Raw genomic sequence first — 45017 nt, forward strand, 5'->3', positions numbered from 1 at the left:
TGCGGATGCTGCCAAGCGATTTCATGTCCCACTCCGTCCTGTTTTTTTGCTTCTTGCCCCAGAAGAATGGCCCCGGCAGGTGACTGCCGGGGCCATTTCGCATTGCTTACTGGCCGGTGACGATCTTGGTCCAGCTGCGCGTGATCAGACGCTGCGTCTTGGGATCGTAGGGCTGGACCGTATAGAGTTTTTTCAAGGTCTCGGCGTCCGGATAGACCGCCGGATCCTCCAGCAGCGCCTTGTCGACGAACTGCTGCGAAGCCTTGTTGCCGTTGGCGTACAGCACATAGTTGGACGATTTGGCGATCACTTCCGGCTTCATCATGTAGTTGAGGAATTCGAGTGCCTCGGCGACATGCGGCGCATCGGCGGGGATCGCCATCTGGTCGAACCACATCTGGGCGCCTTCCTTCGGCACGGAATAGCCGATCTCCACGCCCTGCTTGGCCTCGACCGCGCGGTTGCGCGCCTGGAACACGTCACCCGACCAGCCGACCGCCAGGCAGATATCGCCATTGGCGAGCGCGTTGATGTATTCGGACGAATGGAATTTGCGGATATATGGCCGCACCTTCAGCAAGGTTTCCTCGGCCTTGGCGATGTCGTCGGGCGAGGTGCTGTTGGGGTCGAGGCCGAGATATTTCAGTGCCGCCGGGATGATGTCGGCCGGCGAGTCCAGCACATAGACGCCGCAGTCCTTCAGCTTGGCCAGGCTGTCGGGATTGAAGAACACGTCCCAGCTGTCGATCTTGTCGGTGCCAAGTGCTGCCTGCACCTTCTTGAGGTTGTAGCCGATACCAACCGTACCCCACATGTAATTGACCGAGTATTCGTTGCCGGGGTCGTATTTGGCGGTTCGTTCCGAAACCGTGTCCCACATGTTGGAGATGTTCGGCAGTTTCGACTTGTCGAGCTTCTGGAACACCCCAGCCTGGATCTGGCGCGCGAGGAAGTTGCCGCTGGGAACGACGACGTCATAGCCGCTGCCGCCGGCAAGCAGTTTGGTTTCGAGAATTTCATTGGAATCGAAGGTGTCGTAGACGACCTTGATACCGGTTTCCTTGGTGAAGTCGTCGATGATCGAGCTGTCGATGTAATCCGACCAGTTGAAGACATTGACGACGCGGTCCTCGGCATGGCCACCGACGGTGAAAAGCGTCAGAAATGCCGAGGTTGCCGAAAGCCAGAGCGCTTTGCGGATCATGCTGTTCTCCTTTGATGAGTGTTCCTTCGCCAATTCGTCGCAGGTTCAGCGCGATTGGGCATTTGCTTCAGAGTATTGAGCTTTCCGGACAGCCACAAGCGCGAACTGCCGGCGCCATTCGGGCGGTTCGACGAGCGACGGATGATGGCTTTGTGTGCCCGCCTGGCGGGCGCGCCGACACCGTCAGAGGCTGTCGCCGTGGCGCGGGCAGAGATACGACGATATGATCCGGTCTTGGTCCGACCGGCGGGGACACTTGGCAAGATACGCCTGTCTTGTTGTTGCCGTGCCCCCAGCCTGCCCGCCCGGTAGCAAGGTTGTCAATGGCCCGCGCGGGGGAAGCCCGTTCAATATGGCCTGGCCGCGTCAATTAGGGGACGGCAGTCCGGTGACGCCGGGCCGCGCCGGCCTGGCCTGGCGCTTGAATTCGAGCCCGATATGGACGAGCAGTGCGGCAACCACCACGGCGCCGCCGATGATGGTGCGCACCGAGGGCACTTCGCCATGGACGAGCCAGACCCAGATCGGGCCAAGGATCGGCTCGAACGTGCCGAGCAATGCCGCGATCGCCGCAGGGACCAGCCGAGCGCCGGTGGCGAAGAAGGCAAGGCCAAGGCCGAGATTGATGACGCCGAAGGCAAACAGGAAAGCCATGTCGTGGCTGGACACGGCGAACTGCGTGGCCTGCGACGCCGCGAACGCTGCCGCCAGCATCGTGCCGAGGCAGGTCGCCGGCGTCATCCGCACGTGGGCGAAGCGCCGGGTGATGACGGTGGCGATGGAGAACATGACGGCGATCAACAGTGCCAAGCCGTCGCCGATCGGCGATACGGCGCCGTCGAGCGATTCCGACACCATGATGGCGACGCCGGCGATGACGGCGGCGATCGCCACCCAGGTCGCGACGGCGACGCGTTCGCGAAACAGCACCCAGGCAAGCAAGGCTGCCAGCAGCGGCACGCCGGCCTGCATCAACAGGATGTTGGCGACAGTGGTGTAGGCCAATGCGACGACGAAGCACGTCGACGCGGTGGCAAAACAGGCCGCCACGGCGAGGCCGGGCAGGCCCATGTCGCGAAACAATCTGAGCATGCCGCGCCAGCCGTCGCGCCAGGCCATGAAGCAAATCAGGAACGCGGCTGCCCACACCGAGCGCCAGAACACCACCGTCCAGCTGTCAGCGGTGTCGATGAAACGGGCGATGGTGCCGCCAAAGCTCCACATCAGCGCCGACAGGAAGACTAGCAGGAAGCCGACGCGCTCGTCGCGTGGCGAAGCGATCTGCGAAATGGTTGTCGGAGAAGATGCGGTATCGGTCATGGGGTGCGACTGTCGGCTATCTCGGGACGGCATGATGCACAATGGACGACAGAAACGTGCCGCATTCGCATAGCGCAAAGGCAAAGGCCGGAAGGTGATCCAGCCCGGCTTTCCCGTTGGCGCACCACCTGCCGGTCGGCGGCAATGCCACCAAACGGGGGCCTATGACGTGGTCTTGTTGCCGCGGATGAAGCGCCAGAGACCGGCAAGCGGAACCAGCAGCAGAATGCCGAATTTCTTCAAAGCGATAAGCGCCACCGCAATGAGGCCCGCCTTTGCCGCCAGCTTTCCGGCAATCAGGCCGCCAATGCCGACAGCGGCGACCGTGTCGGTGCCGGGCAGGAAGTCGGTGTATTTCTTGCCGGTGTTGAAGTCCGCCAGGCCCAGCACTTCATCCAGGCTCTGCTTGATCTCCGGCAATTGTTCCACCGTGGCGATGTAGCTCATCACAAAGACGCCTTCCCGGCCAAGGAAACGCACGTCGTAGTTGAGCGTATGGACGGCATCCTCGCCGAATTGCAGCTCCTTTGCCCAGTGCAGCCGCTTGTGGACGAAATCATAGACAGGGGGCGAAGCCCAGCCGACCAGCTTGATCGGCTGATAGCCGTCCTTCACCCGCTGATCGTTGGCCGACAATGTGTCCGCCTGCATGCTGCTCAGCAGTTCGGTGTAGTCGATGGATGCGGCATCGGCGTCATCGACATAGCCGATCTTTTCATAACGCAGCTCGATGCCCCAACCGTTGCCGGCGATGGGTTCATAATTGACCGGAAAGATCATGCCGAGGGCTTCGTTCGCGGTATCAGGCGGATTGCCCCAAGCCTCGGTCAGGACAGACGTGGCGTCCTTCTTGTCCAAAAAATAGAACTTGTCCTTGAGATCGAGATGGATGCCTTCGGGAAGGTCGACCACGCCGGTCTTCGGCTCGATCTTGTCCAGGAATGCCTTCCCGTCGTCACTATACTGTTGATAGTTCTTGAAGAATTCCGAGGATTTTTCCGCCCCGGCCGGCCCTGCCGAAAGGGCAAGCGCCACGCCAAGCCACAAAGCTTTCCTGTCCATATGCCATCCCCCCTTGGCTGCCGTGCAGCTCACATTTCGATACCGCAGCGCCGATGCTTAATCAATATTTCGATCGCCTTGGTTCGGACAGGGGCTATATTGCTCATCGCTAATGTGCGAACGCCGCTTCAAGGGCCGGCGAACCTCGACAAGCATCACTGAAAGTCGAAAGCGCTCAAGCCGGTCACCATCTCGTCGAGGCCGAGCGGGCGGGTCACCGGCGGCTCGGCGCGGGCAAGGCACCCGACGCGTTCGCAGAGCCGGCAAGCGGGACCGATCGCCGTGGCGGCACCCTGTCCGGTCTTTGCCGACGCCGGTAGCCCCGCGCCATAGACGATCTCGTCGCGAAAGCCGATGTCGCAGCCCAACAGCAGCGCGGTACGGCGCGGGCGCTCCGAGAACGAGCCCTGCGGCCCCTCGAGTGTGCGGGCGATGCAGAGGAACTCGGCGCCGTCAGGCATTTCTACCGCCTCGACCAGGATCTGGCCAGGCAGTGCGAAGGCAGCATGGACCGGCAGCTTCGGACAGCCGCCGCCAAAGCGGCTCTGCGGAAAGCCCTGGCCGCCTGCCTTGCGGAAGCGGTTGCCGGCATTGTCGACCTCGAGCATGAAGAACGGCACGCCGGACACGCCGGGACGCTGCAGCATGGTCAGCCGGTTTGCCGCCTGTTCGAAGGAGACGCCGAAACGCGAGCGCAACACGTCAATGTCGTAGCGGGCCCGAACGGCAGCGGCATGGAAGGCCTGGTAGGGCATCATCAGGGCATGGGCGGCGTAGCGGCCAAGCTCGAAGCGGGCGAGCCGGCGGGCTTCGTCCGTACCGAGCTTCAGCGCCTGGATTTCGCCGGCGACCGCGACCGTCATGCGGATCAGGCAGGCTTCCATGGCGACCTCACGCAACTGGTCGAATGGCGACAGCCGCTCCGACAGAAAAAGACGCTGCGAATGACGGTCATAGCGACGCCGCCAGTTCGGCATGGTGGCGACCGGCAGCACCTTGACGACGATACCGTATTCACGCTTCAGCCAGGCTTTCAGCGCGCCGAACAGATCGTCGCCCGGGTCAAGCACCGAGGTGAAGGCCTCGGCCTCTTCCTCGAGTGCTGCAAAATGGTTCGGCCGGCGTTCGAAAATTTCGTGCACCTCGTCGATCGGCAGCCGCGCGCCGGAAAGTGCGGTGGCCCGGCCCTCGCGCGCCAGCAGCTCGTTGAGGTCGGACAGCCGCTCGGCCTGTTCGCGATAGGCGCGAAACAGTTTAATCATCGCCGCCGACGCGTTTGGGGCGGCTTCCGCAAGCTCGATCAGCTCCTGGTCGCCCGGCAATTCGCCTGAAAGCAGCGGGTCGCCGAACACCTCCTTCAAAGCCGAGATCGATCCCCTCGCCTCGCCCTGCAGCTCATGCGGGTCGACCTTGTAGACCGACGCCAGTTTCAGGATCAGCTGCACCGTCAAAGGCCGCTGGTTGCGCTCGATAAGGTTGAGATAGGAGGGCGAGATGCCGAGGCCTTCGGCCATCGCCGTCTGGGTTAGTCCCTTGGCGATACGGATGCGGCGGATGCGCGGCCCGGCGAAAATTTTCTGATCGGCCATGGCTGTCCTTGACAGGAATTTACACGACTTGCGCACGGCGAAAGGCGCATCGTCTTTTTACAATCGTGACAAATTTACAGCGCCAACCAGTCAAACACAACACAGATTTCCTCTTATTTTCGACCCATAATGGCGGTTTTCCTCGCTCTCTTCGCGGCGCAATGTAAATGATGTCACACACAGGCGACGCAAAAACCTAATGGCGCGGCGTTGCAAGACCACGACATCGATTAATCTGGAGTGACCAATGACCGATTTTTACAATCTCGTTCCCTCGGCCCCTGAAGGCCGCTTCGACGGCATCGAACGGCCCTATTCGCCGGACGACGTGAAGCGGCTGCGCGGCTCGGTCCAGATCCGCCAGAGCCTTGCCGAAATGGGCGCCAACCGGCTGTGGAAGCTCATCCATGATGAAGACTTCGTCAACGCGCTCGGCGCCATGTCGGGCAACCAGGCGATGCAGCAGGTGCGCGCCGGGTTGAAGGCGATCTACCTCTCGGGCTGGCAGGTCGCCGCCGACGCCAACACCGCTTCGGCCATGTATCCGGACCAGTCGCTCTATCCCGCCAATGCGGCGCCGGAACTGGTCAAGCGCATCAACCGCACGCTGCAGCGCGCCGACCAGATCGAGACTTCGGAAGGCAACGGCCTGTCGGTCGACACCTGGTTCGCGCCGATCGTCGCCGATGCCGAAGCCGGCTTCGGCGGACCGCTCAACGCCTTCGAGATCATGAAGGCGTTCATCGAGGCGGGCGCCGCCGGCGTCCACTATGAGGATCAGCTGGCCTCGGAAAAGAAGTGCGGCCATCTCGGCGGCAAGGTGCTGATCCCGACCGCTGCGCATATCCGCAACCTCAACGCAGCGCGCCTTGCAGCCGACGTGATGGGCACGCCGACGCTGGTCGTGGCGCGCACCGACGCGGAAGCGGCGAAGCTTTTGACCTCGGACATTGACGAGCGCGACCAGCCCTTTGTCGACTATGACGCCGGCCGCACGGTCGAGGGTTTCTACCAGGTGAGGAACGGCATCGAGCCCTGCATCGCGCGCGCCGTTGCCTATGCGCCGCATGCCGACCTGATCTGGTGCGAAACCTCCAAGCCCGATCTGGCGCAGGCCAAGAAGTTCGCCGAGGGCGTTCGCAGGCATCACCCGGGCAAGCTGCTCGCCTATAATTGCTCGCCGTCGTTCAATTGGAAGAAAAACCTCGACGACGCGACGATCGCCAAGTTCCAGCGCGAACTCGGCGCCATGGGCTACAAGTTCCAGTTCATCACGCTGGCCGGTTTCCACCAGCTCAATTTCGGCATGTTCGAGCTGGCGCGCGGCTACAAGGCACGGCAGATGGCGGCCTATTCCGAGCTGCAGGAAGCCGAGTTCGCGGCCGAAGCGCACGGCTACACCGCGACCAAGCACCAGCGCGAGGTCGGCACCGGCTATTTTGACGGCGTCTCGATGGCAATCAGCGGCGGCCAGTCTTCGACAACCGCCATGCATGAATCGACCGAGCACGCCCAGTTCAAGCCGGCGGCGGAATAACCGGACCAGCATTACCGACAGAGGAAACGCCCAGAACGGGCAAGGGATATAGGAGAAGAAAAATGGCATCGATAAGCCGCGTCAAGGAACGTGCAGAAGAGCAGTCCACGACGATGAGCGTCGACCAGCAGGCGACCATCCGGATGCTGGCCAACGACCTGCACCGGCTCAATCAATCGGTGATGAAGGCAGTCGAGGCGGGCGTCTCGGTGGAACTGGTGCGCTCGGCCCGGCACCATGGCGGCGACGGCAATTGGGGCGACCTGCTGATCCCGGTCATCGTCACGCAGCAGAGTCACGGTTGATCTTCCCTTACGGAAGCTTTGTGCTTGCGGAATCTTCTGACACGGCCGTGCACTGGCTGGTTTCAACGTCACCCGCGCGTTTTCAGCGCGGGTGACTTTCGCTTTTGCGCATGCATTTAACTACAGTTTAAAAACAGACCTTGGCATCGAGTTTAATATTTCTGGCTATATTTCCCAAGTCCGCCATTTCAGCTTGACATGGCGCGCGATCTCGCGCCATTTGACTCTTGTATTTCAACCCTGCATTGAAGCAGCGCCGAGTGCCCGCCCCGCCCATGTGTCCTGTGAATCGCGAGACCGACACCGCCAGACATCTGAATTCGAAACGCGATGATGCGAATTCCGAAATGCTCACCGATTTCTCCCGGGTGCTGGTGGCCGGAAAATCGCCGATCAACCGGGTGGTGGTGTCGAAGATCGTGGAGAAGTCGGGGCTGAAGCCTATCTCTGAGCCGCCTGAGATGGCGACCAAGACGTTGCGAACGGTCATTCCGGGCGCCGTCGTTCTCGACGGCGGCGCCGACAACAAGGACTGCGACGCGCTGATGTCGGCCATCGACGCCTTGCGGCGAGCGTCGGGGCGGTCGCTGCCCTCGGTGATCCTGCTTTCGACCAGAACCGGCACGCCCGAAAGCCTCGGCCTGTCCAGCGTCATCGATGTGGTGGTGACCAAGCCGATTACCACCGAAAGGCTGCAACCGGTGATCGACCGGCTGATCGGTTTCGGGCGCGGCTGATCGCAGTCCGCCACCGCGGCGTTCCGGTCAACCTTTCCTGTCGATGCTTTCGATCAAAGCCGGCAGTTCACCAAGATCGGCAATCGAGCGGAAGCGGGGAGCTTCGATCGGCGGCTCGACGTGCTCCAGCACCCAGGTCAGTTCGTGCGGCACGTGGACGCCCCAGCTGCCGGCCTCGATGGCCGGCACAACGTCGGACTTGAGCGAATTGCCGACCATCATGCTGTTCTGCGGGCTGCCGCCATGGCGACTGAAGATCCGGGCATAGGTGGCGGAGCTCTTGTCGCTGACGATCTCGACGGCATCGAACAGGTCGCCAAGGCCGGAGGCCGCCAGCTTGCGCTCCTGGTCGAACAGATCGCCCTTGGTGATCAGCACCAGATGATAGGCGCCGGCGAGCCTTTCCACGGTCTCGCGCGCATGCGGCAGCGCCTCGACAGGGTGGCCGAGCATGTCGCGGCCGGCGGCAAGGATTTCGGCGATGGTCGAGGCCGGTACACGGCCCTCGGTCACTTCGATCGCCGTCTCGATCATCGACAAGGTGAATCCCTTGATGCCGAAGCCATAGATGGCAAGGTTGCGTTTCTCAGCTTCGAGCAGACGCGCCGAGATGTGCTCGGCCTCGCCATGGTCGGCGAGCAGTGCCGCAAAGCGCTTTTCGGTCATGCGGAAGAACTGCTCGTTTTGCCATAGCGTGTCGTCGGCATCGAAGCCGATGGTTGTCAAATGTTTGAGAGGTTGCATGGTCGACTGCCCGTTTGGGTGAATGTCGTGATGTAGACGTTGTCGCCGGGCGCTGCTAGCTAAGGCAAGAGTTATGGGTGGGGCAATATGACGGAACCGAGCGTCTGGAAGGATAGGCTGCAGCGGATTCTGGCGTCATTACAAGGTCATAATCCAATCGAACTCATCAATGCCATTCGAGATCTCGGTATCGCAATGGGGCACGACGCGGGCGAGGAACTGCTTGACGCCCACCCGGAACTGTTCTCGCACCGGCCGGCGCTTACCGCCGCATTCGGCAAGATGGTGCAGGCGCAGGACACCGCCGAGATCAGGCAGATGCTGGATCAGGATCTGGATGGTCCGGCATCGTTCGGACGGATCGCGGCGGGGAAAACAAGCATAGGCGTGCTGTCATCAAAGGATGCCTATAACCGCCTCGACGAGGTCTTCGATCATGTCGATTTCGATAATTGCCGCCGCGCCGTCATGGTCGGCTGCGGCGGGCGGCCATTCACCATGTTCCGTATTCACGACCAGACAACGGTCCCTGAGATCATCGGCCTCGACATCGTTCCCCAAGCCGTCGAAACCGCAAACAGGCTCGCGGCCAAGCTCGGCTATGCGCGAATGCGGGCCGAGCTTTGCGACGGGTGCGATTATGATTATGGCGAAGCCCAGGTCGTCTATGTCGCCAGTATGGTTTCGCCCAAGGCAGCCGTGGTGTCCCGCATCGCCGATACCGCGCCCGACAATGTGCAGATCGTTTTGTGGGAGCCTGTTTCGCTAGGCAGGCTTTGGGCTGAAAATGCGGAACGCACACTTGACCCGCGGCTTGAGGTCATCGGCCGCACGAGCATTTCGCGAAACATGACCAGAGATGTGTTCGTAACCCGACGAGGCGGTTCATCTTCGACCCGGCAGATGGGCTGATCGTGTCGGCTCTTGGAACGAGCGACCGTGCGATCCTCGCCCTGGCAAGGGCATGGTGCCTTGTGCGCCACCCCATCATTTGCAAACGCACATTCGACCATAGCGGAGTGCTGCCGGATCCGGCGAGACCCGCTTCCTATGCGGACAAGTTTCTGTGGCGAAAGCTTTTCGACCACAATCCGTTTTTCACGACGGCTTGCGACAAGCTCGCCTCGAAAACCTACGCTTTGTCCACCTGTCCAGAACTCAAGACTGCCGAAGTCCTGTGGTCCGGGGACGACGCTACAAAGATTCCGGCGGAGTTGCTTGCCGGCAATGTCGTGGTGAAGGCCAATCATGGCTGCCGCTGGAACATGATGATTCACAACGGTCGGGTGAACAAAGCCACGCTGCGCCGGCGTACAGCTCGGTGGATGCGCCGTCGCTATGGCAGGAAATTCGGCGAATGGGGCTACAGGGACGCCATCAGGCGCATCCTTGTGGAGGAGATGCTGCTCGAGAACGGTGAGCCGATCCGCCTGGAGTACAAGTTCCACGTCTCCAACGGGACGACAGCCTATGTCTATGCGGCACGTCGCGACGAGCTCGGCAACGAACAAAAATGCCATTTCGACCGTGAGGGCAACTACGCGCCACCGCCGCGTGGAAGCGGTCCGCAATGGGTGAAGATTGATCTGCCACCATCTTTCCCGCGCATGCTTGAGATCGCAGAGAAACTGACAGCGCCATTCGATCACATGCGTTGCGATTTCTACGACCTCAACGGCGTCATCTTCTTTTCGGAATTCTCCGTCTATCCGCTGTCCGGCAAAGGCATCATCAACACCCGGCTCAGAGATTTGTGCGGCGACAGTTGGGATTTGCGTCAATCCTGGTTTCTGACCGCACCGCAGACCGGATGGCGCAGGCTCTATGCCGGCGCTTTGCATCGATGGCTGGATACGAACGCGCTGCTCGGCAAACCCTTCTAGCCGAAGTCTGTCCCGTTGCTGGCACAGCCTATCGGGCGGCCTCCCCTTCCCTTCCATCGCCGGCCACGGCTATACTGCGCAATCCGCAACCCAAACTGGTGAATGATGCCGCCTGCGAAAAAGGAAGTCCGTCCGTCGAACCGCGGAGGACGCGTCCGCACGCCTGCCTTCGTGAAAAATCAACGCGGCGTGAAGAACTGGAAGGAAGTCAGCGCCTGGCTGGAATGGCGCGGCATCGAAGACATAGAATGCATCACACCCGACCAGGCGGGTGTTGCCCGCGGCAAAATGATGCCGTCGAAGAAATTCACCTCCAACACCTCGCTGGCGCTGCCTTCGGCGGTGTTCATGACGACGATTTCAGGCGGCTATCCCGAGGATGGCAACGGTTTCCACTATCCGGAGGACGATGGCGACCTGAAGCTGATGCCGGATCTGTCGACCCTGACCGTGGTGCCGTGGGAAGAAGACCCGACAGCAGCCGTCATCTGCGACCTCGTCCACCAGGACGGCCGCTCTGTGGAGTTCACGCCGCGCAATGTGCTGAAGCGTGTGCTGGCTGCCTATGACAAGCGTGGGCTGAAGCCTGTGGTGGCGCCCGAGATCGAATTCTACCTGGTGCGCAAGAACCCCGATCCTGACTACCCGCTAACGCCGCCGGTTGGGCGTTCGGGGCGGGCGATCGGCGGCGGCGCCGGCTATTCGATCGCCGGCGTCAACGAGTTCGACGAACTGATCGACGACATCTACCATTTCTCCGAAAGCCAGGGCCTGGAGATCGACACGCTGATCCACGAGGAGGGCGCCGGCCAACTCGAGATCAATTTGCGCCACGGCGACCCGATCGAGCTTGCCGACCAGGTGTTCATGTTCAAGCGCACCATCCGAGAGGCAGCGCTCAAGCACGAAATCTACGCCACCTTCATGGCCAAGCCGATCCAGGGCCAGCCTGGCTCGGCCATGCACATCCACCAGTCCATCATCGACAAGAAGACCGGACAGAACATCTTTTCGGCCGAAGACGGCTCGGAAACCGACGAGTTCTTCCACTTCATCGGCGGCATGCAGAAGCATGTGCCGAATGCGCTGGTGATGTTTGCGCCCTACGTCAATTCCTACCGCCGGCTGACGCAATCGGCCTCGGCGCCGGTCAACAACAAATGGGGCTATGACAACCGCACCACGGCGTTCCGCGTGCCGCGCTCGGACCCGGCGGCGCGGCGCGTCGAAAACCGCATCCCGTCTTCCGACGCGAATCCCTATCTGGCACTGGCGGCGTCGCTTGCCTGCGGGCTGATCGGCATGACCAGCAAGGTCAAAGCCGAGCCTCCGGTGCTGACCACCGCCAACGCAGACGAGATCGACCTGCCGCGCGGCCTGCTCGAGGCCGTCGACCTGTTCGAGGGCGATGAGGAACTCTGCGCCCTGCTGGGCAAGTCCTTCGCCGCCACCTATGCGGCGATCAAGCGGGCGGAGTTCGAGACCTTCATGGAAGTGATCAGCCCATGGGAGCGGGAGTATCTGCTGCTCAACGTATAGGGGAAGGGAGTAAGGCAGTAGGGCAGTAGGGCAGTAGGGATAGCCGGCGATGGCGAAAATCCAGTCGTACAGAGATCTGATCGTCTGGCAGCAAGCAATGGATCTGGCGGTTTCGGTTTACGAAGCAACAAGAGCCTGGCCGAAAGATGAACTCTACGGACTGACAAGCCAGACTCGCCGTGCGGCCACCTCAGTTCCTGCCAACATCGCCGAAGGCTACGGCCGCGAAAGCCGAGCCTCGTATCAGCAATTTCTCAGGATAGCCCAGGGGTCGCTCAAGGAATTGGAAACACATCTTATGATTGCGCAGCGCGCCGGGATCGCGTCGAAGGAAGCCGTCGAGTCCCTGATGACCAACAGCGAGAGCGTTGGCACCCTATTGCGACTTCTTATCCGCAAACTATCTCCGGAATAGCTGCCCTACTGCCCTACTGCCCTACTGCCCTACTGCCCTACTGCCCTACTGCCCTACTGCCCTACTGCCCTACTGCCCTACTGCCAATCGAGCATCATGCCTTACCAATCCCCAATCTCCCCCGGCCGCTCCTGGTACGAAGACACAGCCGGGCCACGCCCTGAGTACCCCGCCCTAGACGGCGACCGTAGCTGCGACGTTGTCATCGTCGGCGGCGGCTTCACCGGTCTTTCAGCGGCGGCGCATCTGGCCAAGGCCGGCGTAGACGTCGTTCTGATCGAGGCACACCGCTTCGGCGACGGCGCTTCCGGGCGCAATGGCGGCCAGTTCGGCACCGGCCAGCGCGCCTGGGCCGAGGAGATGCAGGCCGAATACGGCTTCTCCCGCGCCAAGGCGTTGTTCGATCTCGCCGAGGAAGCCAAGGCGCATCTGCTGGAATTCGCGGCCGTCAACCAGATCGATATCGACTACATGCCGGGCCAGCTGTCGGTGGCGCACAAGCCGCGCTATGTCGACGACTACAAGGCGCATGCCGAGATCATGGCGGGCCGCTTCAACTATCCGCACATCGCCTTCATGGATGCCAGGGAAACGGCCGAGCGGCTAGGCTCCACGCGCTACTTCGGCGGCACCCGCGACACCGGCACCGGGCATATACACCCGATGAAGCTGGTGATCGGCACGGCGAAGGTCGCGGCCGCGGCCGGCGCCCATCTGTTCGAGCAGACGCCGTCGACCGGCATAACGTCCGGCGGCGGCAAGGTCAGGGTCACGACGCCGAGGGGTACCATCACCGCGCAGAAATGCCTGATCGGCGTCAACGCCTATGGCGGCACCCTCGAGCCGGTGAGTGCCGCGCACATCATGCCGATAGGGTCGTTCATCGGTGCCACCGTTCCACTCGGGGCGGCCTCGAAAGTGCTGCCGGGCGGCGAGGCGGTCGACGATTCGCGTTTCGTCGTGCGCTATTTCCGCAAATCCAGGGATGGAAGGCTGCTGTTCGGCGGGCGCGAGATCTATGGCGTCAACGACCCGAAGGACATCCACATTCATATCCGCCGGCAGATCTCCGAACTTTATCCCGACTTGAAGGATGTCGAGATCACGCATGGCTGGGGCGGCTATGTCGGCATCACCGTGCCGCGCAAACCATTCGTGCGCGAGGTAATGCCCAATGTGATCTCGGCCGGCGGCTATTCCGGTCACGGCGTCATGCTGTCGAACTTCTTCGGCAAACTCTATGCCGAAACCGTCGCCGGCAACCGCGATCGGCTCAAGCTGATCGAGGATTTGAACATCCCGGCCTTCCCCGGCGGCCGACGCTTTCGCACGCCGCTGCTGTTCCTGGCGCTCAACTGGTTTGCGCTGCGCGATCGAATCTAGAGTAACAAGCGATTCCGTCTGTAATATTCGTTGCTTGAGCGACACATTGCAGAATCCTTAACAAGGGTGCAGAATCCATGGTTGGGGCGCACTGATGCCACAATCGCGGGTAAAAGGTGCCGGTTCTGGGTGATTGAACGGGGACTTTTGCGGGCCCGCCCGCTTGTTTTTGGGACCGATGCCGATCGAATGCCGGCCTTCCGGCGCTGATCGAAAGAACATCGGCCGCATGTTGGAGGTGGCAAACGTGAACGAGCCCTTCAGTTTCGGTGCGCCGGAACGACGGCGCTTTGCCATGCAGTTCGGTTACGATATGCGGCCCTCCTTCTGGCAGGGGGTGCGCACGAATTCGCATCTGGTGATCGCCGCGGTCGGTACCGCAGCGCTGCTTGGCGTGGCAGGTATCGCGCTTTGGCTGGCGTTGCCGGCCAACGATCGGCAGGCGAGCGCCAGCACACAGCCTCTTTCGCAGCAGAGCGTTCCAACCGTCCCGGTCAAGACAACCAAGATCGCCCCGGTCACCCCTGCGGCCACAGTTGCCGCGGCAGCGGCGCCGCAGGCCGCACGCAAGGGCGATGCGGTTTCGCCGACGGTGGCTGCTGCGGCGGCCGCTATACCGGCGCTGGCGGCCAACGATCCGCGCTGGACTGTGCCGCAATCGAACAGCGACGCTGAAGCCACGCCGTCCGATCAGGCCGCGACCGAGCAGGCAGCCGCCAAACCATCAGACGCGGCAGCTTACGAGGAACCGTCGGCGCAGAGCGATGCCACGACGCAGTTGTCCAAGGTTGCCGCACCAGACGCCGCTGCGAAGGACGGTCACACCGACGGCGCGGAAACCGCCGCTATCCCGACACCGAAACCGCAACTGCCGGATGCGCAATCTTCCCCGGCAGCGGATGATGCCCAGGCCGAGGCCCAACCACAGAAGGTGGCTGCTGCCGATGCCACCGGACGCATACTCAGGACAGTGACAATGCGCACCGGTCCGAAGAAGAATGCCGCCGCCATGGGAACCGTGCCCGCCAAGTCATCGGTGCAGGTGGTGAGTTGCAAGAAATGGTGCCAAATCGTCTACAACGGCAAGCGCGGCTGGATTTACAAGAGCTACATCAAGACCGGGGCTTGAAGGCACGGTTGCGACTCACCGGCCGATGAGCCGCAACAAACGCCGTCGCCGTCTGGCATGCTTTACCTGCCTGACATGGTCGCGATGCTCCTCGAACGGCACTTCGAACAGGCCGCACTGCCTGCATCCCTCGTTCTTGCCGCAGTCCGGTATCCAGCATTTAACATCGTGGGTCCAAGCCAGCGCGATACGCTCCAGGTGAAGCTTGGGCGAACTTTTCAAAAGTATCAGTTCCCCCGGCACAGCCGTCTGCCTGACGTGGTCCGAGACTTCTTTCGGCGTACGCAGTTCGGCAAACCGGCCGCTGTCACGATCGTTCTCACTGGCTCTCGAGCGATGCGCATTGTCCCCGGTGTAGATCACCTGATCGGCGATTTCCCGCGCCATTTTGTAGGCACTGGCGTATTTTCGGGTCGAGCCCGCGTAGTCTGAGATCTGGCCGAGGACGATACGTTTGCGCGCTACCTTGGCCCTGGCCACCATGTCGATGGCAAGATTGACCGAGTGCCAAGGCGACTTTGCGCTGTCGACGATGAATTGCGGGCCATCTTCGGCAACCACGACATCGCAGCGATTTGCCAACGGGTGGAACGTCGCTACCCTTGCCGCCACCTTCTCCGGCGGAACGCCGAGTTCGAGGGCCGTGACGACGGCGGCAGTTGCCGGCAACCAGAAATGGTCGCCCGGGAATAGCGTTTCGAGATCCAGAACGCCGCCACCCCAGCGGAGCGAGAATCGCAGCAGTTCCGGATAGGCAGCATGGATGTTCGTGACGCGATAGTCCGCGGCTTCCGATGTGCCGAATGTGACGACGCGGCCCGCGCCGGACGCCATTGCGAGCACATGCGGATCGTCGGCGTTGAGAATGGCAAGCCCGCTCGGCTCCAGCGCCTCGATCAGCGCCCGCTTTTCGCTGGCAACGTTCTCCAGGGTGCGGAAACTCGCAACATGCTCGAGCCGGACCATCGTAACGACAGCCACATGGGGGCGCAGCAATTCGGCCATCGGCCGGATCGAACCGACATTGAAGGCGCCAGCTTCAAAGACAACATAGTCGACATCGCCTGCTCGATTCAGTCGCTTATAGAGCGTGTTGACCAGCGCCTTCATCGTGTTGAACAGAACTTGCGCATGGACCGTGCCATGGCTGGCCAGGATGTGTCCCAGCAGGCTCGCCGATGTCGACTTGCCGGAACTGCCGGTGATGCCGATGAAAGTGGCCTTGCTTCTGGCGCGCCCGCGCTTGGCCAAGTACATCCTGAGGCGCCGCCCCAGATCTTCGCCGATTTTGCGCAGTTTCGCGTCCATTGCGCCGCCAAATCCCGAGCCAAGACGCTTTATGCCTTCCCGCGGATGGTCAAGTCAAACCGCAGCCATGCAGGCCGGGAACGGGAACCCTCAGATACAGCGTCCGCCGTCGACCTCCAGCGCCACGCCGGTGACGAAGGCGGCTTCGTCCGAAGCAAGCCAGAGCGCGGCATTGGCGATATCAAGCGGCGTCGACAGGCGGCCGAGCGGGATCGAGGCGCGGAACTTCTCGCGGATTTCGGGCGTGTCGGCGCCCATGAATTTCTCCAGCATGGCGGTCTCGCCGGCGACCGGGCAGAGGCAGTTGACGCGGATGTTCTTGGGCGCGAGTTCGACCGCCATCGACTTGGTCGCGGTGATTGCCCAGCCTTTCGATGCATTGTACCAGGTAAGGCCCGGCCGCGGCCGCAGACCCGCGGTCGAAGCCGTGGTCAGGATGACGCCGCCGCCCTGCCGCTCCATGATCGGCACCACAGCAAGTGCGGCATGGTAGATCGCCTTCATGTTGACTGATGTGATCAGGTCGAAGGTCGCCTCGTCGACCTCGAGCATGTCACCGTTGCGATGGGTGTAGCCGGCATTATTGACCATGATGTCGATGCGGCCGAAGGCGCTTTTTGCGGCATAGACCATCTCGTCGAATTCGGAACGCTGCGACACGTCGGTCTGGGTCCAGATGGCTGCCTCACCTATTTCGGCGGCGACGCGTTCCGCGCCTTTGGCATTGAGGTCGGCGACGACAATTTTGGCGCCCTCCTGGGCAAAGCGCCTTGCCATGCCTTCGCCGAAACCCGCTGCCGCACCGGTGATGACGGCGACCTTGTTTTCCAGACGCATGCTGTTCCCGCTCCTTGAGACCATCCCGCAACGTGTACAGGGCGGCGGCCAACGCCACGCCCCATGCCGCGACGGATTTCTCCCTTAGCTTTCGTCACATTCACGCTCTATGCTGCAGCTGCGAAAGCCTCCGGGAGCCGTTGCCTATCGACAAGCCTCCGGCCGGCGCCAGTGTCAAGGCACATTTGGACCGACTCAATATCCAGTGATTGGTCCGTGATGTGACACCATGGCACTGGATAATTTAAATCGATTAGATTATACCCAGCCGCGTCACAGTGTGCGGCGTCAAAGCGGACAGACCATGACCAGCCAGATCATCCCCGTCGATCCTTTCGACTTCATCATTTTCGGCGGCACCGGCGATCTGTCGGAACGCAAGCTGCTGCCATCGCTCTACCATCGGCAGCGCGACCATCAGTTTTCCGAACCGACCCGGATCATCGGCACCTCGCGTTCGAAGATGACCGATGCGGAGTTCCAGGCTTTCGCCAAACAGGCGATTTCCGACCACGTCAAGCCCGACGATATCGACGCCAAGGAATTGAAGACCTTCCTTGCCCGGCTGTCCTACGTGTCCGCCGACGCGACCACGGGCGCCGGCTTCGACAAGCTGAAAAAGGCGATCGGCGACAGCGACCGCATCCGCGCTTTCTATCTGGCGGTGGCGCCGGCGCTGTTCGGCGACATCTCGCACCAGCTGAAAGCGCACAATCTGATCACGCCGAATTCGCGCATCGTGCTGGAGAAGCCGATCGGCCGCGACCTCGATTCGGCGCGCAAGCTCAACGATCTGGTCGGCGACGACTTCCACGAAAGTCAGATCTTCCGCATCGACCACTATCTCGGCAAGGAAACGGTGCAGAACCTGATGGCGCTGCGCTTTGCCAATGCGCTCTACGAGCCGTTGTGGAACTCGGCCCATATCGACCATGTGCAGATCACGGTGGCCGAGACTGTCGGCCTGGAAGACCGCGTCACCTATTACGACAAGGCTGGCGCGCTGCGCGACATGGTGCAGAACCACATACTGCAGCTTTTGTGTCTGGTCGCGATGGAGGCTCCGTCGTCGATGGATGCGGACGCGGTGCGCGACGAAAAGCTGAAGGTGTTGCGCGCGCTGAAGCGTATCAACGGCAATGAGGCGCCCAAGCATACAGTGCGCGGCCAGTATCGCGCCGGCGCCTCATCCGGCGGCGCCGTCAAAGGCTATGTCGAGGAGCTCGGCAAGGACAGCAACACCGAGACCTTCGTCGCCATCAAGGCCGAGATCGGCAACTGGCGCTGGGCCGGCGTGCCGTTTTACCTCCGAACTGGCAAGCGCCTGGCGACTCGGGTCTCTGAAATCGTCATCGAGTTCAAGCCGATCCCGCATTCGATCTTCGGCGACAGCGCAGGGCCGATCTTCGCCAACCAGCTGGTCATCCGGCTGCAGCCCGACGAAGGCGTCAAGCAGTTCATCATGATCAAGGATCCGGGTCCGGGCGGCATGCGGCTGCGCCAGATTCCTCTCGACATGAGCTTCGCAACTTCCTTCGACGGTCGCGCGCCCGATGCCTATGAGCGGCTGATCATGGATGTCGTGCGCGGCAACCAGACGCTGTTCATGCGCCGCGACGAAGTCGAGGCGGCATGGAAGTGGATCGACCCGATCCAGAACGCCTGGGAAAGCGCCAGGCAAGAGGCGCAAGGTTATACGGCCGGCACATGGGGCCCCTCGGCCTCGATTGCGCTGATCGAACGCGACGGGCGGACATGGCACGAGAGCAATTGAGCGAGCCCACCTACAACTGGAACGGCTTTGCCGGACGCCAGGATCTGGCGGCAGCCCTTGCCAGCAATGTCGCGGCGCGCCTGACCAGGGCTATCGACGAGCGCGGCACGGCCCTCATCGCCGTTTCCGGCGGCACCACGCCGGCGAAGTTCTTTGCAGCACTTTCGGCCATTCCGATCGCCTGGAACAAGGTCACGGTGACACTGGTCGACGAACGGTTCGTGCCGGCCTCCTCGCCGCGCTCGAATGCCGGGCTGGTTGCCGCCAACCTGCTCCAGAACGCGGCCGCCGCCGCGCACTTCGTGCCGATGTATCATGAGGCCGCGAGCATCGAGACCGCCGCGGCGTCCGACGACACGGCACTCCAGGCACTGGCCTGGCCGCTCGACGTCGTGGTGCTCGGCATGGGCGGCGACGGCCACACCGCGTCGTTCTTTCCCGATGCGGACAATCTCCCCGCCTTGCTCGATCCCGCCTCGCAGAGGATCGTGCTGCCGGTGCATGCTCCGAGCGGCGGCGAGCCGCGGCTGACCCTATCGATGGCGCGCATCATCGCCGCCGGCTTCATCGCGCTGCATATCGAAGGCGAGGACAAGCGCATCGCCTTCGAGAATGCGATGGGACCGGGTGCCAAGAAGCCCATTCGCAAAGTGCTCGAAGCAGCACCCACACCAGTAGAGGTGTTCTGGGCACCCTGATTTTAACGAAGCAGTCCCGGCAAACAGTGGGAGGACGTTCTCCGGGGCTTGAAAGGACCGACCATGACAGCCAGACGCGACATTGAAGCCATCACGGAACGCATCCGCCAGCGCTCGAAAGCCGGCCGCGAGCGCTATCTCGGCCGTATCGCCGAAGCCTCGAACCGCACCGCCAACCGTTCGGTGTTGTCCTGCGGTAACCTCGCGCATGGCTTTGCCGTCTGCAGCCCGTCTGAAAAGCTGGCGCTTGGCGCCGACAAGGTGCCCAACCTCGGCATCATCACCTCCTACAATGATATGCTGTCGGCGCATCAGCCCTTCGAGACGTTCCCGGCGCTGATCAAGGATGCCGCGCGGGAAGTTGGTGGCATCGCGCAAGTGGCCGGCGGCGTGCCGGCAATGTGCGACGGCGTGACCCAGGGACAGCCCGGCATGGAGCTGTCGCTGTTTTCGCGCGACGTGATTGCAATGGCCGCGGCAATCGGCCTGTCGCACAACATGTTCGACGCCGCCGTCTATCTCGGCGTCTGCGACAAGATCGTGCCGGGGTTGGTGATCGCGGCCCTCACCTTCGGCCATCTGCCGGCCGTCTTCGTGCCGGCTGGACCGATGACGACGGGCCTGCCAAACGACGAGAAGGCAAAGGTTCGCCAGCTCTATGCCGAAGGAAAGGCCGGTCGGGCCGAACTGCTCGAGGCTGAGTCCAAATCCTACCATGGGCCGGGCACCTGCACCTTTTACGGCACCGCCAACTCCAACCAGATGCTGATGGAGATAATGGGCCTGCACACGCCCGGCGCCTCGTTCGTCAATCCGGGCACGCCGCTGCGCGACGCGCTGACGCGTGAGGCAACGAAGCGGGCGCTGGCGATCACCGCGCTCGGCAACGCCTACACGCCGGTCGGCCGCATGATCGACGAACGCTCGTTCGTCAACGGAGTCGTCGGCCTGCACGCCACCGGCGGCTCGACCAACCACACCATCCATCTCATCGCCATGGCCGCGGCGGCCGGCATCACACTGACCTGGCAGGACATTTCCGACCTGTCGGAAGCGGTTCCGCTGCTGGCCCGTGTCTATCCGAACGGGCTCGCCGACGTGAACCATTTCCACGCCGCCGGCGGGCTCGGCTTCCTGATCCGCGAACTGCTCGATGAAGGCGTCCTGCATGAGGACGTGCAGACGGTGTGGGGCGAAGGTCTCCGGCCCTACGCGGTCGAGGCTAAACTCGGCGAAGACGGTAGCGTGGTGCGCGAAGCCTCGCCGCTGCAGAGCGGCGACGAGAAGGTGCTGGCGCCGTTCGCCAAGGCCTTCCAGCCGACCGGCGGCCTGAAGGTGCTTGCCGGCAATCTCGGCCACGCCGTCATCAAGACCTCGGCGGTGACGCCGGAACGGCGCGTCATCGAGGCGCCAGCCAAGGTGTTCGACAGCCAGCAAGGCCTGAACGAAGCCTTCAAAGCCGGCACGCTCACCGGCGACTTCATTGCTGTCATCCGTTTCCAGGGCCCGAAGGCCAACGGCATGCCGGAACTGCACAAGCTCACCACCGTGCTCGGCATCCTCCAGGACCGCGGCCAGCGCGTCGCGCTGGTCACCGACGGGCGCATGTCGGGCGCTTCCGGCAAGGTGCCGGCGGCGATCCATGTGACACCGGAAGCGGTCGAGGAAGGACCTATCGCCAGGATCCATGACGGCGACATCATCCGGCTCGACGCCGACGCCGGCACGCTGGAAGTGCTGGTGCCGGGCCCCGAGCTTGCACTGCGCCGCACGGCCGACATAGACCTCATCGGTAACGAGTTCGGCTTCGGCCGCGAGCTGTTCGCCGGTTTCCGCCAGTTGGTCGGGCGTGCGGACCATGGCGCCAGCGCTTTCGGTACCGCCTGAGCCATCATTTCGACGAGATATAAAAAGGGCGGCTCAAGGCTGCCCTTTTTCGTTTGCGATGAAACGCCAATTACGGCTGCACCGTAATCTCGCTCCGTTCGCCGGCCTTGACCGTCACCGGCATTTCCTTGTCATGACCTTCATCGGACATGTGGCGAACGACGACATAGTCGCCGGCCGGAATGGTCTGCTGCCAGGTGTCGCCATAGCTCAGGCCAAGCGCCTTGCGATTGCCCTGGATGTCCTTCTTCGACGACAGCACCTCGATCGAATAGGCGCCCGGCGCCGACATGGCCAGCACGCCGGCATCGAGCGTCACCTTGACATCCTTGACGTCGCCAGCCTTGACGCTGAACGGCTGCTCGACGGTCGCGAGGTCGAGCGCGGTGACGGCGACATAGTCATCCGGCGGCAGCCAGAACTTGCTGTCCGGGCCATAGGAATGGGCGACATCTTCGCGCGAGCCGTCGATCTTTTTCTTGGCCTTGACGATCTGGATGCTGATGCCCGACGAGTCGGCCTTGTCGCCGCCTGCCGTGTAGTAGGCGTTGACGACGGCATGACCGACGCCGACGACGATGTCCTTTTCGACCGTCTGACCGGCGGCGAGCTGGATGGTCTCGCTCACCGAGCCGCTGCCGATCGCCACGGTGACCTTCTGTTCGCCGGCCGGCACTATGATCCTGGTGTCGCCATAATGGGTCGTGCTGCCGCCCGGGAAGGCAAAGTCGACATGGGCCTCGTCGCTGATATCGGCACCCTGGTAAGCCCTGGGATGGATGAGCATGGTGCCGGCGTTCAAGGTAAAGAGCGGCTTGTAGACCTGGCCGGCTTCGATCTTGACCTTCTGTTCCACCTGAGCTTCGTCGGCGCGCGCGACGACGATATAGTCGCCCGGCTCGAGATTGGCCTCGTAGCTGTTGTACTGTGTGGTGACGGACTCGCCGCGCGTGCCGTCGGGCTTGCCCTTGTAGACCTCCCAGGCATTGCCATCGGTGATCGGATCGCCGCCTTCGGCCATGACTACGCTCGGTATGAAATTGAATTCGGGCTTTGCCGGTTCGGGCGCTGGGGCAGGCGCCGGTGCGGGTTCAGGCGCGGGTGCCGGGGCCGGCGCGGCGACGGTTTCGACCAACGCTTCCTGCAGCGCCTTCTCGTCCGAGGCCTGGATGTATTTGCCACCGGTGTTGTCGGCGAGACAGGCGATCTGCTTGCCTTCGTCGGCGGTCAGGCCGAAGCCGACGACGTCGGCGGTGAAGTCGACGCCTGACGCTTCCAGTTCCTTGCCCAGCGCGCAAGGGTCGCCGCCGCAGGTCTCAAGCCCGTCGGTGATGAGGACTACGGTCGCCTTGTCCTCGGTGTATTTCAAGGCTTCGGCCGCCCGCTTGACGGCAGCTGTCAGCGGCGTCTTGCCGAGGAATTTCATGCTGTCGGCGGCGGCCGAAATGGCGCTTGCCGAGCCGGCCTGCGGCGGCACGATCAGCTCGATGTCCTCGCAGCTGCCTTTCTCGCGGTGGCCATAGGCCATGAAGCCGATCTCGTCGTCGGCGGGGACCGACTGCAGCACGGTCCTGAGCGATTCGCGCGCGATTTCGAGCTTCGGCTTGCCGTCGATCTGGGCCCACATCGAGCCTGAGGCGTCAAGAATGATGATGACCTTGTTCGCGGCAAAGCCGAGCGAAGTCATCGACAAAAGGAGCAGCGCCGCAGCGACGCTCCGCAAAAGTCCCGCCATTGGAAATCTCCTTGAGGCCGCCCTCTGATCCGCGCCGGACGCTATTTGACAGCGCGTTCGGACACAAGCCTAGAGCGGTCACGAACGGTTGCAGTGTAACAGGATCGGCGCTGGCCAAGGCCGGTTCCGAAGCTGGCTAAGCACCGCGTCAATAGGTGGTGCGCCGCTCCTCCGAGGGCGGACGGCCGAACTGCAGCCGGTAGCTCTGCGCGAAATAGGAGTGCGAGGTGAAGCCGGTGGCAATGGCCACATCGAGGATCGGCATGTTGGTCTGGCGCAGCAATTCGCGCGCCCGCTCGAGCCTGAGCCGCATGTAGTAGCGGCCGGGCGTGACGCTCAAATGGCGCAGGAACAGGCGCTCGACCTGGCGCACCGAAAGGCCCGCCGATTTGGCGAGCTGCACCGCCGACAGGGGCTCGTCGAGATGGTCGGCCATTAGCTCGACGATGCGTCTAAGCTTCTCCGACTTGCCGGTGAGGTCGCGCTCCGGCCCGACGCGCTGGCGATCGCCGGCGGAGCGGATGCGTTCATGCTGGAACTGGTTGGCGACGCCGTTGGCGAGGTTCGAGCCGAAATCGCCGCGCACGATCTCCAGCATCAGGTCGATAGAGGTGGTGCCGCCGGCACAGGTGTAGCGCTTGCGGTCGATCTCGAAGACGTTACCGGTGCAGTTGATGTCGGGGAAGCGCTCGACGAAGCCGGCGCGGTTTTCCCAATGGATGGTGCAACGATAGCCTTCGAGCTGGCCCGCTTCGGCCAGCAGATAGGAGCCTACCGACAGCGCGCCGAGCGCATTGCCGCGCCGGCCCCAGCTGCGCAGCGCCGCCAGCACCTTGCTCTTGCCGGGGAATTCAGTGGTCAGTCCGACCGACACGAACAGGATGTCGACCGGCGGCAGGTCGGCGACCGCGTAGTCGATCTTGAGCGGCAGGCCGTTGGAGGCCATGACGGAGTCGCCGTCGGCCGAAACCGTCGTCCAGCCATAGAAATCACGGCCGAGCAGGCGGTTGGCCGAGCGGAAAGTGTCGATCGCCGCTGCCAGCGAAAACATCGAAAACTTGTCGACCAGCAGGAACGCGAATTGCCGGCCGCCTTGAACGGGATCACCCATGACCGGCCGTTCAGAGGGAATACTGGGGTTCGGCAAAGAAGCTGCTTTCTGGATCAGAAGGAAGGCCGCTTCAAGCCGGCCGCAAGGTAGGCTGAGGCTAACGTATTGGCCATCAGCATGGCAATGGTCATCGGGCCGACACCGCCCGGCACAGGGGTGATGGCGCCGGCGGCGTTCGACGCCTCGGCATAGGCGACGTCGCCGACGAGGCGGGTCTTGCCCTCGCCCTTCTCGGGTGCGGCGATGCGGTTGATCCCGACATCGATTACGGTGGCACCCGGCTTGACCCAGTCGCCTTTGACCATTTCGGGCCGACCGACGGCAGCCACCAGAATATCGGCGGTGCGGGCCAGCGCCGGCAGGTCCTTGGTGCGGCTGTGGGCAATGGTGACGGTGCAGTTGGCGGCAAGCAACAGGTTTGCCATCGGCTTGCCGACAATGTTGGAGCGGCCGACGACGACCGCATTGAGGCCGGAAAGATCCTTGCCGCGCACGCGTTCGATCAGCAGCATGGAACCCGCCGGCGTGCAGGGTACGAAGGCGGTTTCGAGTTCGCCGGTGCCGAGCTTTCCGACATTGATGAAGTGGAAGCCGTCGACATCCTTTTGCGGCGCGATGGCCTGGATGATCTTGCCGGCATCGATATGGGCGGGAAGCGGCAGCTGAACCAGGATGCCGTTGACTGCCGGATCGGCATTGAGCTCGCTGATGATCTTGAGCAGCGCCTCCTCGGACGTGTCGGCCGGCAGCGTGTGCTGCAGCGAATGAAAGCCGCATTCCTTGGCGGTGCGCGACTTGGAGGCGACATAGACCTGGCTTGCCGGGTCCTCGCCGACGATAACCACCGCCAGGCCGGGCTTGGTGTTGCCCTTGGCGATCAGGTCCGCGGTCAAGGCCTTGACCTTCTGAACCACATCTCCGGCGACGCTCTTTCCGTCAATCACTTCGGCCATGAACCATCCTCGACATCATTCCAGCCAAGGCGCGGCGTGCCCTGAACGTTGTTTCGTGCATGTCGTTGTTTCAAACGTCGCCGCCCATTCGGGTCAAGCCCGACGGCAGCGCTTTTCGAGCGCCATGCTGCGCGGCATTTTCACGAAATTTGGCCCAAGCAATCCCGTCAAAGCGCCGTCAGATGCCGTAAACTCGAAACCGGCAGCTTTTATTCCGTGCTGACGGGCTCAGAAATAGCGGCGGCGCGAACGGTTTTCGGTGAGTTCGCGCACCGCCTCACGAAATTCGCGCAGACCGGCGCGGATATCGTCGATTTGCGCCTGCTGGTCGTCCGACGTCGCCTCGGCCGGCTGCGGAGAAGACCACCTCTCGGGCGCTGCCGGCATCGGCTGCTGCGAATAGAGGTAGTCGGCCGGTCGACCGGGCTGCGTGTAGCCGGCACGCTGCCCATAGGGATAGGCGTCCGGAACCTCTTGCCGGACGTCCGGCTGAGGATCGCCGGCAGGCTCCTCCACCGGCCTTGCATATTCGGCGGCTGGTTGGGCGCGGTACGTCTCGACGGGCCGTTCTCCTGACGTCCCACTGCCTGGTGTGGCTTTGCGCATCGCCGAGAACAGTCCGCCGAACAGACCTTGGCCGCGGGCGGGAGCGGTCTCGACCAGCAACACCGGTGGTGCTGCAGGCGGCGGAGACACGGGCAGCGGCGCGCGATAGACCGTGTCTTCGACAGGGGGCCGGCGTTCGTCCATCCTGTCGCGCGAACGCGAGCCAGCGGCGTCGCGCAGGCTTGCAAAGGCGCCGCGCATCGCACCGAGACCAACGCCGGAAGCAAGGCCGAGCAGCAGGCCGGCCAGCGCAATTACGGCCCGCGACGGTCCGTTGGGTTCGAGTGGCGGTTGCGCGGGGGTCATCAGATTGATGTTGGTGGTGTTGATGTTTTGCTGTTCGCCGGTCTCCTTGGCACGCAGAAGGTATTGTTCATAGACGTTGCGCTTGGCGGTGGCATCGCGCTCCAGTTCGCGCAGGCTGACCAGGTCGCTGTTGACGTCGCCGCTCTGGACCTTTGCCTGCGCCAGGCGGGAAGCGAGATCCTGCTCGAGTTGAACCGAGCGCTTCAAGTCGACCTGTAGCGACGACGCGATGCGGCGCAGTTCGCCTGCGATGCGCTCGCGTGATCCGACGAGCTGGGCGTTGAGCGCCTGGTATTCGGGATGACGCGGCCCCAGCCGCACGGCGGCGCGGTCGGCCTCCTGCTTCAACGCTGCATATTGCGCGCGCAGTTCGCTCATCGTGTTGGAATTGATTTCTTCCGGCAAAGTGCCGTTGATGACCGAATTGACGTCCAGCGAACGCGCCGACGCCGCCCGGGCGTTGAGTTCCAGCGTGCGGGCACGGGCGACGGAGAGCTGCTCGTTGAGCTTCAGCATCTGGTCGTCGCTGATCAGATGGCCCTGCGCGTCGACGAGATCATGCGTGGCCCTGAAATCCTCGACCTTGCGCTCGGCCGTCTCGACATCCTTGCGCAGGTCATCGAGCTTGGCCGTCAGCTGGTCCGTCGCGCGTCCGGCCATCCCGAACTGGTATTGGGCCGCCTCCTGCTGGAAGACGTCCCTCGTCGTGTTGGCGATCTCCGCCGACTTGTCGGCACTTTGGGTGGTGGCGCTGATGGAAACGACAAAGCTCTTGCCGCTGCGCTCGACCGACAGGCTCTTGGCCAGATTGCCGACCGCCAGTGCCTGGCGGCGCACGTCACCGGCACCGCCAGGTCCATCCTGGCGCGACACGATCGAGCGGATCAGCGACATGACGCCGAGGCCGCCGGAGCCCTGTCCGTTGAACTCTGGATCGTCGACAAGATTTAGATCGGCGACGACCTTGTCGAGGACTTTGCCTGAAGTCACCATCTTGATACGGGTTTCGACGACGGCCAGCGCCGCGTCGGGCTGCCCGACCGGTTGGGTGAGATCGTTGTCGGACAGCTTCAGGTCGCCTGGCTCGATGACCATTTGCGTTGTGGCTTCGTATTTCTTCGGCGTCGAAACGGCAACAGCAACGCCAAGCACCGTTCCCAGTATCGTCGTCGAGACGATCAGCAGCTTGGACCGGGTGATGCCGCGGACGACCTGTAGCGGATCGATCAGCGGCTTCCATTCCTGATCGTCGCCATCATCGCGGTCCCGCCGCTGCTCGTCGGCATAACGGGGCTCGTAGGCGTCGCGATCGAAACCCCGGGCAGGCTCCTGACGCCGAACAGGCTCCTCGGCCACGCCGGCTCTCGGGTAGCGGACAGCTTCGTCTGCTTGAGACCATGTGCTGGCGGCCGAAGCGGATTCGCCGGCGGCCCGGAACTGCGGCGGCTCGGGCGGTGACGCTGGCGCGGGATTCGACTGCGCCTCGCGTTGCGAGCGGGCGATCCGGTGACGCGTTGCGGCGTCCTCGCGCCATGACGGATCGGCCCGGTCGCCGATGGAGACCGGCGACGCATCCGCCGCCTCGTCGCCGCGCACAGCTCTGCCGAGCGCCAGGAGGGAGCGCTCACGCCTCCAGTCTTCACGGTTTTCCCTGTCGACCATTGTCTCGAAACTTTACCCTTGGCGGCTTGGGAGCGGCGTCGGTCAATCGTTAAGCCACGCTAAACAGGCATGGGAAACAAAAAGTTAATTTCCTTGACCCGAAGCCGAAGTTTTCTCGCTCCTGCCGCACATTGTCGAGGGCGTAAAAGGCTGGTCAGAACCGCACGTTAAACTTTCCGGCCTATGGCTTTCCGCGACATGATGCAGGCCAGCGACACACCGCAAAGGCGGACACTCGCCAGGATCGGTACCTTCGTGGCCGAACGACGGGGGCTGGTCCGCGACTATCTCTCGGCGATCAGCGGCGCCGGCGGGCGGTTGGTGTTCTCGCTCGCCTATTTCATTGCGCTTGCCAACACGCTGTCGATCGCCGAGTTCGGCATGTTCGCGACCGCTTCCGCCGCCGGCGTCATGCTGTCTCGCATCCTTGCCTTCGGCTTCATCTCGGCGCTCTACCGTACCGCCACCATCCGCCCCAACCTGATCGGCACCTTCACCGCCGGCTTCCTGCTGCTTGGCGCCGTGTCCCTGCCGTTGCTGGCGGCGGCCTCGTGGGGTGTCTACCTGATCTTCTTCGCCAGCACTGTGCCGCTGGCCGTCTTTGCCGCAATCGTCTTTGCCGAAGCGCTTTTGTGGCGGCCGGTCGAAGTCGTGTTGATCGTCAACAACGGACTCGGCAAATTCGGCCGCGCCGCCGTGCTGTCGATCGTGACCACGGCATTCCGCGCGGCCGGCGCGGTGCTGTTCATGCTCTCGGGGCAGCACAGCGTCTGGGTGTGGTCGTTGTTCTACATCGGCGCCAACGCCGCCTCGCTGCTGCTCGCCTTCGGTTTCTACTATCCGCGCCAGCGGCTCAGGCTGCGCACTGAGCTCTATTTGCGACGTCTCGCCGATTCGATCTATGTCGCGGGCGCCGAAGTGCTGTTCTACCTGCAGTCGGAATTCGACAAGCTGCTCGTGCTGGCGATCGGCGGGCCGCATCTGGCCGGCATCTATGCCATCATCATGCGGCTCGTCGACCTGACGGCAATCCCGATCCGCACGTTCTCGATGATGCTGGTGCAGCGGATGATGCGGGCGCCGGAACTGCTGTCGCGGCTGCGGGTCAAGAGCGGCATCGAGGCCGGCGTGTTCCTGGTGTCGACGCTGGCGTTGGCGGCGCTCGGCATCGTGCTGCATTTCTTCCCCAATGCGCTCGGCCGGAACGTCGCCGAGGCAGCACCGTTGGTGGCATTGGCAATCGGCGTGCCGGGACTGCGCAACCTGGTCGAATACCAGGCCGAGCTTTTGTTCGCGCGCGGCCAGACCGCGATCCGGGCGCTCAATCTCGGCCTGCTGGCCGGGGTTAAGGCGGTGCTGTTGACCTATGTGCTGACCACGATCACCGACACCCCCACTCTGGTGCTGTCGCTCAACGTCGTCTTCCTGCTGCTCTATCTCGGCTCGGCGCTGCTGACTTACTCGGCGATGCGCAAGCCGGCGAAGGCGATCTAATCCACCCCGATCAGACGGCGGATGCGGCCTATATCGGTGCCGATGAAGGATTGCATGCCGATCGCCACCTGCCCGGGCGCCATGGCGGCGACGAAGCTTCGGAATTCGTCATCCGACAGCGCCTCGCCGGTCCAGTGCACGCGGCAGAATTCTTCCGAGCCGTGGAAATGGCCGGCGCCTTGCAGCACATCGTCGACATAGCGGCCATAGATCATGCATTCGGAGAATCGGCGCACGGAGCCGATGACCTCGACCCAGTTGCGGCCGTGGACCTTCTCGATCTCGGCGCACATCGCCATCACCGTCTGCCGACGCCAGGCGATCAGGGTCGAAATATAATCATGCGTCGAAACCGTGGATGGATCTATGCCAAGCGCCAAGGCCGCATTGTGCGACCAGATGCGATGCTCGTCGTGACCCTCGCTCGACAGCACGCCATCGCGCCGGAACAGCCGCACCTTGCCGTCGCGCCAGAAGGCGCTCAGATCGAACGGTTTGATGAACGCGACGTCGGAATCGCAGAAGACCAGCACGTCTTCTCCCGCATGCGCAGCGATGGCGATGCGACGCAGCTGCTGCACGTGCCAGCCGCGCAGCGGCTGGGTCTTGAAACTGAGCCAGATGCGGCGGCGAAACAGGCTCATAGGATCGTCGAAGACGCGCAGCCAGGGCGGCAACAGGTCGCGTTCGTCGACGACAGTGCGGCGGCTGCTTCCCAATTGGCGAAACAGCGCCACGTCGCGATGCTCAACCAGTATGTAGTGATGCGCCACGCCGGAGACATGACGATCAAGGGTTTCGCACAACAGGCGGCAGCGCTGGAAATCCGGCGCATAGCTGGCGGTCACCACCGCCGCTGCCGGCGTCTGCGGCAGGACATCCAGGTCGACGGCAGGGCTTGGCACAAAGCGGCTGTTCACCGCAGCTCTCCGGCAGGCTTGGTCCGGTGCGAGAATTTCTGCTTGACGACACGCCACAGGAACACCGGATTGCCGACGACGTAACGGCGCCACAGCCGGCCCGGCTCGATGCACAGGCGAAACAGCCATTCCAGCCTCAGCTGGCGCATCCACACCGGCGCCCGCGGCACGGAGCCGGAGAGGAAATCGAGCAGCGCACCGACCGCGACCGGCAGCGTGCAGTGGCGAGCATCGATATGGCGGGCAATCCACAATTCCTGGCGCGGCACACCCATGGCGACAAGCAGCACGTCAGGCCGCAACGCCTCGATGCGGTCGACGATTGCCTGCTCTTCGACGGGCGAGAAATAGCCGTCATGGATGACGACGAATTTGTGCTGCACGGCCAGCGCAGCCAGCTTGACCGACGCCGCCTCGGCGTTGGTGCGGGTGGCGCCGAGCAGCCCGACGGTCAGCGGCCTTGCCGATGCCTGAAGAAAGGCCGGAACGAAATCGGTGCCGTTGAGATTGTCCGGGAATGGCGCGCCGTAGAGCAGCTTTGCCGCCAGGTCGACGCCGACGCCGTCGGGCAGGATGAGGAAGTCATCGAGCGCTTCGGCAAAGACCGGATCGGTATAGGCGATGTTGGCATTGTGAGCGTTGAGAAAACTGACCTTGGTGAAGCGCCGCTCGGCAATCAGCCTAGCCAGCAGCGCGATGGCGTCATCCCAGCGGATGGCGAGGACCGAAATTCCGAGGATCGTCTTCAGCGTATCGAGCCCCAAGGCGGCGCGGGCGGTGTGCATGTTCATGCAAACACCTCTTGCCCGACCGGCCCGAGCCTTTCCAAGCCTAGCCTGATGGCGGCATCGAGCGCGTTCATTTGACTGCGATGGAAGGCGCTGCCGTCTACATCCCTGACATCAGCCGCCGCCGCTTCCAGCGCGCGGGCGAAGGCAGCCGGATCGTCTGACACCACGCAATTGGCCGGGCGATGGTCGATGCCGCGCAGCGAGCGGCTGGTGGCGACCGACGGCAGGCCAAGCTCGAAGGTTTCGATGGTCTTGAGCTGCACGCCGCTGCCGGCCGTGCTGATCAACGGAATGACGGCGGCGCCACGCACGAAAGCCTGCGCGTCGGGCACCCGGCCGACGAATTCGACACCCGGATGCGCAGAGCTGATATCGGACGGCATGTTGCCGGCGATCCTGATGCGAAAATCCCGACTGAGATGCGGCACGACTTGTTCCAGGAACCAGTCGAGGCCGATGCGGTTCGGCTGCCAGGTCCAGGTGCCGATCAGCGCCGCGTCGCAATCGATGCGGCGCGGCTTTACCGGCTTCGGCGCCGTGGCAGTGGTCACCAGCGGCAGCACCGCCGAGCGGTCGTCGGAGGCAACACCGAGTGCAGCTCGGTCTTCCTCGGCCAGCGTGAAGACGAAGCGGGCCTGTCGGCAGAGCCTCTCCTCCATGATCTCGAGGAGCCTCGCCTCGCGGGCAAACAGCAGGCGCTGGAAATGACTGTTTGCCGCGGCCGCATTCTCCCTGGCCGAAGCATGTTCGACATTGTGGGCGACGAAGATCGATGGGCGGTCGGCGAACAGTTTTTCAAAAGCGCCAGCGAACTGCACGGAATTCAGCACACAGCCGTCGAAAGGGCCGGCGCGCTCGATGGCGGCGCGGACTTCAATGTCGGAGACCGCGCGCAGCTTCACGGAAGCGAAGGTGAGCCCTGACAGCATCGCCTTGCCGAGCCAGGCGAGCTTCCGTATCGCCGAGGCGCTTTCCGTGCGCACGTCGACGGCGCCGAGCACGATGGTGTTTTCGGGGTCGCTTGGCGCCTTGCCCGGCCAGATGAAGCCGATGACGGTGACGCGCACGCCGGCGCGCCGCAAGGCAGCGATAATCGCAGCGTTGGCGATCTCGTAGCCCGAAGCGAGTGCGCCGTCGGGCACGATCGATGTGGCGAACAGCAGATGCATCTCACCTATCCAGGCGTCAGCCACTATCAAAGCTGGGTGAACCCTTGATTAAGTCACACAACGCGACGGATGAAAGGCACCGATCGGCAGGCTCGCTGCGAAAGGTGATTAACGAAACGTTATCATCGCGGTGCTATCGGAAGCCAGATTTAATACATACGGCTGGAGCGAATGATCCCTTTGCCATCAGATGGTTCGGTATCGATCGCGGGACGCTCTCCGGGGCTCGCCGCCGAGACCATCGAAGCCGTCGTCACGCTGCCGACCTTCAAGCGACCGCAACTGCTCCTGGAAACGCTGTGGTCGCTGAAGGCGCAGCAAACCAGCCGGCGTTTCGCCGTCATCGTCATCGAGAATGAAGCCGAGGCGCGAGAGGGCGCCAAGGCGGCGCTGCCCGTGTTCGAGCGCGGTGATATCCCGGGCATCATCATCATCGCGCATGAGCGCGGCAATTGCAGCGCCTACAATGCCGGCTGGCAGACGGCGATCCTGCATTTTCCGGATTTCCGCCACCTGCTGGTCATCGACGATGACGAGATCGCCGATGTCGACTGGCTGGAGCGTATGTGCACGGCGTCGGAGACGCTTGGCGCCGACATTGTCGGCGGCCCGCAAGTGCCGGTGTTTGCCGATCCGGCTCACGCCAAATGGGCCGAGCATCCGGTGTTTGCACCGCCCTACGGCGAGACTGGGCGCGTGGCCGCACTCTATTCCTCGGGCAACCTTCTGGTCGGGCGCAATGTGCTTACTGCGATGGGGCCGCCCTTCCTCGACCTGCGGTTCAATTTCATGGGCGGCGGGGATTCCGACTTCCTCAGCCGGTCGAGGCAGAAAGGTTTTGTGCTTGGCTGGTGCGCCGAGGCCAAGGTGCGCGAAGGCGTTCCGGCCAGGCGCATCGAGGCCGACTGGATCCGCGCCCGCAGCTTGCGCAACGGGGTGATCTCGACCTTGGTCGAGAAAAAGAAACGCGCCGGCACACCGTTGGCCGGCGTCAAGGTGTTTGCTAAAAGCCTGGCGCTGCTTGCCGCTTCGCCGCTGCGTGGGGCGGTCAAGCTGGCGCGAACAGGTTCCCTGTCGACGGCGCTTTATCCCGTCTATGTCGCGCTCGGCCGCGTGCTTGCCGAATTCGGATACGCCAATGAGCAATACAGGCAGCCTGAGAAGAACTGACGAGCTGCTGCCGGGCGGCATCGTCACCCGCGACGGCGTGGCGACGGCGATCGCCGCGCTGTTGTTTGCCGTCATCATCGTGTCGTTCCGGCCGTTTCAACCGGCGGGTGCTGAACTGACCGGCGATGGCGGCGACATCGTCAACCAACTCGGCTTCAGTTCGCTCGGCGCCATTTCGATCGCCTCGCTGCTGACCTTCGCCGACCCCAAGGTGCTGCGCTCGCTGCTCAGCCCGTCCTGGATCCTGATGCTCGGCTTTTTCATGCTTTCGGTCATCAACGCGACCGACCCGTCCTCGGCGATGCGCGCGGCCTTCTTCACGCTGCTCGGCATTTTGACGATAGCGACGATCCTGGCGCTGCCGCGCGACGCCGACAGCTTCTCGAAAGTCATTATCTTCACTGCCATCGTCGTCATCGGCCTGTCCTATATCGGCCTCATCGCCTTTCCGCATGAGGCGCTGCACACGGCCGACTCGCAGGAGCCTGAACATGCCGGCCTGTGGCGCGGCGTCTTCGCCCACAAGAATATCGCCGGGCCGATCATGGCCTGCTTCAGCTTTGCCGGCCTCTATCTCTTCCGGCGCGGCCAGAAATTCTGGGGCGTGGCGATCTTCGGCGCGGCAATGGTCTTCATGCTGCACACCGGTTCCAAGACCACGGCAGGCCTGGTGCCGTTCTCGATCCTGATCGTGGTGCTGCCGGGGCTGATCGGCATGCGGTTCGGCACGCCGATCCTATTTGCACTGGCGATCATTGCCACTGCGGTCGGCACGCTGGGCATCGTCTTCATCCCGCCGGTCAAGGAGCTGGCGGCGACCTATTTCCCTGACCTTACCTATACAGGCCGCACCACGCTGTGGGAGTTCTCGGGCGAGATGCTGGCGAAAAAGCCGTGGACCGGCTACGGCTATGAGAGCTTCTGGGGGACGCCGCTGCTGCTCAGCCAGGACCAGCCTTTCGACCGGCCCTGGGACATCCGGACAATCGTGCACGGCCATGACGGCTATCTCGACATTGCAGTGCTGATGGGCATCCCGGCGCTCTGCGTTGCCGTCTACACCTTCCTGATCGCACCGCTGCGCGATTACATGCGGATCCCGCCGCGCAAGGAGAACATCTATCTCGGTGACTTCTTCATGATGGTGGTGCTGTTCACGGCGCTGAACGCTTTCCTCGAAAGCTTCTTCTTCCATCGCGGCGACCCGGTCTGGCTGTTCTTCGTGCTCGGCGTGCTTGGCCTGCGGCAAGTGTCGCTGCGGCCGATCACGGCGCGCCGACGCTCCTGATACCCTTGGCCTGATCCCCTTGGCCTGATCCCCTCGGCCTGATCCCTCGGCTGATCGGGCTGGCCTGATCCGTGCGCCCTCGAGGGGCTTTCCCGTCCGGCTGCGAGCGTCTAAGGAGAACCTTCTCGGAGGGTTCTCAATGACGATCAGGCTTGTTCTCGCCGGTTGCGGCAATATGGGGTACGCCATGCTTGCGGGCTGGCTGAAATCCGGCAGGCTTGCGCCGCAAGCCGTGTTCGTGGTCGAGCCCAATGCGGACCTGCGCAATCGCGCCGAGCACCTCGGTTGCAGTGCCGCCGCGGACGCGGACGGCATCCCCGCTGGCGCTGAGCCCGACCTCGTCGTCATCGCCGTGAAGCCGCAGGTCATCCGCGACGTCACCGCTGCCTACAAGCGTTTCGCCGATGGCAGGACCACCTTCGTCAGCATCGCCGCGGGCACGCCGGTCGCTACATTCGAGCATATCCTCGGCCATCTCGCACCCATCATCCGCTGTATGCCGAACACGCCGGCGGCGATCGGCAAGGGCATGATGGTGGTCTATTCCAATCCACTGGTTACCGATGATGTCAGGCGTTTCGTTGCCGAGTTGCTGTCGGCGAGCGGTGTGGTGACGACGATCGACGATGAAGGCCTGATGGATGCGGTGACCGCGGTTTCGGGGTCTGGTCCGGCCTACATCTTCCACTTCATAGAGGCGCTGACGGTTGCCGCCGAGAGGGCCGGGCTGCCGACCGAGACCGCCAGGCTGCTGGGCATGCAGACCGTCTATGGCGCCGCCGCGCTCGCCGCCGAAAGCGGCGAGGAGCCCGGCGTGCTGCGCCAGCAGGTCACCAGCCCCAACGGCACGACTGCCGCAGCACTTGCGGTGTTGATGGGTGAAGACCGGCTGACAAAGCTGCTGACCGAGGCGGTGGAAGCCGCGCGGTTACGGTCGATTGAACTGGGGAAGTAGACTTCAGCCGCCGTACAGCATCTCGTCCTGCAACTTGCGCAGGGCGAACAGCCTGGTCGTCCGGTCAGGCGTGGCATTGTCGGCGGTGAGCAGTTCGCCCTTCCTGACCGGCTTCAGCACTTTGCCGCCTTCGAGCAGGCCGACGGGCACCGCCCGGTGAGCGCGCGCATCTTCGACGGTCATGGTCCAGGAACGGTAGCAGGTTTCGCCGATGGCATCGAAGGTCTCGCCGGCGGCGAGATCGCGCTTGGCGACCGCGCAGACCTCGGCGACCGGCTTCGGCAGCGGCACCATGTCGGGCCGGCCGTAGAGCATGATACGTGCGGCGGTCAGCGGCACTTCCAGCGAGGTCAAATGATAGGGCCGAAAGAAGCTGTAATAGGGGCCGTGACCGATATGCAGATCGTCCATGCGCTCGACGATGCGCGGATGCGTCGCCTCGACGATAACGAAGACGCCAGGTGCAACGCCCTTTCCGATCGTGTAATCGACGACGCCCTTTTTCGACAGGATGCCACCATCGGCGCGTGGGATGAGCACTTTTGCCAGCTGGTCGCGGTCGGCCTTGGGACCGTGCATGCCGGGCACATCGGGCACCAGGCCGGTGGCGTTGGCGATGGCGCACATCTCGACCATGGTTTTCGAACCGTCGACGAACTCGACCAGCATGCGCGGGTTCATGTTGCGGCGGATCGCTTCCTCGCGATAGTCGTCCGGCACCGCGTCGTGGTTGAGCGGGTTGTTCTTGCCCTTGCCGGCGGAGACGATGGTGTAGCCCAGAGCCGAAGCGAACTCGATCAGCTCCATGCAGCTCGACGGTTCGTCGCCGGCGCCGACCGAATAGACGACGCCGAGCCGGTCAGCCTGCTGCTTGAGATAGCAGCCGATGGTGACGTCGGCCTCGACATTCATCATCACCAGATGCTTGCCGTGTTCCATCGCCTTCAGGTCGAAATCGGCGGCGACTCCGGGTTTTCCGGTGGCGTCGATGACAACGTCGATCAGCGGATTGGTGACCAGCACCTCGTTCGAGGTGATGGCGATTTTTCCGGCCTCGATCGCCGCGGTGACCTTCGACGCGGCGTCGGCCTCGACCGCCATGGCCTCATCGCCATAGGCGATGCGGATAGCGTCGCGGGCTGTATGCGGACGGCGGGTGGAAATCGCCGAGATCGAGATGCCCGGCATCAGCATGCCTTGCGTGACCAGGTCGGTGCCCATCTCGCCGGAGCCGATGACGCCGATGCGCACCGGGCGGCCTTCGGCGGCGCGCCTGGCGAGATCGCGGGCCAGTCCGGTCAGGGCGACATTGGTCATGCAGAAATCCGTGGTTTCTTGATTTGCAGGCGGGAATAGCAGGGAACGGCCCTGCTTTGCCAACGAAACCGGCGGACAGCGGCAATTTCTCCGACAATAAGCTCTGCCGAGCGTGCTCCCCTCGTCGTAGAGGCCGGATGAGCAGGTACCGCGTCAAACCACTCTGACGTAGCTGGTCATGCCGGTTTTCTGATGCTCGATAATGTGGCAATGCAGCAGCCAGTCGCCGGGATTGTCGGCGACGAAGCCGAGTTGCACCTTCTCATTGGGCTGGATGAGATAGGTGTCGGAGATGACAGGCTGAACCTGGCGCGTCGAGGACGACAGCACCTTGAAGCTCATGCCATGCAGATGGATCGGATGCGATTGCGGCGTCAGATTTTCCATATCGACGACGTAGCTTTTGCCGAGCTTCAGTTCGGCCAGCGGTGCTGTCGGGTCCGGCGTATCGCCCGGCCACGGCACCTTGTTGATCGCCCAGAAGGAGTAGCCAAGCGTGCCGCATATGCTGTCGCTCGGCACATTTTCCGCCGTGGCGCTGAGCGACAAGGCAATGTGCTGAGCGCTACCTAGATCGACCTCCGCAATCGGATTGACCTCCAGCGGTGCCAGGTCGCGCACATCACGTTTGAGAGAACTTCCTGTCGCCCGCAAAGTGGCCAGGATCTTCGGCTTGGTGCCCCTGACATCGCCCAGGCTGACGATCGCGCCCTCCTGGTCGGGCATGCGGATGGCGAGTTCCATGCGCTGCCCCGGTCCAAGCAGCAAGGCATCGGGCGCAAAACGCTGCGGCACCGGATTGCCGTCCAACGCGATGACTGCGGCTTCCCCGCCCTCGACCCGAAAAGCGTAGATGCGGGTGACATCTGTGATCGCGACCCGCAGCCGCACCAGCCCGCCGGCCGGCGCGTCGAATTGCGGCTGATCGAGCCAGTTGGCGGTGCGCACCGTGCCATAGGTGCCGGTCTTTGCGGCATCGCGCGGCCGAAACTGCTGGATGAACTGGGCATCGTCGCCGAGCCGCCAGTCGCGCAGATTGACCACCGCTTCGGCGTCGAATTTCGGATCGGCCGGGTTTTCGACCACGATCACGCCGGTCAGGCCATGGCCCATCTGCTCCAGCGTGTTGCAATGCGGGTGATACCAGAAAGTGCCGGCGTCGGGCGGGGTGAAGGCGTAGTCGAAATGATCGCCGGTGTAGACGTAAGGCTGAACCAGGAAGGGGACGCCGTCCATCTTGTTCGGAACGCGGATGCCGTGCCAGTGGATCGTCGTCGGATCGTCGATGCCGTTGACAAGGCGTGCCGCGAAAGGTTCGCCCTTTTTCATCCGCAGCACCGGCGGCATTCCAGCTTCGCCATACGTCAGCACATCGCGGGTCTGGCCGACATCCATGAACTTAGCCTGGATCTTTGCCGTCTTGAGCACCACAGGTTCCGGGCTGGCCGCGGCCCAGCCGCCGAGCCTGGCCATGGCTGCAAGCCCAACGCCGCTCGCCCCGGCAACCGCGGCCGTTTTCAAAAGCCGGCGGCGGGTGAGTAAGGTCATATGGCGCTCCGACTGAAACACTGCGCGTGACCTAGACTGGGACGGCGACCGGCGCAAATGCGGATATTGGCATATCGCATCTCGGTCATACCATGGCGAGCGATGACATTTGCTTGCGCACCATTGTGAACGCCGGCGTGGCCACCCCCTTCATCCGCACCCGATGCGCGGCTCGGGTCTCAATGCAGTTCGGCGAGCAGCGCCTGTGCTTCAGCGAGGTTCTTTTCGGAGCCGGCGGCAAGCTCGTCCATCTTTTGCGCCTTGAAGATGACTAGCGCGTCCTGACAGGCGGAGATGGCTTCCTCGGCAAGCGCCTTGTCCTTGCGGGCGGCGCCCAGATCGACCAGCACGTCGCACAGGCTGTCCTGCGTAAAGGCGACAGCCGGCACAGCCTTGATCTTCTTTTGCACCACGATCGCCTCGCGCAGGATCATCGAGCGATGAGACGTCGGCATCGATGGGGGACCAGATAATTCTCGCCGCCGGCTTCGATGCCGTGGCCCGAATAATAGATGATGGCGACATCGGCGCCCTCGGCGTCGTCGACGAAGCCTTCGAGATCGCGCCGCAATTTGCGCGCATCGCGGTTGGTGGCGACATCGGTCTCGAAGCCGAGCTTGTCGAGCATCTCCTCGATGGCGCGGGCGTCGTTTTCCGGATTGGGCAATTTGCCGACATGTTCATAGTCGGATTGGCCGATGACGAGCGCCACGCCTTTCAGCGCCTTCGGTTCTTGCGCCGCCGCAGGCACAAGTGCGCACAGGCACAGCAGCAGTGCCGCGGCCGCCGCCGCGCACGTGCGCCCCATCGCACCTGCTGTTCGCCCCAAAAGCATCGTCTGGCCCCAAAACCCGGCGGTATCTTCCTCAGGCGAGATGGCATCATGATGACCGGCCCATGGCAAGTCCTTCGGCGAGCCGTGTTCTTGTTGTGAGCAATGCGCCGACGCCGGCTGGCTTTCAGCATACGAGCGGCTAGTGTTCAGCATGAGGCAACCGATACGGCAATTCCGGCCTGACGGTTTTCAGGGGAGGTTTGCGATGACAACGGACTATACGCCGAAATTCGATCTGGCCGGCAAGGTGGTGCTGGTCACCGGCGCCTCGCGCGGCATCGGCCGCGCCTGCGCATTGGCCTGCGCCGGCTCGGGCGCCGACATGATCGTGGGCGTCCGCAGCAAGGCCGACGGGGCGGAACTCACTGCCGAGATCGAGCGTATCGGCCGGCGAGCGCTGGCGGTGGAAATGGACCTGACCGATCTCGCCACGGTGCGAACAGCCGTTGCAGAGGCGCACGCCGCCTTAGGCCGCATCGATGTTCTGGTCAACAATGTCGGGCTCGGGCCGGAAAACCTGGCCGAGAACGTCACCGAAGCGGATTTCGACCTGACGGTGAACGTCAACCTCAAGGGCACGTTCTTCACCACCCAGGCGGTGGCAAAGCTGATGATCGCGCAAAAATCCGGGCGCATCATCAACATAAGCTCGCAAGCGGGCACGGTGACGCTGAAGGGCGAAGCGATCTACTGCATGAGCAAGGCAGCGATAAATCACCTAACCCGCTGCCTGGCGGCGGAATGGGCGCAGCACGGCATCGCCGTCAACAGCGTGGCGCCGACCTTCATCTGGACTGACGGCACGCGGCCTTCGCTCGCCGAGCCGGAGTTCCACGCCCATGTGCTGGGCCACATCCCGCTCGGGCGCATCGGCGACCCGATCGACGTCGCCGGAACCGTGGTGTTCCTGGCCTCGCCGGCGGCATCGCTGATCACGGGCGCCAACATTCTGGTCGATGGCGGCTGGTCGATAGCGTAGAGCGCCCGACGTCAAAAGCGCCGCCGGCGCGCCGGCCGAATGGATGGCGCCATTGGGGACGGCGACCAGACCCACAGCTGAGAAGCGGCCTTCGCGCCGGTTCTATCTGTTCGGCATCGTCGAACGCAGAAGCGTCTGCATATGCACCGGAAGGTCAAGTTCGCCGCGTGCCTCTATCTCCAGGAGATATCGAGCCTTGGCCAGGCCATCGCCTTCTTCAACCGCGGGATAAGCGCAGATGGCCAGCAACGCGTTCTCCTCATCCCGGCTCGCTCTTTCACGGTCGGAGCGGTTAGCGCGCACGTCGCGAACGACCTTGCCGAACGCGACGTAAGCTGCTTGGTGGGTATCGATCAGCTCTTGCAGGTGATTGGACGACTGCTGGCTTTGTGGCGATGGCGTTGCGACGGCGGCTCTCGCCACAATGGCCGACGTGACAACGGCGCCACCGGATTGAAACAGCAAGGCGCGGCGATTGATCCTGGACGTGACACTATCTCCTCTTCACGCAATGGCAGGCGCAATGTGGTGCGACGAGCACCATCGGCACCGTAACACGACGGTCTGCGCGTTTTTGTCAGGATGATGAAATGGCCACGCGGCGCTGAGGCCGTTGGGCTGCTCGCCTCGGGTTGCAATGACCTCCGGCGCCACGCGCCAGAGGTCGGAAAAGCGGGAGGTCGGATCATGATCGTCACCTCCGCCGGCCGCGGCGCGGTGTTCCTACTTGATCACGATCGTCGCGTTCGGGATCTTGACGCCGTTGCTGCCCGGGAAGGCGCCAAGAAACGCCTTCATGTCATCGATGATGGCGATGACGCGCTGGCGGCTGTCGACAAAGTTGATGTCGTCGGTGGCGGTTGCAAGCTTGGTCGCCGGGTTGATGCAGCCGATCGACGACAGGAAGCCACGGCCCGGATGCATCAGGATCCCGACCCGTTTGCCGGTCGGCAGCAACAAAAGGCCGGGGCGCTTGAGCGCCGCCGGGTTGACGTTCGACGTGTAGCCGATCGTCACATATTTCGCGCCGGCCTGGGTGAACACATTATAGGTGCCGGCCTCGACACAGCGATTGTTACCGGCAGTGCTGTTGTCGCCTGGACCTTTCGTTTCGGCAGTCACTCCGGAAAGACCGGCGACTTTGACACCGTCATGAAAGACTTCGTATTTGCCCACTGTTCTGCGCTTCACGCCTCTGGTCTGCTCACCAGTACGCGTAATCCTCAATTCCCAATTCTTGGCCATTTCATCCTCCCCGCCCTGTTAAAAATCGTTGCTCAAGACATCAATAAATTCGAGCGCGTCGGCAATAATGTGTTGCCGATTGCGATTGCTACACAGAAATGTTGCTTTCGGACTGTGAGTTTGTTCACTCCAGAGCAAGAACTTTCGGCCGCACGCCGGCTGGAGCGAAGACATGGCGGCCGGGAGTGACTTTGCGATCTTCGAACACCGGCCATGAATTCGGATGCGCACGTCCTGCCGCCGTGCAAGGCTGGAACCTGTTGTCAGACGGCCGTTATGAAACGAAGCGAGCCGCCAGTCTTGTGGCCTGATAGACGTCACGGTTGAATGGCTTTGCCCGACGCTGTCCGGGCCTTTAGTGTTATCCCCGCACGAAGCGAAGCACTGTATGTCACGGGTATGATGTGGATCGCATCCATTTGACCGAAGGTGCGGCCGGCGCCGACGCCAGGCCGTGGAACAGCATCGCCGACAGCCTTGCCGGCGACTGGACGGTCCGCCGCACGATCATCGATTTCCTTGCCGGTGCGACATACAATTTCACCGGCAACGCTGCCGTCACTGCCGATGCATTCACCGAGCGCGGCGTCATGCAAATCGGCGCTCATGCGATGCCGGCGAGCAGGGCCTACCGGCTCGATCGGCGCGACCATTCGATCCGGATTCTTCGTGCCGACGGCAGCGAATTCATCCTGCTCGAGCCGAAGGCTGCGCAAAGCGTCCAGCATCATTGCGGCGCCGATGTCTATGCCGGGCGGTTCTTGTTTCGCGGCCCGGACGAATGGGCCGAGGCGTGGCGGGTCAAAGGCCCGCGCAAGAATTACGCGAGTCTCAGCCGGTTTCGTCGCGTGGGCGATAGAGAGACGGAGGCCGGCCGATCTCACCCAGCCGTCCACCGATCGTTGAGACATTGGAATGGTGCTGCGAGAGAGGATTGAACTCTCGACCTCTCCCTTACCAAGGGTAGTTGCTAAAGTGTACTTGGCTTGATTTGCAGGGCTTCGCAAGCGGTCATGTTTTAAGCTTGCACGCATTCTGTACGGTTTCGGTTTTCGGAGTCTTTGAAATCCAAACCCGTCCTTCCTATGTAAGTGCGGGTTCAAAAAGGTGGGTCAAAAATGTCTGAAGCCGTTCACATAGTCGGCGATACCGAAAAGGGTGAGATGCATAGGTCGATGACGCTTGGGTCCGCGGCGGCTAGCCTGGCCGGGCTGTTGGCGGCTTACGCAGGCTCGCGTTTCGGTCCGTACGACTACTATGCCTTAGTATGCTTCATCTTTGTGATCCCAATGAACCTCGGGGTATATTTTGCGGCTCATTCGACGGTTACCTCCGTCGTTCGTTATCCCGCGGGCACACAATATGCGTTTGGATGGGTGATTGCAGTTTCCGCCTTTGTCACTGCGATAGGCTACGCGCTTCTTATCGCCAGTTTGAATATCTGGCTTGGGGTGTTTTTCATCTCGTGGGCGATAATGGTTCCGATCTTGATTTTGATCTGGTGCGCAACGTCCTTTGTTCCGGTGCAAAACCAGGTCACTCCCTCACAAGAACAGACCTAACCGACGCGTGCCTAAGCTTCGGCTCGCCGCGCAGGCACGGACGCCGTATAGCCAGGGCGCAGCCATTTGACGTCCGACTCGGCAACGGCCTTGGGCAAGCCTGCGGGTGGTCGTAGGCACGCGCTCACTCTACCCCTGCCACCTAAATGCCTTGAAGGGCGTCTTCGACACCGTGTGGCACGGTCACGTCCACCCCGGTTCGCCCAAAAGCTGAAAAGCTTGCCGTGGACCTGGTCAGCGTGTTTCAGAGCGGCATGACCGACGAGACCATGCTGCTCATCGCGGCGAGGGCTCGGTGCCAGCCCACGCTAAGGCTGGGTAAGGCTAATCGCCTTGGATGCAGTCTTCGCAGATGCCCGTCCAGCCGGAGTCTATGCCGGCGTTAAACGGCCTGCCCGCAATGAACACAGCGGTCGGGGCCTGAACGCGGGACCGATTTCTTGGTATTGGCGTTTGCGTTCTTGCGTCGGCTCAGTTCTTTAGCCGCTTCCTCGGCGGTAAACCCGCTCTTTTCAGCCATGTTTTGTCTCCCTCAACGCCGCCACTTTATCACGGCGGCCGAGAAAACAAAGCGTGCCTCAGTGGGGATCAAAACCCTTACAATGGCGGCTGACTGTGCACATATTCATATTTGGTAATTCTGGCGGGGCGTTGGATGGTAGACCTAGGATTTCTCGACAAGTTTGAAGAATACTATGGCAGGCGCGCGGCGAAGGGATTTGTGGGCTTGGCGGCTGGCGGCGCGGTGGTGGTAATCCTAGGGGGCGCCTGGACTTATGTGAGCCCTGTGGTCATCTGGGCGAACACCGATGGCATAAGTTGGACCGAGTTTGCGTTCCGAGTGTTCAGCTTCCTCCTCTCTGTGGGTGCTCTGATATCCGTAGGCACGGTGTTCGCGCAGGCAGCCGAAACGCGAGCCCGGCAGCATCAGTTTCTCGCCGACTTTGAGACCATGACCGAAAAGCTGGTGAATTTCACATCGGGCTTGGACAAAGCGATTGGCCTTCAGGAGGAGACGATGGCCATTTACGAGGAATCGGTTGGTATCCTCGAACATTTGAAAGACAAGCAGGCAGCCCAATCCCTTCGCGACACCATGAAGAAGAGCAAGGAAAACCGCGACGGAATGCAACGCATATCCAATCAGGCTAGGGAAATGCTGGTGGAGTTCACCAAGGGCCCATATCCTCCCGCCGACCAGCCCACGAAGAAGCCGTTGACGATTGAGAACGTTGCTCCCGATAGCCAGCCGAACGTCGCCAAGAAACGCAGAAAGTGACGGCAGACCAGATTCCAGCTCTCACCTGTCGATAGAAACCCCGGCTCTGCCGGGGTTTCGCTTAATGGAAAACAGACGGGCCTGCCGCCGTTCGGCTCAGCGGTCGGCTTCAATCGTCTGCGCAAGGCAGCACAGCGGCGGTCAGACCATCTTTGCCATTATCTTGGCCATATCCGCCGCATCGAACGCTCTCAATGTTGTCGTCGTCGGCTTCGGCAATCGCCACAACATCATGCTGACCAAGCGTCCACAACAGGGTGTGAACCTTGATGCCGTTCTTGCTGGCCATCGCCTTGAAGGCCTCAGCACGTTTCTGAGTATCCTTTATGCTCTTGATACCTTGATCTGTGAAATTCGAGAGCAATACGTAATAAGCCATTTGTTCCTCCCATGGTGGGAGCGGGCGGGCACTCACGGCGCGTCCGCCGTCTCCCGGAACTACGATATCACGAGTCAGGTGCGCGAACCACTTGAGGCAAGCAAGGCCATGCCTTGCAATTCAAGGGCTTCAATGATTTCAAGGAGATAAACTGGTGCTGCGAGAGAGGATTGAACTCTCGACCTCTCCCTTACCAAGGGAGTGCTCTACCACTGAGCTACCGCAGCCGCTGATGGCGGGGCTTCTGCCATATCGAACCGTCAAGCGCAAGGCATCTGTGAAAGGCTCAGGGCAATCGGGTGAGTTAACACGTGACATATGGCGCCAGTGCTGAATCTGTGAGTCCCCAATTGATTCGATTG

44 protein-coding genes and 2 tRNA genes (1 of these 46 running past the window's edge) are annotated in these 45017 nt (G+C 62.6%); 21 read left to right on the plus strand and 25 right to left on the minus strand.

Translation table 11 applies throughout. From position 1 onward, the window contains the following. The 5 genes from ACWGTI_RS26650 to ACWGTI_RS26670 form a co-directional block, all read right to left on the minus strand. A protein-coding gene (locus ACWGTI_RS26650; RefSeq protein ID WP_454589876.1) for an ABC transporter ATP-binding protein crosses the window boundary here: on the minus strand, nt 1–25 show its 5' portion. 1115 nt of this gene lie to the left of the window's left edge; the window shows 25 of its 1140 coding nt (coding positions 1–25); its start codon is at nt 23–25; the stop codon falls past the left edge of the window. Between the two features lie 81 nt (nt 26–106). After that, nucleotides 107–1204, minus strand: a complete 1098-nt coding sequence (locus ACWGTI_RS26655; RefSeq protein WP_454589877.1) for a polyamine ABC transporter substrate-binding protein — start codon at nt 1202–1204, stop codon at nt 107–109. Nucleotides 1205–1570: 366 nt separating this feature from the next. After that, nucleotides 1571–2524, minus strand: a complete 954-nt coding sequence (locus ACWGTI_RS26660) for a DMT family transporter (RefSeq protein ID WP_454589878.1) — start codon at nt 2522–2524, stop codon at nt 1571–1573. A 162-nt stretch (nt 2525–2686) separates the two neighbouring features. Next, nucleotides 2687–3586: a DUF2167 domain-containing protein gene (locus ACWGTI_RS26665; protein ID WP_454589879.1), complete on the minus strand. Its 900-nt coding sequence runs from the start codon at nt 3584–3586 to the stop codon at nt 2687–2689. 155 nt (nt 3587–3741) lie between these two features. Continuing rightward, nucleotides 3742–5175: a helix-turn-helix domain-containing protein gene (locus tag ACWGTI_RS26670; protein WP_454589880.1), complete on the minus strand. Its 1434-nt coding sequence runs from the start codon at nt 5173–5175 to the stop codon at nt 3742–3744. A 247-nt stretch (nt 5176–5422) separates the two neighbouring features. On the opposite strand from ACWGTI_RS26670, the gene aceA reads away from it, so the two are divergent. From aceA to ACWGTI_RS26685, 3 genes are all read left to right on the plus strand, one after another. Then, on the plus strand, nt 5423–6712 hold the full coding sequence (aceA, locus tag ACWGTI_RS26675) for an isocitrate lyase (protein WP_454589881.1): 1290 nt from the start codon (nt 5423–5425) through the stop codon (nt 6710–6712). 62 nt (nt 6713–6774) lie between these two features. Next, nucleotides 6775–7017, plus strand: coding sequence for an SMc00767 family acetate metabolism repressor (locus tag ACWGTI_RS26680; RefSeq protein ID WP_006202762.1), 243 nt, complete (start codon nt 6775–6777; stop codon nt 7015–7017). Between the two features lie 347 nt (nt 7018–7364). Then, a complete protein-coding gene (locus tag ACWGTI_RS26685) occupies nt 7365–7754 on the plus strand; it encodes a response regulator (protein WP_454589882.1) in 390 nt (129 codons plus the stop codon). Between the two features lie 27 nt (nt 7755–7781). Here ACWGTI_RS26685 and ACWGTI_RS26690 read toward each other — a convergent pair whose 3' ends face one another. Then, nucleotides 7782–8498 carry an HAD family hydrolase gene (locus tag ACWGTI_RS26690; protein ID WP_454589883.1) on the minus strand — a complete coding sequence of 239 codons (717 nt, stop codon included), beginning with the start codon at nt 8496–8498 and terminating at the stop codon, nt 7782–7784. A gap of 87 nt (nt 8499–8585) precedes the next feature. Between ACWGTI_RS26690 and ACWGTI_RS26695 the strand changes: the two genes are divergently transcribed. The 6 genes from ACWGTI_RS26695 to ACWGTI_RS26720 all read left to right on the plus strand — a co-directional run bounded on the left by ACWGTI_RS26695 (nt 8586) and on the right by ACWGTI_RS26720 (nt 14847). After that, a complete protein-coding gene (locus ACWGTI_RS26695; RefSeq protein ID WP_454589884.1) occupies nt 8586–9410 on the plus strand; it encodes a hypothetical protein in 825 nt (274 codons plus the stop codon). 2 nt (nt 9411–9412) lie between these two features. Then, nucleotides 9413–10381 carry an ATP-grasp fold amidoligase family protein gene (locus ACWGTI_RS26700; protein ID WP_454589885.1) on the plus strand — a complete coding sequence of 323 codons (969 nt, stop codon included), beginning with the start codon at nt 9413–9415 and terminating at the stop codon, nt 10379–10381. 102 nt (nt 10382–10483) lie between these two features. Continuing rightward, complete coding sequence (locus tag ACWGTI_RS26705) at nt 10484–11920, plus strand: glutamine synthetase family protein (protein ID WP_454589886.1); 1437 nt, start codon at nt 10484–10486, stop codon at nt 11918–11920. 49 nt (nt 11921–11969) lie between these two features. Beyond that, nucleotides 11970–12335, plus strand: coding sequence for a four helix bundle protein (locus ACWGTI_RS26710; protein ID WP_454589887.1), 366 nt, complete (start codon nt 11970–11972; stop codon nt 12333–12335). A gap of 96 nt (nt 12336–12431) precedes the next feature. Further along, nucleotides 12432–13718 (plus strand): NAD(P)/FAD-dependent oxidoreductase, encoded by a 1287-nt coding sequence (locus ACWGTI_RS26715; protein ID WP_454589888.1) that lies wholly within the window; start codon nt 12432–12434, stop codon nt 13716–13718. A 247-nt stretch (nt 13719–13965) separates the two neighbouring features. Next, the gene (locus ACWGTI_RS26720; RefSeq protein WP_454589889.1) at nt 13966–14847 is read left to right on the plus strand and encodes an SH3 domain-containing protein; all 882 of its coding nucleotides are present in this window, start codon (nt 13966–13968) and stop codon (nt 14845–14847) included. A gap of 15 nt (nt 14848–14862) precedes the next feature. On the opposite strand, the gene ACWGTI_RS26725 is transcribed toward ACWGTI_RS26720, so the two are convergent. After that, nucleotides 14863–16155 carry a Mur ligase family protein gene (locus ACWGTI_RS26725; protein ID WP_454589890.1) on the minus strand — a complete coding sequence of 431 codons (1293 nt, stop codon included), beginning with the start codon at nt 16153–16155 and terminating at the stop codon, nt 14863–14865. 90 nt (nt 16156–16245) lie between these two features. Next, nucleotides 16246–16992 (minus strand): SDR family oxidoreductase, encoded by a 747-nt coding sequence (locus ACWGTI_RS26730; RefSeq protein ID WP_454589891.1) that lies wholly within the window; start codon nt 16990–16992, stop codon nt 16246–16248. Between the two features lie 304 nt (nt 16993–17296). On the opposite strand from ACWGTI_RS26730, the gene zwf reads away from it, so the two are divergent. From zwf to edd, 3 genes are all read left to right on the plus strand, one after another. Next, the gene (gene zwf / locus ACWGTI_RS26735) at nt 17297–18766 is read left to right on the plus strand and encodes a glucose-6-phosphate dehydrogenase (protein ID WP_454589892.1); all 1470 of its coding nucleotides are present in this window, start codon (nt 17297–17299) and stop codon (nt 18764–18766) included. Then, nucleotides 18748–19464, plus strand: coding sequence for a 6-phosphogluconolactonase (pgl, locus tag ACWGTI_RS26740; RefSeq protein WP_454589893.1), 717 nt, complete (start codon nt 18748–18750; stop codon nt 19462–19464). Before zwf ends, pgl begins: the two co-directional genes overlap by 19 nt. Nucleotides 19465–19527: 63 nt before the next feature. Further along, complete coding sequence (edd, locus tag ACWGTI_RS26745) at nt 19528–21351, plus strand: phosphogluconate dehydratase (RefSeq protein ID WP_454589894.1); 1824 nt, start codon at nt 19528–19530, stop codon at nt 21349–21351. 70 nt (nt 21352–21421) lie between these two features. Here the strand turns inward: edd and ACWGTI_RS26750 are convergent, their stop codons facing one another. The 4 genes from ACWGTI_RS26750 to ACWGTI_RS26765 form a co-directional block, all read right to left on the minus strand. After that, nucleotides 21422–23086, minus strand: coding sequence for a vWA domain-containing protein (locus tag ACWGTI_RS26750; protein WP_454589895.1), 1665 nt, complete (start codon nt 23084–23086; stop codon nt 21422–21424). Nucleotides 23087–23234: 148 nt separating this feature from the next. Further along, nucleotides 23235–24197, minus strand: coding sequence for a GlxA family transcriptional regulator (locus ACWGTI_RS26755; protein WP_454589896.1), 963 nt, complete (start codon nt 24195–24197; stop codon nt 23235–23237). Nucleotides 24198–24250: 53 nt separating this feature from the next. Further along, entirely contained in the window at nt 24251–25150 is a 900-nt protein-coding gene (gene folD / locus ACWGTI_RS26760; protein WP_454589897.1) for a bifunctional methylenetetrahydrofolate dehydrogenase/methenyltetrahydrofolate cyclohydrolase FolD, read from the minus strand. A 228-nt stretch (nt 25151–25378) separates the two neighbouring features. Next, on the minus strand, nt 25379–27724 hold the full coding sequence (locus tag ACWGTI_RS26765) for a Wzz/FepE/Etk N-terminal domain-containing protein (RefSeq protein WP_454589898.1): 2346 nt from the start codon (nt 27722–27724) through the stop codon (nt 25379–25381). A 198-nt stretch (nt 27725–27922) separates the two neighbouring features. Here ACWGTI_RS26765 and ACWGTI_RS26770 point away from each other — a divergent pair, with 198 nt between their 5' ends. Beyond that, a complete protein-coding gene (locus ACWGTI_RS26770; RefSeq protein WP_454589899.1) occupies nt 27923–29218 on the plus strand; it encodes a lipopolysaccharide biosynthesis protein in 1296 nt (431 codons plus the stop codon). On the opposite strand, the gene ACWGTI_RS26775 is transcribed toward ACWGTI_RS26770, so the two are convergent. From ACWGTI_RS26775 to ACWGTI_RS26785, 3 genes are read right to left on the minus strand one after another with little or no spacing between them, the layout of a single operon-like run. Continuing rightward, a complete protein-coding gene (locus tag ACWGTI_RS26775) occupies nt 29215–30138 on the minus strand; it encodes a DUF6492 family protein (protein WP_454589900.1) in 924 nt (307 codons plus the stop codon). The two genes, ACWGTI_RS26770 and ACWGTI_RS26775, sit on opposite strands and share 4 nt — an antisense overlap. After that, on the minus strand, nt 30135–30929 hold the full coding sequence (locus ACWGTI_RS26780) for a WecB/TagA/CpsF family glycosyltransferase (protein ID WP_454589901.1): 795 nt from the start codon (nt 30927–30929) through the stop codon (nt 30135–30137). The genes ACWGTI_RS26775 and ACWGTI_RS26780 overlap by 4 nt, the downstream gene beginning before the upstream one ends. Further along, nucleotides 30926–32098, minus strand: coding sequence for a glycosyltransferase (locus ACWGTI_RS26785; protein WP_454589902.1), 1173 nt, complete (start codon nt 32096–32098; stop codon nt 30926–30928). Before ACWGTI_RS26785 ends, ACWGTI_RS26780 begins: the two co-directional genes overlap by 4 nt. 171 nt (nt 32099–32269) lie before the next feature. Between ACWGTI_RS26785 and ACWGTI_RS26790 the strand changes: the two genes are divergently transcribed. The 3 genes from ACWGTI_RS26790 (at nt 32270) to proC (ending at nt 35511) form a co-directional block, all read left to right on the plus strand. Next, nucleotides 32270–33268 carry a glycosyltransferase family 2 protein gene (locus tag ACWGTI_RS26790; protein ID WP_454589903.1) on the plus strand — a complete coding sequence of 333 codons (999 nt, stop codon included), beginning with the start codon at nt 32270–32272 and terminating at the stop codon, nt 33266–33268. After that, nucleotides 33237–34556, plus strand: coding sequence for an O-antigen ligase family protein (locus ACWGTI_RS26795; RefSeq protein WP_454589904.1), 1320 nt, complete (start codon nt 33237–33239; stop codon nt 34554–34556). The genes ACWGTI_RS26790 and ACWGTI_RS26795 overlap by 32 nt, the downstream gene beginning before the upstream one ends. Before the next feature lie 139 nt (nt 34557–34695). Continuing rightward, complete coding sequence (gene proC, locus ACWGTI_RS26800; RefSeq protein ID WP_454589905.1) at nt 34696–35511, plus strand: pyrroline-5-carboxylate reductase; 816 nt, start codon at nt 34696–34698, stop codon at nt 35509–35511. Nucleotides 35512–35514: 3 nt separating this feature from the next. Here the strand turns inward: proC and ACWGTI_RS26805 are convergent, their stop codons facing one another. The 4 genes from ACWGTI_RS26805 to ACWGTI_RS26820 all read right to left on the minus strand — a co-directional run bounded on the left by ACWGTI_RS26805 (nt 35515) and on the right by ACWGTI_RS26820 (nt 39184). Next, entirely contained in the window at nt 35515–36828 is a 1314-nt protein-coding gene (locus ACWGTI_RS26805) for an NAD(P)H-dependent oxidoreductase (protein ID WP_454589906.1), read from the minus strand. A 153-nt stretch (nt 36829–36981) separates the two neighbouring features. Beyond that, entirely contained in the window at nt 36982–38376 is a 1395-nt protein-coding gene (locus ACWGTI_RS26810; protein WP_454589907.1) for a multicopper oxidase family protein, read from the minus strand. A gap of 179 nt (nt 38377–38555) precedes the next feature. Next, nucleotides 38556–38831: a hypothetical protein gene (locus ACWGTI_RS26815; RefSeq protein WP_454589908.1), complete on the minus strand. Its 276-nt coding sequence runs from the start codon at nt 38829–38831 to the stop codon at nt 38556–38558. Further along, nucleotides 38807–39184, minus strand: a complete 378-nt coding sequence (locus tag ACWGTI_RS26820) for a caspase family protein (protein ID WP_454589909.1) — start codon at nt 39182–39184, stop codon at nt 38807–38809. Before ACWGTI_RS26820 ends, ACWGTI_RS26815 begins: the two co-directional genes overlap by 25 nt. 232 nt (nt 39185–39416) lie before the next feature. Here ACWGTI_RS26820 and ACWGTI_RS26825 point away from each other — a divergent pair, with 232 nt between their 5' ends. Then, nucleotides 39417–40190 (plus strand): SDR family NAD(P)-dependent oxidoreductase, encoded by a 774-nt coding sequence (locus ACWGTI_RS26825; RefSeq protein WP_454589910.1) that lies wholly within the window; start codon nt 39417–39419, stop codon nt 40188–40190. 102 nt (nt 40191–40292) lie between these two features. On the opposite strand, the gene ACWGTI_RS26830 is transcribed toward ACWGTI_RS26825, so the two are convergent. Then, on the minus strand, nt 40293–40655 hold the full coding sequence (locus tag ACWGTI_RS26830) for a hypothetical protein (protein WP_454589911.1): 363 nt from the start codon (nt 40653–40655) through the stop codon (nt 40293–40295). Between the two features lie 258 nt (nt 40656–40913). After that, nucleotides 40914–41312 (minus strand): hypothetical protein, encoded by a 399-nt coding sequence (locus ACWGTI_RS26835; protein WP_454589912.1) that lies wholly within the window; start codon nt 41310–41312, stop codon nt 40914–40916. A gap of 30 nt (nt 41313–41342) precedes the next feature. Here ACWGTI_RS26835 and ACWGTI_RS26840 point away from each other — a divergent pair, with 30 nt between their 5' ends. Together ACWGTI_RS26840 and ACWGTI_RS26845 are read left to right on the plus strand one after the other, a co-directional pair. Continuing rightward, nucleotides 41343–41624, plus strand: a complete 282-nt coding sequence (locus tag ACWGTI_RS26840) for a hypothetical protein (RefSeq protein ID WP_454589913.1) — start codon at nt 41343–41345, stop codon at nt 41622–41624. Nucleotides 41625–41854: 230 nt separating this feature from the next. Beyond that, the gene (locus ACWGTI_RS26845) at nt 41855–42373 is read left to right on the plus strand and encodes a DUF6314 family protein (protein ID WP_454589914.1); all 519 of its coding nucleotides are present in this window, start codon (nt 41855–41857) and stop codon (nt 42371–42373) included. Here ACWGTI_RS26845 and ACWGTI_RS26850 read toward each other — a convergent pair. Beyond that, nucleotides 42352–42444, minus strand: a tRNA-OTHER gene (locus tag ACWGTI_RS26850). The genes ACWGTI_RS26845 and ACWGTI_RS26850 overlap by 22 nt on opposite strands. A gap of 109 nt (nt 42445–42553) precedes the next feature. Here ACWGTI_RS26850 and ACWGTI_RS26855 point away from each other — a divergent pair. Further along, nucleotides 42554–42997 (plus strand): hypothetical protein, encoded by a 444-nt coding sequence (locus tag ACWGTI_RS26855; protein WP_454589915.1) that lies wholly within the window; start codon nt 42554–42556, stop codon nt 42995–42997. Between the two features lie 382 nt (nt 42998–43379). On the opposite strand, the gene ACWGTI_RS26860 is transcribed toward ACWGTI_RS26855, so the two are convergent. After that, nucleotides 43380–43517: a hypothetical protein gene (locus tag ACWGTI_RS26860; RefSeq protein ID WP_454589916.1), complete on the minus strand. Its 138-nt coding sequence runs from the start codon at nt 43515–43517 to the stop codon at nt 43380–43382. A gap of 135 nt (nt 43518–43652) precedes the next feature. Here ACWGTI_RS26860 and ACWGTI_RS26865 point away from each other — a divergent pair, with 135 nt between their 5' ends. Further along, on the plus strand, nt 43653–44276 hold the full coding sequence (locus ACWGTI_RS26865; protein WP_454589917.1) for a hypothetical protein: 624 nt from the start codon (nt 43653–43655) through the stop codon (nt 44274–44276). Between the two features lie 109 nt (nt 44277–44385). Here the strand turns inward: ACWGTI_RS26865 and ACWGTI_RS26870 are convergent, their stop codons facing one another. Then, nucleotides 44386–44655, minus strand: coding sequence for a GYD domain-containing protein (locus tag ACWGTI_RS26870; RefSeq protein WP_454589918.1), 270 nt, complete (start codon nt 44653–44655; stop codon nt 44386–44388). A 152-nt stretch (nt 44656–44807) separates the two neighbouring features. Next, a tRNA-Thr gene (locus tag ACWGTI_RS26875) sits at nt 44808–44882 on the minus strand. Nucleotides 44883–45017 lie beyond the last annotated feature (135 nt).

Source organism: Mesorhizobium sp. ArgA1 (assembly GCF_053714375.1).

Coding starts and splice junctions, on each gene's coding strand:
- ACWGTI_RS26655 (WP_454589877.1), bottom strand. CDS start 1,204: ATGATCCGCAAAGCGCTCTGGCTTTCGGCAACCTCGGCATTTCTGACG.
- ACWGTI_RS26660 (WP_454589878.1), bottom strand. CDS start 2,524: ATGACCGATACCGCATCTTCTCCGACAACCATTTCGCAGATCGCTTCG.
- ACWGTI_RS26665 (WP_454589879.1), bottom strand. CDS start 3,586: ATGGACAGGAAAGCTTTGTGGCTTGGCGTGGCGCTTGCCCTTTCGGCA.
- ACWGTI_RS26670 (WP_454589880.1), bottom strand. CDS start 5,175: ATGGCCGATCAGAAAATTTTCGCCGGGCCGCGCATCCGCCGCATCCGT.
- aceA (WP_454589881.1), top strand. CDS start 5,423: ATGACCGATTTTTACAATCTCGTTCCCTCGGCCCCTGAAGGCCGCTTC.
- ACWGTI_RS26680 (WP_006202762.1), top strand. CDS start 6,775: ATGGCATCGATAAGCCGCGTCAAGGAACGTGCAGAAGAGCAGTCCACG.
- ACWGTI_RS26685 (WP_454589882.1), top strand. CDS start 7,365: ATGCTCACCGATTTCTCCCGGGTGCTGGTGGCCGGAAAATCGCCGATC.
- ACWGTI_RS26690 (WP_454589883.1), bottom strand. CDS start 8,498: ATGCAACCTCTCAAACATTTGACAACCATCGGCTTCGATGCCGACGAC.
- ACWGTI_RS26695 (WP_454589884.1), top strand. CDS start 8,586: ATGACGGAACCGAGCGTCTGGAAGGATAGGCTGCAGCGGATTCTGGCG.
- ACWGTI_RS26705 (WP_454589886.1), top strand. CDS start 10,484: ATGATGCCGCCTGCGAAAAAGGAAGTCCGTCCGTCGAACCGCGGAGGA.
- ACWGTI_RS26710 (WP_454589887.1), top strand. CDS start 11,970: ATGGCGAAAATCCAGTCGTACAGAGATCTGATCGTCTGGCAGCAAGCA.
- ACWGTI_RS26715 (WP_454589888.1), top strand. CDS start 12,432: ATGCCTTACCAATCCCCAATCTCCCCCGGCCGCTCCTGGTACGAAGAC.
- ACWGTI_RS26725 (WP_454589890.1), bottom strand. CDS start 16,155: ATGGACGCGAAACTGCGCAAAATCGGCGAAGATCTGGGGCGGCGCCTC.
- ACWGTI_RS26730 (WP_454589891.1), bottom strand. CDS start 16,992: ATGCGTCTGGAAAACAAGGTCGCCGTCATCACCGGTGCGGCAGCGGGT.
- zwf (WP_454589892.1), top strand. CDS start 17,297: ATGACCAGCCAGATCATCCCCGTCGATCCTTTCGACTTCATCATTTTC.
- pgl (WP_454589893.1), top strand. CDS start 18,748: ATGGCACGAGAGCAATTGAGCGAGCCCACCTACAACTGGAACGGCTTT.
- edd (WP_454589894.1), top strand. CDS start 19,528: ATGACAGCCAGACGCGACATTGAAGCCATCACGGAACGCATCCGCCAG.
- ACWGTI_RS26750 (WP_454589895.1), bottom strand. CDS start 23,086: ATGGCGGGACTTTTGCGGAGCGTCGCTGCGGCGCTGCTCCTTTTGTCG.
- ACWGTI_RS26755 (WP_454589896.1), bottom strand. CDS start 24,197: ATGGGTGATCCCGTTCAAGGCGGCCGGCAATTCGCGTTCCTGCTGGTC.
- folD (WP_454589897.1), bottom strand. CDS start 25,150: ATGGCCGAAGTGATTGACGGAAAGAGCGTCGCCGGAGATGTGGTTCAG.
- ACWGTI_RS26765 (WP_454589898.1), bottom strand. CDS start 27,724: ATGGTCGACAGGGAAAACCGTGAAGACTGGAGGCGTGAGCGCTCCCTC.
- ACWGTI_RS26770 (WP_454589899.1), top strand. CDS start 27,923: ATGATGCAGGCCAGCGACACACCGCAAAGGCGGACACTCGCCAGGATC.
- ACWGTI_RS26780 (WP_454589901.1), bottom strand. CDS start 30,929: ATGAACATGCACACCGCCCGCGCCGCCTTGGGGCTCGATACGCTGAAG.
- ACWGTI_RS26785 (WP_454589902.1), bottom strand. CDS start 32,098: ATGCATCTGCTGTTCGCCACATCGATCGTGCCCGACGGCGCACTCGCT.
- ACWGTI_RS26790 (WP_454589903.1), top strand. CDS start 32,270: ATGATCCCTTTGCCATCAGATGGTTCGGTATCGATCGCGGGACGCTCT.
- ACWGTI_RS26795 (WP_454589904.1), top strand. CDS start 33,237: ATGAGCAATACAGGCAGCCTGAGAAGAACTGACGAGCTGCTGCCGGGC.
- proC (WP_454589905.1), top strand. CDS start 34,696: ATGACGATCAGGCTTGTTCTCGCCGGTTGCGGCAATATGGGGTACGCC.
- ACWGTI_RS26805 (WP_454589906.1), bottom strand. CDS start 36,828: ATGACCAATGTCGCCCTGACCGGACTGGCCCGCGATCTCGCCAGGCGC.
- ACWGTI_RS26810 (WP_454589907.1), bottom strand. CDS start 38,376: ATGACCTTACTCACCCGCCGCCGGCTTTTGAAAACGGCCGCGGTTGCC.
- ACWGTI_RS26815 (WP_454589908.1), bottom strand. CDS start 38,831: ATGCCGACGTCTCATCGCTCGATGATCCTGCGCGAGGCGATCGTGGTG.
- ACWGTI_RS26820 (WP_454589909.1), bottom strand. CDS start 39,184: ATGGGGCGCACGTGCGCGGCGGCGGCCGCGGCACTGCTGCTGTGCCTG.
- ACWGTI_RS26825 (WP_454589910.1), top strand. CDS start 39,417: ATGACAACGGACTATACGCCGAAATTCGATCTGGCCGGCAAGGTGGTG.
- ACWGTI_RS26840 (WP_454589913.1), top strand. CDS start 41,343: ATGAAAGACTTCGTATTTGCCCACTGTTCTGCGCTTCACGCCTCTGGT.
- ACWGTI_RS26855 (WP_454589915.1), top strand. CDS start 42,554: ATGTCTGAAGCCGTTCACATAGTCGGCGATACCGAAAAGGGTGAGATG.
- ACWGTI_RS26860 (WP_454589916.1), bottom strand. CDS start 43,517: ATGGCTGAAAAGAGCGGGTTTACCGCCGAGGAAGCGGCTAAAGAACTG.
- ACWGTI_RS26865 (WP_454589917.1), top strand. CDS start 43,653: ATGGTAGACCTAGGATTTCTCGACAAGTTTGAAGAATACTATGGCAGG.
- ACWGTI_RS26870 (WP_454589918.1), bottom strand. CDS start 44,655: ATGGCTTATTACGTATTGCTCTCGAATTTCACAGATCAAGGTATCAAG.